At 69.4% G+C, this 57,507-nt stretch carries 48 protein-coding genes, 2 tRNA genes and 1 pseudogene (1 of these 51 cut by a window edge); 26 read left to right on the top strand and 25 right to left on the bottom strand.

The window, feature by feature from the left end:
* Positions 1–213: 213 nt before the first annotated feature.
* The 4 genes from ndk to QFZ67_RS26240 form a co-directional block, all read right to left on the bottom strand.
* Positions 214–627 carry a nucleoside-diphosphate kinase gene (ndk, locus tag QFZ67_RS26255; protein ID WP_307663526.1) on the bottom strand — a complete coding sequence of 138 codons (414 nt, stop codon included), beginning with the start codon at positions 625–627 and terminating at the stop codon, positions 214–216.
* Between the two features lie 63 nt (positions 628–690).
* The gene (locus QFZ67_RS26250) at positions 691–1,044 is read right to left on the bottom strand and encodes a DUF4233 domain-containing protein (protein WP_307663525.1); all 354 of its coding nucleotides are present in this window, start codon (positions 1,042–1,044) and stop codon (positions 691–693) included.
* Positions 1,045–1,050: 6 nt separating this feature from the next.
* Positions 1,051–2,541 carry a folylpolyglutamate synthase/dihydrofolate synthase family protein gene (locus tag QFZ67_RS26245; protein WP_307663524.1) on the bottom strand — a complete coding sequence of 497 codons (1,491 nt, stop codon included), beginning with the start codon at positions 2,539–2,541 and terminating at the stop codon, positions 1,051–1,053.
* 145 nt (positions 2,542–2,686) lie between these two features.
* Complete coding sequence (locus QFZ67_RS26240; protein WP_307663523.1) at positions 2,687–5,308, bottom strand: valine--tRNA ligase; 2,622 nt, start codon at positions 5,306–5,308, stop codon at positions 2,687–2,689.
* Between the two features lie 82 nt (positions 5,309–5,390).
* Here QFZ67_RS26240 and QFZ67_RS26235 point away from each other — a divergent pair, with 82 nt between their 5' ends.
* The 4 genes from QFZ67_RS26235 (at position 5,391) to QFZ67_RS26220 (ending at position 9,975) form a co-directional block, all read left to right on the top strand.
* Entirely contained in the window at positions 5,391–6,635 is a 1,245-nt protein-coding gene (locus QFZ67_RS26235; protein WP_307663522.1) for a helix-turn-helix domain-containing protein, read from the top strand.
* Between the two features lie 122 nt (positions 6,636–6,757).
* Complete coding sequence (locus QFZ67_RS26230; protein ID WP_307663521.1) at positions 6,758–7,162, top strand: ATP-binding protein; 405 nt, start codon at positions 6,758–6,760, stop codon at positions 7,160–7,162.
* Positions 7,163–7,378: 216 nt separating this feature from the next.
* Positions 7,379–8,929, top strand: a complete 1,551-nt coding sequence (gene iscB, locus QFZ67_RS26225; RefSeq protein ID WP_307663520.1) for an RNA-guided endonuclease IscB — start codon at positions 7,379–7,381, stop codon at positions 8,927–8,929.
* Between the two features lie 80 nt (positions 8,930–9,009).
* The gene (locus QFZ67_RS26220) at positions 9,010–9,975 is read left to right on the top strand and encodes a hypothetical protein (RefSeq protein ID WP_307663519.1); all 966 of its coding nucleotides are present in this window, start codon (positions 9,010–9,012) and stop codon (positions 9,973–9,975) included.
* 84 nt (positions 9,976–10,059) lie between these two features.
* Here the strand turns inward: QFZ67_RS26220 and clpX are convergent, their stop codons facing one another.
* From clpX to QFZ67_RS26195, 5 genes are all read right to left on the bottom strand, one after another.
* A complete protein-coding gene (gene clpX / locus QFZ67_RS26215) occupies positions 10,060–11,352 on the bottom strand; it encodes an ATP-dependent Clp protease ATP-binding subunit ClpX (RefSeq protein WP_307663518.1) in 1,293 nt (430 codons plus the stop codon).
* A 145-nt stretch (positions 11,353–11,497) separates the two neighbouring features.
* On the bottom strand, positions 11,498–12,181 hold the full coding sequence (locus QFZ67_RS26210; RefSeq protein WP_307663517.1) for an ATP-dependent Clp protease proteolytic subunit: 684 nt from the start codon (positions 12,179–12,181) through the stop codon (positions 11,498–11,500).
* Between the two features lie 71 nt (positions 12,182–12,252).
* On the bottom strand, positions 12,253–12,858 hold the full coding sequence (locus QFZ67_RS26205; RefSeq protein ID WP_307665972.1) for an ATP-dependent Clp protease proteolytic subunit: 606 nt from the start codon (positions 12,856–12,858) through the stop codon (positions 12,253–12,255).
* 239 nt (positions 12,859–13,097) lie between these two features.
* Complete coding sequence (tig, locus tag QFZ67_RS26200) at positions 13,098–14,489, bottom strand: trigger factor (protein WP_307663516.1); 1,392 nt, start codon at positions 14,487–14,489, stop codon at positions 13,098–13,100.
* A gap of 197 nt (positions 14,490–14,686) precedes the next feature.
* A tRNA-Pro gene (locus tag QFZ67_RS26195) sits at positions 14,687–14,763 on the bottom strand.
* Between the two features lie 165 nt (positions 14,764–14,928).
* Between QFZ67_RS26195 and QFZ67_RS26190 the strand changes: the two genes are divergently transcribed.
* Both QFZ67_RS26190 and QFZ67_RS26185 read left to right on the top strand, forming a co-directional pair.
* Positions 14,929–15,002, top strand: a tRNA-Gly gene (locus QFZ67_RS26190).
* 438 nt (positions 15,003–15,440) lie between these two features.
* Positions 15,441–15,914 (top strand): cupin domain-containing protein, encoded by a 474-nt coding sequence (locus QFZ67_RS26185; RefSeq protein WP_307663515.1) that lies wholly within the window; start codon positions 15,441–15,443, stop codon positions 15,912–15,914.
* Positions 15,915–16,199: 285 nt separating this feature from the next.
* Here the strand turns inward: QFZ67_RS26185 and QFZ67_RS26180 are convergent, their stop codons facing one another.
* Positions 16,200–16,394: a hypothetical protein gene (locus QFZ67_RS26180; protein WP_215097656.1), complete on the bottom strand. Its 195-nt coding sequence runs from the start codon at positions 16,392–16,394 to the stop codon at positions 16,200–16,202.
* Positions 16,395–16,818: 424 nt separating this feature from the next.
* Between QFZ67_RS26180 and QFZ67_RS26175 the strand changes: the two genes are divergently transcribed.
* Positions 16,819–17,973 (top strand): acyltransferase family protein, encoded by a 1,155-nt coding sequence (locus QFZ67_RS26175; RefSeq protein WP_307663514.1) that lies wholly within the window; start codon positions 16,819–16,821, stop codon positions 17,971–17,973.
* 29 nt (positions 17,974–18,002) lie between these two features.
* Here the strand turns inward: QFZ67_RS26175 and QFZ67_RS26170 are convergent, their stop codons facing one another.
* Both QFZ67_RS26170 and QFZ67_RS26165 read right to left on the bottom strand, forming a co-directional pair.
* Positions 18,003–18,464, bottom strand: coding sequence for an HD domain-containing protein (locus QFZ67_RS26170; protein ID WP_307663513.1), 462 nt, complete (start codon positions 18,462–18,464; stop codon positions 18,003–18,005).
* A gap of 159 nt (positions 18,465–18,623) precedes the next feature.
* On the bottom strand, positions 18,624–19,769 hold the full coding sequence (locus tag QFZ67_RS26165; RefSeq protein WP_307663512.1) for a PP2C family protein-serine/threonine phosphatase: 1,146 nt from the start codon (positions 19,767–19,769) through the stop codon (positions 18,624–18,626).
* Positions 19,770–19,875: 106 nt separating this feature from the next.
* Here QFZ67_RS26165 and QFZ67_RS26160 point away from each other — a divergent pair, with 106 nt between their 5' ends.
* Entirely contained in the window at positions 19,876–21,105 is a 1,230-nt protein-coding gene (locus QFZ67_RS26160) for a GNAT family N-acetyltransferase (RefSeq protein ID WP_307663511.1), read from the top strand.
* Positions 21,106–21,319: 214 nt separating this feature from the next.
* On the opposite strand, the gene QFZ67_RS26155 is transcribed toward QFZ67_RS26160, so the two are convergent.
* Complete coding sequence (locus QFZ67_RS26155) at positions 21,320–22,129, bottom strand: Fpg/Nei family DNA glycosylase (protein ID WP_307663510.1); 810 nt, start codon at positions 22,127–22,129, stop codon at positions 21,320–21,322.
* Positions 22,130–22,131: 2 nt separating this feature from the next.
* Positions 22,132–22,620: a ribose-5-phosphate isomerase gene (locus QFZ67_RS26150; protein ID WP_307663509.1), complete on the bottom strand. Its 489-nt coding sequence runs from the start codon at positions 22,618–22,620 to the stop codon at positions 22,132–22,134.
* A gap of 183 nt (positions 22,621–22,803) precedes the next feature.
* Here QFZ67_RS26150 and QFZ67_RS26145 point away from each other — a divergent pair, with 183 nt between their 5' ends.
* Complete coding sequence (locus QFZ67_RS26145; RefSeq protein WP_307663508.1) at positions 22,804–24,282, top strand: amino acid permease; 1,479 nt, start codon at positions 22,804–22,806, stop codon at positions 24,280–24,282.
* Here QFZ67_RS26145 and QFZ67_RS26140 read toward each other — a convergent pair.
* Complete coding sequence (locus tag QFZ67_RS26140; protein ID WP_373430242.1) at positions 24,246–25,955, bottom strand: serine/threonine-protein kinase; 1,710 nt, start codon at positions 25,953–25,955, stop codon at positions 24,246–24,248. The genes QFZ67_RS26145 and QFZ67_RS26140 overlap by 37 nt on opposite strands.
* Before the next feature lie 203 nt (positions 25,956–26,158).
* Between QFZ67_RS26140 and QFZ67_RS26135 the strand changes: the two genes are divergently transcribed.
* On the top strand, positions 26,159–26,893 hold the full coding sequence (locus tag QFZ67_RS26135) for a hypothetical protein (RefSeq protein ID WP_307663507.1): 735 nt from the start codon (positions 26,159–26,161) through the stop codon (positions 26,891–26,893).
* A gap of 57 nt (positions 26,894–26,950) precedes the next feature.
* Here the strand turns inward: QFZ67_RS26135 and QFZ67_RS26130 are convergent, their stop codons facing one another.
* Entirely contained in the window at positions 26,951–27,535 is a 585-nt protein-coding gene (locus QFZ67_RS26130; RefSeq protein ID WP_307663506.1) for a biotin transporter BioY, read from the bottom strand.
* Positions 27,536–27,917: 382 nt separating this feature from the next.
* Between QFZ67_RS26130 and QFZ67_RS26125 the strand changes: the two genes are divergently transcribed.
* From QFZ67_RS26125 to QFZ67_RS26115, 3 genes are all read left to right on the top strand, one after another.
* Positions 27,918–29,354, top strand: coding sequence for an amino acid permease (locus QFZ67_RS26125; protein ID WP_307663505.1), 1,437 nt, complete (start codon positions 27,918–27,920; stop codon positions 29,352–29,354).
* Positions 29,355–29,556: 202 nt separating this feature from the next.
* Positions 29,557–30,639 carry a glycerophosphodiester phosphodiesterase family protein gene (locus QFZ67_RS26120; protein ID WP_307663504.1) on the top strand — a complete coding sequence of 361 codons (1,083 nt, stop codon included), beginning with the start codon at positions 29,557–29,559 and terminating at the stop codon, positions 30,637–30,639.
* An 89-nt stretch (positions 30,640–30,728) separates the two neighbouring features.
* Positions 30,729–31,370, top strand: coding sequence for a superoxide dismutase (locus QFZ67_RS26115; protein WP_307663503.1), 642 nt, complete (start codon positions 30,729–30,731; stop codon positions 31,368–31,370).
* A gap of 180 nt (positions 31,371–31,550) precedes the next feature.
* Here QFZ67_RS26115 and QFZ67_RS26110 read toward each other — a convergent pair whose 3' ends face one another.
* Entirely contained in the window at positions 31,551–32,204 is a 654-nt protein-coding gene (locus QFZ67_RS26110; protein ID WP_307663502.1) for a DsbA family protein, read from the bottom strand.
* Positions 32,205–32,339: 135 nt separating this feature from the next.
* On the opposite strand from QFZ67_RS26110, the gene pepN (QFZ67_RS26105) reads away from it, so the two are divergent.
* A complete protein-coding gene (gene pepN, locus QFZ67_RS26105) occupies positions 32,340–34,922 on the top strand; it encodes an aminopeptidase N (RefSeq protein ID WP_307663501.1) in 2,583 nt (860 codons plus the stop codon).
* A gap of 342 nt (positions 34,923–35,264) precedes the next feature.
* Entirely contained in the window at positions 35,265–36,296 is a 1,032-nt protein-coding gene (locus tag QFZ67_RS26100; RefSeq protein WP_307663500.1) for a hypothetical protein, read from the top strand.
* Positions 36,297–36,332: 36 nt separating this feature from the next.
* Here QFZ67_RS26100 and QFZ67_RS26095 read toward each other — a convergent pair whose 3' ends face one another.
* The 4 genes from QFZ67_RS26095 to QFZ67_RS26080 form a co-directional block, all read right to left on the bottom strand.
* Positions 36,333–37,496: a serine hydrolase gene (locus tag QFZ67_RS26095; RefSeq protein ID WP_307663499.1), complete on the bottom strand. Its 1,164-nt coding sequence runs from the start codon at positions 37,494–37,496 to the stop codon at positions 36,333–36,335.
* 96 nt (positions 37,497–37,592) lie between these two features.
* Positions 37,593–38,066, bottom strand: a complete 474-nt coding sequence (locus tag QFZ67_RS26090) for an NUDIX hydrolase (RefSeq protein WP_307663498.1) — start codon at positions 38,064–38,066, stop codon at positions 37,593–37,595.
* Positions 38,067–38,087: 21 nt separating this feature from the next.
* The gene (locus QFZ67_RS26085; RefSeq protein ID WP_307663497.1) at positions 38,088–39,014 is read right to left on the bottom strand and encodes a pyridoxamine 5'-phosphate oxidase family protein; all 927 of its coding nucleotides are present in this window, start codon (positions 39,012–39,014) and stop codon (positions 38,088–38,090) included.
* 15 nt (positions 39,015–39,029) lie between these two features.
* Positions 39,030–39,485: a VOC family protein gene (locus tag QFZ67_RS26080; protein ID WP_307663496.1), complete on the bottom strand. Its 456-nt coding sequence runs from the start codon at positions 39,483–39,485 to the stop codon at positions 39,030–39,032.
* A gap of 118 nt (positions 39,486–39,603) precedes the next feature.
* Between QFZ67_RS26080 and QFZ67_RS26075 the strand changes: the two genes are divergently transcribed.
* From QFZ67_RS26075 to QFZ67_RS26030, 10 genes are all read left to right on the top strand, one after another.
* Complete coding sequence (locus tag QFZ67_RS26075) at positions 39,604–40,149, top strand: CGNR zinc finger domain-containing protein (RefSeq protein ID WP_307663495.1); 546 nt, start codon at positions 39,604–39,606, stop codon at positions 40,147–40,149.
* 158 nt (positions 40,150–40,307) lie between these two features.
* Entirely contained in the window at positions 40,308–43,637 is a 3,330-nt protein-coding gene (locus QFZ67_RS26070; protein ID WP_307663494.1) for a S8 family serine peptidase, read from the top strand.
* Positions 43,638–43,828: 191 nt separating this feature from the next.
* Positions 43,829–44,857 (top strand): aspartate-semialdehyde dehydrogenase, encoded by a 1,029-nt coding sequence (locus QFZ67_RS26065; protein ID WP_307663493.1) that lies wholly within the window; start codon positions 43,829–43,831, stop codon positions 44,855–44,857.
* Between the two features lie 153 nt (positions 44,858–45,010).
* Entirely contained in the window at positions 45,011–47,581 is a 2,571-nt protein-coding gene (gene pepN, locus QFZ67_RS26060) for an aminopeptidase N (RefSeq protein WP_307663492.1), read from the top strand.
* Between the two features lie 171 nt (positions 47,582–47,752).
* Complete coding sequence (locus QFZ67_RS26055) at positions 47,753–49,198, top strand: sensor histidine kinase KdpD (protein ID WP_307663491.1); 1,446 nt, start codon at positions 47,753–47,755, stop codon at positions 49,196–49,198.
* Entirely contained in the window at positions 49,195–49,602 is a 408-nt protein-coding gene (locus QFZ67_RS26050) for a roadblock/LC7 domain-containing protein (RefSeq protein ID WP_307663490.1), read from the top strand. The genes QFZ67_RS26055 and QFZ67_RS26050 overlap by 4 nt, the downstream gene beginning before the upstream one ends.
* On the top strand, positions 49,599–49,958 hold the full coding sequence (locus QFZ67_RS26045) for a DUF742 domain-containing protein (protein WP_307663489.1): 360 nt from the start codon (positions 49,599–49,601) through the stop codon (positions 49,956–49,958). Before QFZ67_RS26050 ends, QFZ67_RS26045 begins: the two co-directional genes overlap by 4 nt.
* Positions 49,939–50,568, top strand: a complete 630-nt coding sequence (locus QFZ67_RS26040) for an ATP/GTP-binding protein (protein ID WP_307663488.1) — start codon at positions 49,939–49,941, stop codon at positions 50,566–50,568. The genes QFZ67_RS26045 and QFZ67_RS26040 overlap by 20 nt, the downstream gene beginning before the upstream one ends.
* A gap of 378 nt (positions 50,569–50,946) precedes the next feature.
* Positions 50,947–52,083: a selina-4(15),7(11)-diene synthase gene (locus QFZ67_RS26035; protein ID WP_307663487.1), complete on the top strand. Its 1,137-nt coding sequence runs from the start codon at positions 50,947–50,949 to the stop codon at positions 52,081–52,083.
* Between the two features lie 52 nt (positions 52,084–52,135).
* Positions 52,136–53,104, top strand: coding sequence for a cytochrome P450 (locus QFZ67_RS26030; RefSeq protein WP_307663486.1), 969 nt, complete (start codon positions 52,136–52,138; stop codon positions 53,102–53,104).
* 200 nt (positions 53,105–53,304) lie between these two features.
* Here the strand turns inward: QFZ67_RS26030 and QFZ67_RS26025 are convergent.
* The 4 genes and pseudogenes from QFZ67_RS26025 to QFZ67_RS26010 all read right to left on the bottom strand — a co-directional run.
* A pseudogene (locus QFZ67_RS26025) lies at positions 53,305–53,802 on the bottom strand (LysR substrate-binding domain-containing protein); the annotation flags it as partial.
* Positions 53,803–53,933: 131 nt separating this feature from the next.
* Entirely contained in the window at positions 53,934–54,170 is a 237-nt protein-coding gene (locus QFZ67_RS26020) for a hypothetical protein (protein WP_307663485.1), read from the bottom strand.
* A gap of 20 nt (positions 54,171–54,190) precedes the next feature.
* Positions 54,191–56,452, bottom strand: coding sequence for a 4-alpha-glucanotransferase (malQ, locus tag QFZ67_RS26015; RefSeq protein ID WP_307663484.1), 2,262 nt, complete (start codon positions 56,450–56,452; stop codon positions 54,191–54,193).
* Positions 56,453–56,647: a hypothetical protein gene (locus QFZ67_RS26010; protein WP_307663483.1), complete on the bottom strand. Its 195-nt coding sequence runs from the start codon at positions 56,645–56,647 to the stop codon at positions 56,453–56,455.
* Positions 56,648–56,915: 268 nt separating this feature from the next.
* On the opposite strand from QFZ67_RS26010, the gene QFZ67_RS26005 reads away from it, so the two are divergent.
* Positions 56,916–57,507, top strand: partial view of a beta-N-acetylglucosaminidase domain-containing protein gene (locus tag QFZ67_RS26005; protein WP_307665970.1) — the 5' portion only. The gene runs 2,411 nt beyond the window's last position; 592 of the gene's 3,003 nt are visible here — the first part of the coding sequence; its start codon is at positions 56,916–56,918; its stop codon lies off the right edge, out of view.

The following is a 57,507-nucleotide window of genomic DNA, read 5'->3' as shown; positions in this document are numbered from 1 at the left end:
GCATTGATGGCTTTTTAGGATGGCGAGGTGGGTGCTGTGGCGTGGAGGCTTCATCGTAGTGCCGCCTGCACGGACACGGCGCGGTGGCCCGCCTCTGTATAGGTGACGAGGTGTCGAAGCGATGCGTTCCCGCAAAGCGCGGTCGTATGCCGAAGGGCGACCGAAATTCCTTCGGTCGCCCCAGGTCATGAGCGCTGTATGGCTGACGGCCAATCAGGAAAGTCCGGGGAAGAAAATCTTGAGTTCCCGAATGGCGGACTCTTCGGAGTCCGAGGCGTGGATGAGGTTCTCCCGGACGATGGTGCCGAAGTCGCCGCGGATGGAGCCGGGCGCCGCGGCGATCGGGTCGGTCGGGCCGGCCAGCGCGCGCACGCCCTCGATGACCCGCTCGCCGTCGACGACCAGCGCGACGACGGGACCCGACGCCATGAACTCGACCAGCGGCTCGTAGAAGGGCTTGCCCTTGTGCTCGCCGTAGTGCTGCTCCAGGGTCTCCTGGTCCAGGGTGCGCAGCTCCAGCGCGCTGATGGTCCAGCCGGCCTTGGCCTCGATCCGGCCGATGATCTCGCCGATCAGGCCGCGGCGTACGGCGTCGGGCTTGAGCAGGACGAGCGTGCGCTGGCTCACGGTACGGGCTCCTTCAGTGCGGATTCAGGAGTTTCGAGGCTACAGGGCCGGAAGGGGCACCGATTACGCAGCGTCAGGCTCTGACGAGGCCTGGGCCGCCCAGCGGGCCTTCGCCTCGTCGATCTTGCGGCCGAAGTGCACCGAGGCCCACCACAGGCCCGCGAAGACCGCCCCGAGGAAGAACATCGTCGGCACCACGAAACCGCTCACGACCAGCGCGATCTGAAGCGCCCAGCCGAGCTGCACCCCGCCGGGGCGGCTGAGCATCCCGCAGAGCAGGACCGAGAGCAGCATGCCGACGCCGCAGACCGTCCAGACCGTCGCCGCCGAAAGGTCGTCGGACTTCATGGCGACAAGACCGGCGAAACCGATCACAAAGAATTCGCCGATCAAGGTGGATGCACAGAGCGTACGCATCAGATGTCAGCCCCTCCCCAGGAGCAGCCGGGCCTCGCCGACCGTGATCACCGAGCCGGTCACCAGGACGCCGGCGCCCGCGAACTCGGACTCCTCCTCGGCAAGCGTGATCGCCGTCTCCAGCGCGTCGTCAAGACGCGGCTCCACGACCACCCGCTCGTCGCCGAAGACCTCGACCGCGACCGCCGCCAGCTCGTCCACGTCCATCGCGCGATGGCTCGAATTCTGAGTGACGACGACCTCAGCGAAGATCGGCTCGAACGCCTCCAGGAAGCCCCGGACGTCCTTGTCGCCGGACGCACCGACCACCCCGATGAGGCGGGAGAAGCCGAAGGACTCGGTGATCCCCGCCGCGCTCGCGCGGGCGCCGGCCGGGTTGTGCGCGGCGTCCAGGACGACCGTCGGGCTGCGGCGCACGACCTCCAGGCGGCCGGGCGAGGCCACCGAGGCGAACGCCTTGCGGATCGTGTCCATGTCCAGCGTGCGGGCCTGCTCGGCGCCGATGCCGAAGAACGCCTCGACCGTGGCAAGCGCCACCGCGGCGTTGTGCGCCTGGTGCGCCCCGTACAGCGGGAGGAAGATCTCTTCGTACTCCCCGCCGAGTCCGCGCAGCGTCACCAGCTGGCCGCCCACCGCGACCTCGCGGGAGACAACGCCGAACTCCATGCCCTCGCGGGCGACCGTGGCGTCGACCTCGACGGCCTTCTTCAGCATCACCTGCGCGGCGTCCACCGGCTGCTGCGCCATGATGACCGTCGCGCCCTCCTTGATGACGCCGGCCTTCTCGACGGCGATCTCGGCGGGGGTGGAGCCGAGCCGGTCGGTGTGGTCCAGGTCGATGGGCGTGACGACGGCGACGGAGGCGTCAATGACGTTCGTCGCGTCCCAACTGCCGCCCATACCGACCTCGACGACCGCCACATCCACGGGCGCGTCGGCGAAGGCGGCGTACGCCATGCCGGTCAGCACCTCGAAGAAGGAGAGCCGGAACTCCTGAGCCGCGTCGACCATTTCGATGTACGGCTTGATGTCGTTGTACGTCTCGATGAAGCGCTCGGCCTCGATCGCGGCGCCGTCCAGGCTGATCCGCTCGGTGACCGACTGGACATGCGGCGAGGTGTAGCGGCCGGTGCGCAGATCGAAGGCGCCAAGCAGGGCCTCGATCATGCGGGCCGTGGAGGTCTTGCCGTTCGTACCGGTGATGTGGATCGACGGGTACGCGCGCTGGGGCTCGCCCAGCACATCCATCAGCGCCGCGATACGGGCGACCGAGGGCTCCAGCTTGGTCTCACCCCAGCGCCCGGCGAGCTCCTGCTCCACCGCGCGCAGCGCCTTGTCCACCTCCGGGTCGGCGGGCCGGACGGGCACGGGGTCACCCTGGGGCGACCCGGCCTGCGCGCGCAGGGTACGGCTACCGGCCTCGATCACCGCCAGGTCGGGGTCACGGTCGGTCTCTGCGTCGACGATCTCGTCGAAAGGGTCGGGCTGCTCACTCACAGGGCCAGTCTACGGAGGAGCAGTGACAGGACGTTCACCCCGCCCTTTTCGGGACGTTCGGAACGGGGCGTGAACGGGGTTTTACGCCGCGAGAGGCCCGGGGGGGGGGAACCCCGGGGCCTCTCGCGGACGACTCGTGTACGGGCTACGCCTCCGGCAGCCGGTCCAACTGCGCGGTGATCCGCGCGATGTCCTCCTCCGCCTTGGCCAGGCGGGTGCGGATCTTCTCGACCACGTTGTCCGGCGCCTTCGCGAGGAACGCCTCGTTGCCGAGCTTGCCCGTCGCCTGCGCCTTCTCCTTCTCCGCCGCGGCCAGGTCCTTCGCCAGCCGCTTGCGCTCCGCGGCGACGTCGATAGTGCCCGACAGGTCGAGCGCAACCGTGGCCCCCGCGACCGGGAGCGTCGCCGTGGCGCTGAAGCCCTCGCCCTCCGGCTGCAGACGCAGCAGCTGGCGGATGGCGGCCTCGTGCGGCGCCAGCGCGGTGCCGTCCAGGGTGAGCCGGGCCGGGACCTTCTGGCCGGGCTGCAGGCCCTGGTCGGAGCGGAACCTGCGGACCTCGGTGACGACCCGCTGGACCAGCTCGATCTCCTGCTCGGCGGCCTTGTCCCGGAAGCCGCTGTCGGCCGGCCAGTCGGCGATGACGACGGACTCCTTGCCGGTGAGCGTGGTCCACAGCGTCTCGGTGACGAAGGGGACGATCGGGTGCAGCAGCCGCAGCGTGACGTCGAGGACCTCTCCGAGGACGCGCGCCGAGACCTTCGCCGCCTCGCCGCCCGCGAAGTAGGTCGTCTTGGACAGCTCGACGTACCAGTCGAAGACCTCGTCCCACGCGAAGTGGTAGAGGGAGTCGGCGAGCTTCGCGAACTGGTAGTCGTCGTAGTACGCGTCGACCTCGGCGACCACCGCGTTGAGCCGGGAGAGGATCCACCGGTCAGTCGCCGACATCTGCGCCGGGTCGGGCAGTTCGCCCTCCACCGTCGCGCCGTTCATCAGCGCGAAGCGGGTCGCGTTCCAGATCTTGTTGGCGAAGTTACGGGACGCCTTGACCCAGTCCTCGCCGATCGGCACGTCCGCACCGGGGTTGGCGCCGTTGGCCAGCGTGAAGCGGACGGCGTCCGAGCCGTACGCGTCCATCCAGTCCAGCGGATCGACCGAGTTGGGGTTGGACTTCGACATCTTCTTGCCGAACTCGTCACGGACGAGACCGGTCAGCGCGATCGTGTGGAAGGGGGGCTCCCCGTCCATCGCGTACAGACCGAACATCATCATCCGGGCGACCCAGAAGAAGATGATGTCGTGCCCGGTGAGCAGGACGTCGGTCGCGTAGAACTTCTCCAGGTCCGGAGTCTTCTCCGGCCAGCCCAGCGTGGAGAACGGCCACAGGCCGGACGAGAACCAGGTGTCCAGGACATCGCTGTCCTGCGTCCAGCCCTCACCCGTGGGCGGCTGCTCGTCGGGTCCGACACAGACGACCTCGCCGTTCGGGCCGTACCAGACCGGGATCCGGTGACCCCACCACAGCTGGCGCGAGATGCACCAGTCGTGCATGTTGTCGACCCAGTCGAAGTAGCGCTTCGACATGTCCTGCGGGTGGATCTTGACCCGGCCGTCGCGCACCGCGTCACCGGCGGCCTGCGCGAGCGGACCGACCTTGACCCACCACTGGAGGGACAGCCGCGGCTCGATGGTGGTCTTGCAGCGGGAGCAGTGCCCGACGGAGTGGACGTACGGCCGCTTCTCGGCGACGATCCGGCCCTGCTGGCGCAGCGCCTCGACGATGGTGGAGCGCGCCTCGAACCGGTCGAGTCCCTGGAACGGCCCGTGGACCGTGATGACACCGCGCTCGTCCATGACGGTCATCGACTCGAGCCCGTGCCGCTGCCCGATGGCGAAGTCGTTCGGGTCGTGCGCCGGCGTCACCTTGACGGCGCCGGTACCGAATTCCGGGTCGACATGCGTGTCGGCGACGACGGGGATCGTACGGTCGGTCAGCGGCAGCTTGATCCGCTTGCCGATCAGGTGCGCGTACCGCTCGTCGTCGGGGTGGACGGCGACGGCCGTGTCACCGAGCATCGTCTCGGCGCGGGTCGTGGCGACGACGAGGGTCTCGTCGCCTTCGCCGTACTTGATCGAGACCAACTCGCCGTTGTCGTCCTGGTAGTCCACCTCGATGTCGGAGATGGCCGTCAGACAGCGCGGGCACCAGTTGATGATGCGCTCGGCGCGGTAGATCAGCTCGTCGTCGTACAGCTTCTTGAAGATGGTCTGGACGGCCCTGGACAGCCCTTCGTCCATGGTGAAGCGCTCGCGGCTCCAGTCGACGCCGTCGCCGAGACGGCGCATCTGGCCGAGGATCTTGCCGCCGTACTCTTCCTTCCACTGCCAGACGCGCTCGACGAACTCCTCGCGCCCCAGGTCCTGGCGGGACTTGCCCTCCTCGGCGAGCTGCTGCTCGACCTTGTTCTGGGTGGCGATTCCGGCGTGGTCCATGCCGGGCAGCCAGAGCGCCTCGTACCCCTGCATCCGCTTACGGCGGGTGAGGGCGTCCATGAGCGTGTGCTGGAAGGCATGCCCGAGGTGCAGGCTGCCGGTGACGTTCGGCGGCGGGATGACGATGGTGTACGGCGGCTTCTCGCTCTTGGGGTCCGCCGTGAAGTAACCGCGCTCTACCCAGCGCTCATAGAGCTTCCCCTCTACCTCGGCCGGCGCGTACTGGGTCGGCAGTTCGGGGTTGCTGGCTGGCTGCTGCTGAGCGTTCTCGGTCACGGGCTCAGTTTAGAGGGGCGGCCACCCTACTTTCGAACCCGATATCGCGACCCAGCTCACCCCGGCGACCACGCGGCGTAACGTGATTGTCGGCACACTCCCTATCCCGGCGGGCAGGGCGATGGCGGCGACGATCGGTGATCGGCTGGGCGAACTGCGGCTGCGCCGCGGCCTGACCCAAGAAGGCCTGGCTGAGAAGGCCCAGCTCAGCATCGACACTGTGCGCAAGCTGGAACAGAACCAGCGGCTGACAGCCCGGATGGGCACTCTGAACAGCCTTGCGCGTGCGTTGGACGTCGAGACATCAGTGCTGCTCGGCGCCCCAGCGGTGCTCGCTTCATCCAACGGAAGCGAGCCGCCGAGCCTCCTCGCACTCCGGCAAGCGGTGACGCCCCTGTCCGACTTCCCCGGCTTGGGAAGTGAGGAAGACACGCCGCCCCCTACTGTGGCTCAGCTCCGCGTCAGCATCCGCAGCACTGAACAGATCCGTAGGCGCGGGGAACTGACAAAGATCACCGCGTTACTGCCCGTGCTCCTCGCGGATGCCCGTGCCGCGGTGCGTCAGTACACGGGAGACGACCGCGCGGCCGCCTACGCCGTACTCGCCGAGGCATATCAAGTAGCAGCCACCACACTGACAGCCTTCGGCAAGGAAGACGCCGCATACACGGCCATCGAGCGCTCGATGACGGCCGCACGGCAGTCCGATGACCCACGGTTGGAGATCATCGGAGTCTCATCACTTTCCTGGATCTTCTCCAAGCAGGGCCGTCTCTCCGATGCCGAGCAAGTGGCCGTGCGGATGGCGGAGCGCATCGAGCCCGGCTTCCGGTCCGCCCCCATCGACCTCTCAGTCTGGGGAATTCTGCTTCTGCGCGGAGCGACAGCAGCGGTACGCGCCGGACGCAACGACAGCGCTGAAGAGCTGCTGTCTCTCGCTGCTGCGGCTGCGGCGAGGGTCGGGAGCGACCGTCTCGATTACGCCACACCCTTCGGCCCCACGAATGCGGGGGTCGCCGCGGTGAATGCCCTCGTCGACATGGGCAAGCCGGACAAGGCGCTGAGCCACGCGAGGCGCATTCCCGACCTGTCGACGCTGCCTCCCACTTGGCTCGCCCGCCACCACGTCGACCGTGCGATGGCGCACGCCGAGCTGCGCCACGACGACCGAGCCACCCGCACCCTGCTCGTCGCCGAGCAGATTGCCCCTGAGTGGATGCGCTATCACTCCTCCTCCCGGCACCTCGTGGCCGAGTTGCGGGAACGAGAACTGCGCCGGTCCTCCCCTATCAGAGAACTGGCCATTCGCCTCGAACTCGAAGACTGAAAGGAAGTAGGGCGCACTGTCCTACTGGATTCCACCAGTCGCACGTCCTGACCCTGGGCCTCACTCCTGTCCCGTCGCACTGTTTACACGAAACGACCGACGGACTTCGGACGGTGGCACCCATGGAAGACATGCCCCAGCAGCTCATCGTGCGGCGATGGACCCGGCACCCCAGATGTGTTGGCCTGGCGCGTACAGAGCTGCAACAGGCCTTGTGCAGATGGGGCCTGGGGGTGATCGAGGACTCAGCACTGCTGATCCTCTCGGAACTGGTCACCAATGCCGTGGTCCACGCCCGCGTTCCCAGGGAGAGGCAGATCGAGACGCGCTTCGAGCGCGAAAACAAAGGGGTCCGGATCGAGGTGCACGATGCGTCCGACGAGCAGCCCATTCTGTGTCCGCAGACTGCCGATTCGGAGGGCGGTCGGGGGCTGACTCTGGTCGAGGCGATGGCTGACGAGTGGGCTGTGAGTAAACGGAACGGACCGGGCAAAGTGGTCTGGGCTGTGCTGAGGCTGCCCGGCTGATCCGAGTGGTCCCGCCACAGTTCAGTACGAATTGCCTGGATGTTTGGTAACGGTGTGAACCCCGCCGCCCCACGGCTCGCCCGCTTCCGTCAAGATGTTCGGAACGCATAAGCGTTCAGAGGGGAACCCAGTAGTCACACGCTCCCCGGCCGCAAGCTGGGCTCATCAGCCACGTGTGACCAGACCAAGCCATCACGCACGGGGGAGGTGACCTTGATGGCTACGTTCGCTGTAGGACAGCAGACCGACCGAGCTGTGCTTCCTCAGCAGCTCGCTCTCGAATTCGCGTCAGCAGACACCCCGGGGAGCAGGGACGAAACGGGACGCGGACGCCGCAGGGCACCCGGCAGCGGACATCGTCGAGGGGAGACATCCGGTGGTTCACCTGCCGTCGGATGCGTCACCCCCACCCCTCGGGGTGGGGAGCGGAGCCGTGAGGCTCACCCTGTCGTATTTGTTCTCGACAAACACGGTCGACCACTGCAGCCCACCAGCGCCTCCAGGGCACGAAAGCTGCTGAAGCAGGGCCGGGCAGCGGTTCACCGGCATGCCCCCTTCGTCATCCGTCTCAGGGACCGCACCGTCGCCAAGTCCTCGGTGGACGGGGTGGAGCTGGGGATCGACCCCGGCAGCAAGCGCACCGGCCTCGCAGTCTTCACACCAGCAGGGGGAGAAACCGGGGTCATCAGGCGCGGTCTGTACGCGATCGAGCTCAACCACCGAGGCAGCCGGATCCGCGAATCTCTCGCCCGGCGCGCCGCCTACCGTCGGCGCCGACGATCACGAAATCTGCGCTATCGCGCACCGCGCTTCAACAACCGAACCCGGCCTGACGGTTGGCTGGCACCATCGCTTCGCCACCGCGTCGTGACCACGATGGCGTGGGTGGGTCGGCTGGCGCGATGGGCCCCCATCAAAGCAGTCCATGTCGAGCGGGTGGCATTCGATACCCATGTGCTGTCCAAGGGCAGAGATCTGTCGCGTGAGGAATACCAGCACGGCACTCTGCACGGGACGGAGGTCCGTGAGTATCTGCTCGCCAAGTGGAGCCGCGCTTGCGCATACTGCGGCGCGACCGGCGTGCCACTGAACATCGATCACATCCGTCCGAAGTCAAAGGGTGGCTCCGACCGCATCTCCAACCTCACCCTCGCGTGCATCCCTTGCAACGAGAGCAAGAGCAGCCAGGCTATCGAGGAGTTCCTATCCGGCCGGCCAAATGTGCTCGCGAAGATCATCACTCAGGCCAAAGCCCCTCTTTCGTGCGCCGCCGCTGTCAATGCCACGCGCTCGGCGCTGACGCGCGCCCTGGGCATCTCCTTCCCCGTGGTGCGTACTGCGTCCGGCGGACGGACCAAGTGGAACCGCACGCGTAACGGCCTGCCCAAGACTCACAGCCTCGACGCTTTGTGTGTGGGCTCTTTCGACGCCGTACGGCAGTACCCCCGCACCGTCCTGGCTGTGGCGGCGACCGGGCGCGGGACGTACGCCCGTACCCGTGCCGACAGATACGGCTTTCCTCGCCTGCGACTGCCACGGCAGAAACACTTCTTCGGATTCGCTACCGGCGACTACGCGCGCGCCTCTGTTCCCTCCGGTGTTCGCGCAGGTACGCACATCGGGAGACTCGCCGTCCGGTCCACCGGTAGCTTCAACATCCGCACCCGGCACGGTCTCGTCCAGGGGGTCCACCACCGGCATATCCGCCTCCTCCAACGGGCGGACGGCTATGCCTACATGACGCGTACCGAGGGGTCGGAACCCTGATCCAGTTTGGCCACACGCGCCGCACCGGCGAGTATCCTCCCCGGCCCGAACGCCGGATTATCCATGCAAGGAGATCTTGAATGAGTTACAACCAGCCGGGCCCGTACGGCGGCCAGCCTCAGCAGCCCGGACCGTACGGTCAGCCGGGTCCCTACGGCCAGCAGCCGCCGCAGGCCCCGCAGCCCGGCTACGGGTACCCGCAGCAGCCTCCGCAGCCGCAGCCCGGCTACCCGCAGCAGGCCCCGCAGGGCGTCCCGCCGCAGCAGGATCAGTGGGGCCAGCCCCAGCAGCCGGGCCCGTACGGCCAGCAGCCCCAGTACCCCGGCCAGGTTCCGCCCCCGCCGCCCGCGCCGAAGAAGAAGACGGGCCTGATCATCGGTGCGGTGGTCGTGGCGCTCGCGGTGATCGGCGGCGGCGCGTTCTACCTGCTGGGCGGTGGCGGCAACAGTGACGTCGCGGACGACACCAAGGGGTACAAGCTCACGCCGGCGGCTTCGGTCGACGAGTACAAGAAGAACGGCGCCGAGAAGTCGAAGCCCTCGACCGGCAAGGACAAGAAGGAGGCTGAGGCACTCGGGATCAAGAACCCGACCGAGGTGGCCGTCTCCTACAAGGCCGGCGACGCGAGCGATCCGCTCAAGGGCGGCAAGGTTCTCACCCTCGGCGGTGTGTGGGGAGATGTCACCGACCCGGAGAAGGCGGTCGACGGCTACTTCACGAGCATCAAGAAGGACGACGAGGAGGACAAGGACGTCGACGTCGAACTCATCGGCAGTCCCACCTCGGTCACGCCCTCCGGCTTCGAGGGCGCCCTGATGAAGTGCCAGAACGCCAAGCTCAAGAACACGAGTGACTCCGGCTCGTCGGCCACGGGTCCGAAGGAGATGGAGATCCCGATCTGCGTCTGGGCCGACTACAGCACCATCGCCTCGGTCAACGTCATCGACGTGGCGCAGATGCTGGGCAAGGGCGGCAAGGCACTGTCGCAGGACCAGGTCGCCGAGCTTGCCGCAAAGCTCTACAAGACCTCGCGCACCAAGGTCTGATCTCCCTAAGGCCCAACTGAAAGGGGCGCCCGGCCAGTTGACTGGCCGGGCGCCCCTTTCGTGCAGCTGATTCGTGTGGCTGAGTTACGCCGACTTCTCGTGACGCCCGTCGTTCTTCACGATCCGCGGCTCCCGCGGCACCAGCGTCGGGTTCACGTTGTTGTGGACGACATCCGACGTGATGACCACGCGGGCGACGTCCTTGCGGGACGGCACCTCGTACATCACCGACATCAGGACCTCTTCCATGATGGCCCGCAGGCCACGCGCGCCGGTGCCGCGCAGGATCGCCTGGTCGGCGATCGCCTCCAGCGCCGGGAGGTCGAAGTCCAGCTCCACGCCGTCCAGTTCGAACAGGCGCTGGTACTGCTTCACCAGTGCGTTGCGCGGCTCGACCAGGATCTTGAGCAGGGCCTCGCGGTCCAGGTTGTGGACCGAGGTGATGACCGGGAGGCGGCCGATGAACTCCGGGATCATCCCGAACTTCACCAGGTCCTCCGGCATGACCTCCTGGAACTGGTCGCTCGCCTCGATCTCGCGCTTGGAGCGGATCGTCGCGCCGAAGCCGATGCCCTTCGCGCCCGCCCGCGACTCGATGATCTTCTCCAGGCCGGCGAAGGCGCCGCCCACGATGAACAGCACGTTCGTCGTGTCGATCTGGATGAACTCCTGGTGCGGATGCTTCCGGCCGCCCTGCGGGGGGACGGAGGCAGTCGTGCCTTCCAGGATCTTCAGCAGGGCCTGCTGGACGCCCTCGCCCGACACATCCCGGGTGATCGACGGGTTCTCGCTCTTGCGGGCGACCTTGTCGATCTCGTCGATGTAGATGATCCCGGTCTCGGCCTTCTTGACGTCGTAGTCGGCCGCCTGGATGAGCTTCAGCAGGATGTTCTCGACGTCCTCGCCGACGTACCCCGCCTCCGTCAGCGCCGTCGCGTCGGCGATGGCGAACGGGACGTTGAGCATCCGGGCCAGGGTCTGGGCGAGCAGCGTCTTGCCGGACCCGGTCGGGCCGAGCAACAGGATGTTCGACTTGGCCAGTTCGATCGCGTCGTCCCGGCCCGCCCCGCCGCCGTTCTCGCCGGCCTGGACGCGCTTGTAGTGGTTGTACACCGCTACCGAGAGGGCCTTCTTCGCGGGCTCCTGCCCGACGACGTACCCCTCGAGGAACTCGTAGATCTCGCGCGGCTTGGGCAGTTCCTCCCACCGCACCTCGGAGGTCTCGGCGAGCTCCTCCTCGATAATCTCGTTACAGAGGTCGATGCACTCGTCGCAGATGTACACACCGGGGCCTGCAATGAGCTTCTTCACCTGCTTCTGGCTCTTACCGCAGAACGAGCACTTGAGCAGGTCGCCGCCATCACCGATGCGTGCCACGAGGTGCTTCCCCTTCGCCTGGGAGCAGCTTGGTTCAGCCAGCTCCTGGTGCCTCATATCCGACGGTACCTTGCCGGGCCCCCCGTTCGGGCCCCCCTTGGCGCGGTTCACATTGTCGTGCACCACGCCAAGGGCGCCGGTCCGGTCAGGCGGCCGCTGCGGCCGTGCTCTTACGGGTCGAGACGATCTGGTCGACGAGGCCGTACGCAAGGGCGTCCTCGGCGGTCAGGATCTTGTCACGCTCGATGTCGTCACGGATCTTCTCGATCGGCGTGGTGGAGTGCTTGGCCAGCATCTCCTCCAGCTGCGTACGCATCCGCAGGATCTCATTGGCCGCGATCTCCAGGTCGGAGAGCTGCTCACGGCCGGTCTGCGAGGACGGCTGGTGGATCAGCACGCGGGCGTTCGGCAGGGCCATCCGCTTGCCGGGGGTACCGGCGGCGAGCAGCACGGCCGCGGCGGAGGCCGCCTGGCCCATGCAGACCGTCTGGATGTCCGGCTTCACGAACTGCATCGTGTCGTAGATCGCGGTCAGCGCGGTGAAGGAGCCACCCGGGCTGTTGATGTAGATCGAGATGTCACGGTCCGGGTCCATCGACTCCAGGCACAGCAGCTGCGCCATGACGTCGTTGGCGGAAGCGTCGTCGATCTGCACGCCGAGGAAGATCACGCGCTCCTCGAAGAGCTTCGCATACGGGTCGTACTCGCGCACGCCCTGCGAGGTGCGCTCGACGAAGCGCGGGACGACGTAGCGGTTGTCCACCTGCGGGCCGGTGTAGAGGCCGCTGGCGGAGGCGCCGGGGAAGTAACTCATGTCGGTGTTCACCATCCTGGTGGCGTTCTGTGGGCTGGGGTGGCCGGGGCGCGGACTGCCTGGCTCAGGAGCTCGGAGCTCAGGGCTCAGGCGCCGGTGCCGCCGCCGCCCGGAACGCCCGATGCGGCGGAGATAATCTCGTCGATGAGGCCGTACTCCTTGGCCTCCTCGGAGGTGAACCAGCGGTCGCGGTCGCCGTCGCGGATGATCGTCTCCACGCTCTGGCCGGAGTGCTGGGCGGTGATCTCCGCCATGCGCTTCTTCGTACGGAGCAGGTACTCGGCCTGGATCTTGATGTCCGAGGCGGTGCCGCCGAGGCCGGCCGAACCCTGGTGCATGAGGATGTCGGTGTTGGGGAGCGCGAAGCGCTTTCCGGAGGCGCCGCCGGTCAGCAGGAACTGACCCATCGAGGCCGCCATGCCCATGGCGATGGTTACCACGTCGTTCGGGACGAACTGCATGGTGTCGTAAACCGCCATGCCTGCCGTCACCGAGCCGCCGGGGCTGTTGATGTAGAGGTAAATGTCCTTGTCGGGGTCGGCGGCAAGGAGCAGCATCTGCGCCGTGATCTTGTTGGCGATGTCATCGTCGACCTGCTGGCCGAGGAAGATGATGCGCTCGCCGAGCAGCCGGCTGTAGACCTGGTCGCCGAGGCCACCACCGATGGACGGCTCACCCGCGGCGTAAGGCATCAGATTCGTCACGTATCCACCTGCTCGTCTCTGACGGCTGCGGCCGTCTCAGCGTCTTCGTACTGGGAGCGGGACTCCCCTGCCCTCGTATTCATGGACCCTAACGCGCAGGTGGGACAACGCCATCCCGGTTCCCGAACTGTTCGCTCGGAGCGCAAGGTGCCGAGGGGCACAGCAGTACGACTCGGGCCCCGGGCGCAGGGTGCGTCCGGGGCCCGGCGTAGGGGTCAGCGCGAGGCTCAGGCCTCGGTCTTCTCCGTGTCCCCGTCACCCTCGGCGGCGGCCTCGACCGTCTCGGCGGCGGTCTCGGCCTCGTCCTCGTCGTCCTCGAGTTCGACGGCCTCACCGTTGGTGTCGATGACCTTGACGGACTCGACGACCACGGCGAGCGCCTTGCCGCGGGCGACCTCGCCCACGAGCATCGGCACCTGGCCGCCTTCGACGACCGCCTGGGCGAACTGGTCGGGGCTCATGCCGGAGGAGGCAGCACGCCGCATGAGGTGCTCGGTGAGCTCCTCCTGGTTGACGTTCAGCTTCTCCTTGTTGACCAGCTCGTCGAGGATGAACTGGGTCTTGATGCCCTTGACCGCCTGCTCCTTGGTCTCGGCATCGAACTCTTCCTCGGTCTTGCCCTGGATCTCCAGGTACTTGGCGAGGTCGAGGCCCATCTGGGCGAGCTGGTGGTTCACCAGGTTGTGCTTACGGGTGTTGACCTCGTCCTCGAGGAGCTTCTCGGGGATCGGCACCTCGGCCAGCTTCAGCAGCTCGTCCAGGACGCGCTCCTGGGCCTGGGTGGCCTGGTCGTACTGCTTCATGTTCTCGAGGCGCTTGCGGCTGTCCGCCTTCAGCTCCTCGAGGGTGTCGAACTCGCTCGCCATCTGAGCGAAGTCGTCGTCGAGCTCGGGGAGTTCGCGCGCGGCGACGGCGGTGACCTTGACGGTGACCTCGGCCGCCTTGCCCTCGGCGCTGCCGCCCTTGAGCTCGGAGGTGAAGGTGGCCTCGCCGCCGGCCTCCAGGCCGGTGACGGCCTCGTCGATGCCGTCGAGCAGCTCGCCGGAGCCGATCGTGTACTGGACGGCGCTCGCGACGCCGTCCTCCAGGACCTCGCCGTCGACCTTGGCCTCGAGGTCGATCGTCACGACGTCGCCCTCGGCGGCGGCGCGCTCGACCGGGTTGGTGGAGGCGAAGCGCTCGCGCAGCTGCTCAACCGACTTCTCGACGTCCTCGTCGCTGACCTCGACGGCGTCGACGGTGACCTCGATGCCGGAGTAGTCCGGGATCTCGATGGCCGGGCGGATGTCGACCTCGGCGGTGAAGGCGAGCGTCTCGCCGTCCTTCAGCTCCGTGATGTCGACGTCGGGCTGGCCGAGCGGGTTGACCGCGGCCTCGTTGACCGCCTCGGTGTAGAACTTCGGGAGGGCGTCGTTGACCGCCTCCTCCAGCACCGCACCACGGCCGAACCGCTGGTCGATCACTCGGGCCGGGATCTTGCCCTTACGGAAGCCCTTGACCGTGACCTGCTGGTTGATCTTCTTGTACGCCGCGTCGAGGCTGTCCTTGAGCTCCTCGAAGGGCACCTCGACAGTGAGCCGAACCCGAGTCGGGTTCAGGGTCTCCACGGCGCTCTTCACGGTTCGGTCTCCTTGGTGGCTGATTCTGGGGTTCTGCTGCGTCCGCCGCACTGGAGGCGGCTCAGCGGATCGGCCCGGCTCTCCGTCCCACTCGCCGGCTGTTCGTCGGACGCGTCGGACACACGGGCACGCAGTTTGCATAGTAGCCGCAAGGAGGATGAGCCCCACAATGCGATCTTGAAGGGCGATCGTGCTGATGGTCGGGGTGGCCGGATTCGAACCGACGACCTTCCGCTCCCAAAGCGGACGCGCTACCAAGCTGCGCCACACCCCGTCGGTGCGACACGTAGGGTACATGCCCGCAGGCCATGCGGCTGCCGCATTCTCCGTGAGGCTTTCAGGGAGGCGTTGCGGGCGGAATGGGGTGTGCGGCACCCGCCCCGGACCCGCTACGATGCTCTTCGTAACCGCGGCCCTCGTGACCTGCGGTGCGATGCTTGCGGGCGTAGCTCAATGGTAGAGCCCTAGTCTTCCAAACTAGCTACGCGGGTTCGATTCCCGTCGCCCGCTCCAAACGGCTCCGGCCCAGGTAAGAGGTCGCCGCTCTCCGGGCGCAACGAGTTGTCGTCGTACTGCCGTCGCTCGCCGATCTTCCGGTGTGCGTACCCCGTCCGCGTCAGCCAAGCCCGCCGACTCTTGCGCTCCAGTAGAAACCTTCTCTACGGGTTCAAGGCGGCTCGCTCCGCTCGCCGCGCGCTCCCCGGCTCACCGCCGGGGACGACGCTCCTGTCTCCGCCCCGCTCCGTCCCCGGCTACGCCGGTCGCGCGGCTAGAGCGAGCCATCTTGGCCAAGGCGAAAACGGCCGGCTCGGGGCTGGGGCGGTCGGCTCCACGGTCCGGGCTGGTCATGCCGGACGTGCGACACACGCGCGCAAGCACCCGGACGGCGGCCTTCGGTCGGCGAGCCGCTGGGAACACCTCGGGAGGTCCACCGAGGAAAGGAGCGACCCCATGGCGAACAACGCCCACGTGCGCCACAGCGGTGACGGGGAGGCATTCTGGATGCTGAACGGTTTCTACGAGGTCAAGGCGTCGAGCGACGAGACCAATGGCTCGATGACCGTCATGGAGATGACCGTTCCGGTGGGTGGTGGCCCACCGCCCCACACTCACCCTGGGACCGAGAGCGTCTACGTCATCGAGGGGACGCTGCGCTATCACATCGGAGGCAAGACGGTCGAAGGCGGACCCGGGTCCTTCTTCCATATCCCTGAGGGCACATTGGAGCGGTTCGAGCCCACCAGCACGGTGCGGATGCTGATCACCTACACGCCGGGCGGTATCGACAAATTCTTCGCCGAGGCGGGTGAACCCGCTCAGCGACGGGAGCTGCCGCCCCAGTCGGACACGCCGCCTGACGTTGATCGCATCATCGAGATCGGTAAGCGGCACGGAATTCAGATGCAGCCGATGCCTAACGCCTAGCCTGTCCCAGGCGGCGGGGGCGCAGCTACCAGCGGGACGCGGGAGAAGGCACGTGTGCCCCCTGCGTGCCCGATGCGGCAGCGAGTGGCGGGGAACAACGGGGGACGTCAGCGAGCCCTCCAGGAACGCGCAGGTCAGCGTCTTGTCAGGTCAGGCCCCACCCGGTTACGCGATCTTCCAAACTAGCTACGCGGGTTCGATTCCCGTCGCCCGCTCTCTTCAGGCCTCAGGCCCGGCTCGGTTGCTGTTCAACCGAGCCGGGCCTGAGGCGTTTCCAGCTCCAGGTCAGAAGTTGATCTGGTTGATGGTGTCGGCTATCGAGTCGAGGAACCTGTTGATCGACGGCGCCATGCCCGTCGAGGCGAGGAAGAAGCCGAACAGCACCGCGACTATCGCGGGTCCGGCCTTGATGGAGCCGCCGCGGATCAACACCACGAGGATGATCGCCAACAGAAGCACCACAGACAGCGAAATGGCCACAACTGATCACACCCCTGGGTCGGTCCGCCTTGCCGGCCTGGGAGCGTGCGGCCCAGCACACCCCCCGCCTTGACCATCGTGCCACCAACAGCCCTGTACATGCTGCCCGCTGACGAATCATCGATGACGGGATCGCGCCATTCGCGCGCCCGCGCGCGCCAGGGGCGAAGGGGCGACTCGGCCGCCGGGGTGAAATGCGGGAAGGAATTCGGCCTGATCGTTGCCATGCCCCCACACGTCGCACACGAGAAATTCGAAGGTGGTCGGTGAGGAAATTCACGTGGTCACATGAACGTGACGATATGCCCCATTTAAGGGGGATTAATTGGGGCATAGTGGTCGGTTGGTGGCCGTTTCAGATTCGAATGGGGCGCGTCCGTAGAGGGTTTTACGAAATCGAATCGGCGAGGCTAGGGTGCCTCAGATGTTCCACGCTCCGCATGAATATCAGAGGGCCCCGCTCCCCCAGGCCCGGGAGTCGGAGCCCGTCCCTACGACGCAGAAGACGGCCACACAGGCCGTCACGGCGCCTGCCGAGAAGGCTGCCGCGAAGTCCACCAGGCGAGACGCCTACTTCGACAACGCGAAGTATCTGGCCATCGTGCTCGTGGCCGTCGCCCACGCATGGGAGCCTGTGATGGAGGGCAGCCGCGTCTCCCGGGCGCTGTACATGCTCGTCTACACCTTCCACATGCCGGCCTTCATCCTCGTCTCCGGGTACTTCTCGCGGAGCTACACCGGCAGGCCCGACCAGCTCAGACGCATGGTGACCGGGATCGCCGTGCCGTACATCGTCTTCGAGGTGGTCTACTCCCTCTTCCGGCGATGGGCGCAGCACGCCCCCGAGCAGCCGATCAGCCTGCTCGACCCGTTCTATCTGACCTGGTTCCTGGTCGCCCTGTTCATCTGGCGGCTGACGACGCCGCTGTGGCGGCTGATCCGGTGGCCGCTGCCGGTCGCGCTCGCCCTGGCCTCGCTCGCCGCGCTGACGCCGAACATCGGGGCGGACCTCAATCTCCAGCGTGTGCTGCAGTTCCTGCCGTTCTTCGTGCTCGGGCTGTGTCTGAAGCCCGAGCACTTCCAACTGGTGCGGCGGCGCGAGGTGCGGCTGCTGGCGCTGCCGCTCTTCGCGGGCGCGGGCGTCTTCGCGTACTGGGCCGCTCCCCGGATGGATCTGGGCTGGTTCTACCGGTCCAGCAGCGCGCAGGACCTGGGTGTGCCGTGGTGGTCGGGGATTGTGATGACCCTGGCGTTCTTCGGGTGCGCGGTGCTGCTCACGGCCGGGTTCCTGGCGTGGGTGCCGCGCCGCAGGATGTGGTTCACGGTGCTGGGCACGGGCACGATCTGCGGCTATCTGCTGCACGGCCTGCTGATCAAGGCCGCGGACTACGGGCATGTCTTCGAGGCGAACGCCTGGCTGAGCACGCCGGGCGGCGAGATCGTGGTGACGCTGGTCGCCGCGGGCGCGGTGACGCTGCTGTGCACGCCGCCGGTGCGGCGAGTGATGCGGTGCGTGACCGAGCCGGAGATGGCGTGGGCGTTCCGGCGGGACGTGACGGAGCTGGGGCCCCGGCGCTGACCCGCTGAATCAGTCGCTTACCCGCTGAATCAGTCGGTCGGCTGCTCGTCCGGCAGGCCCAGCAGACCGCGCATCTTCGCGTACTTCGCCGTCAGCCGGGTCCGCGTCGCCTCGTCGAGGGCGGCGAGGCGCGCCGGGTTGGCGTTGTGCGCGAGGTCGGCCTCCTTGACGAGGCGGGCTCCGGGCGTGGCGAGAATGCGCCGGGCGTAGTCCTCCGGGTCCTCGTCCTCGCCCTTGGTGAGGGCCAGGACCATGTCTTTGACGGACTGCGGCAGCGCGGCCGCGTCCAGCCACTCGCGGGAGAGCACGTCGTCCTCGACGGCGTCGTGCAGCCACCCGGCGGCGATCTGCTCCTCGCTCCCGCCGCGGGCGCGTACGCCTTCCGCTACGGCGGCGAGATGCTCGGTGTACGGGCGTCCCGACTTGTCTTTCTGGGCGGCGTGCGCCTCACGGGCGATGGCCTCGACCTCAGTGAGCGTGAGATTCGGCATGGGACGACTGTACGGGCGTACGGTGCGCCGTTACGCAGGCGCTCCGGCGAAGGCGGGGGTGGTCGGGGCGGTCAACGCGCGGCGATCTGCGCCGAGTTCGCGCAGGGGGTCTCCGCGAGGCCGGCGGATCGGGGGTGGGGGCGCAATCCCACCCCGCACTCACGCGTCCCGGCAGAGCAGCAGCAGCGCCCGGTCGTCGTTGACGTCCTTCGCGACCGCCTCGATCAGATGCCAGGCCGCACCCTCGAAGCCGGAGGCGACATAGCGGTCGGCCTCGCCGGTGAGGCGGTCGATGCCCTCGCTGATGTCGCGGCCGGAGGCCTCCACCAGGCCGTCGGTGAAGAGCATCAGCACGTCTCCGGGGCGCAGGGAGCCCTTGACCGGGTCGAACTGTGCCTTGTCGTAGACGCCAAGCAGCGGCCCCTCCGCGGACTTCTCCTCCCAGCGGCCGCTGCCCGCGTTCAGCTGGAGCGCAGGCAGATGGCCCGCCGACAGAAGCTCGTAGTCCCCGGAGTCCAGGTCCAGGACGAGATGGATGGAAGTGGCGAAGCCCTCGTCCCAGTCCTGGCGGAGCAGATAGCCGTTGGCCGCGGGCAGGAAGCCGTGCGGCGGCAGCGAGCCGAGCAGCCCGCCGAAGGCGCCGGACAGCAGCAGCGCGCGGGACGCCGCGTCCATGCCTTTGCCCGAGACGTCGGTGAGGACGACCTCGAGGGTGCGGCCGCCGTTCGTACGGGCCGCGACCACGAAGTCGCCGGAGAAGGACTGACCGCCGGCCGGGCGCAGCGACATCTCGCGGTGCCAGCCCTTCGGCAGCCGCGGCAGGGCGCTCTGTATTCGGATGCGTTCGCGCAGGTCGAAGAGCATCGTCCCGCCACGCCGCCAGGGCACGCCGACCCGGGCCCGGAACTGCGCTATCAGCAAGCCGAAGAAGCCGCACGCGGCGACTACCAGGACCGTGCCCGGGGTGACCCTGGCCGGGCCCTCGGTGTACGGGCCGAGCACGACCGACTCGACGATCAGAGCCGCCGCGGCCGCCGCGTACAGACCCAGCAGGTTCGCCGGGCGCAGCAGCAGACCGCCGGCCACGATCGGCAGAACCAGTGCCGCCGGAGACACCCAGACGGGCATCACGACCGTGCCCCAGGCGAAGGCGGGGATGGTCAGCAGCAGCCCGGCCAGCGCGATCCAGTCGGAGCCGTCGCCGCGGAAGTAGTCGACTCCGGATTTGCGCAGCGCAATACGGGCCCGGTGCACTGCCTTGCGCAACCGGGCCGTGTACGAGTCTGCTGCAGAGCCGCGGGCCATTGCCGTGGACCCTATCCATCCGCCCGCGTTCCGTGCAGGGGGACCCCTGTGACAATGTGTTCGATATCGGGTCGCCCTGTTGCCGTAGCCCTGGTAGGCATGGCATATGACGATCGAGCTGCGGGTGCTGCGGCCCTCCGAATGGGACGACTGGTACGGGAAGTTGATGCTCGCCTTCGGCGGGGCCGGGGAGCCGCAGGAGGAGCGCGAGCTGTGGGACTCGCTGACCGAGCACGAGCGGTCGCTCGGGGCCTGGGACGGCGACGACTGTGTCGGGACGGCCGGGGCGTTCTCGTTCGGGGTCTCGGTGCCGGGCGGCGCGATGGTGCCGGCCGCGGGCGTGACGATGGTCAGCGTGGCGGCGACGCACCGGCGGCGCGGGGTGCTCACCTCGATGATGCGCCGCCAACTGGACGACGTACGCGGCTGGGGTGAGCCGCTGGCCGTGCTGACGGCCTCCGAGCCGGAGATCTACGGACGGTTCGGCTACGGGATCGCGACCCAGCAGATGTCCGCGCAGATCGACACGGTCCGGGGACGGATCACCGTCCCGGAGGGCGCCGACGCCGTCCGGCTGCGGTTCGCCGGAGTCGCGGATGTCGCCGCGGAGTGCGAGGCGGTGTACGTACGCAGCATCGGCTCACGGCCGGGCATGCTCGCCCGCAAGCCGGGCTGGGAGCGGCTGCCGCTGCTCGACCCGCCGGGTGAGCGGGACGGCGCGTCGCCGATGCAGTGTGTGGTCGCCGAGCGGGAGGGCGAGATCGTCGGCTTCGTCCGCTTCCACAACAAGTCGGAGTGGAAGCCCCGCGGGCCGAGCGGCACCATCACGCTGCGGCACATCGAGGCGCTCGACCCCGTGACGTACGCCGTGCTGTGGCGTTTCCTCTTCGACATCGACCTGACGGTGAAGGTCGTGGCGCGCAACCGGCCCGTGGACGATCCGCTGCTGCATCTTGTCAACGATGTGCGGCGGCTCGAAATGCGGGTGCGGGACGGGCTGTTCGTACGGCTGGTGGATCTGGGCGCAGCGCTTGAGGCGCGTACGTACCGGACGCCGGTGGACGTGGTCTTCGACGTCGATGACGCCTTCTGTCCCTGGAACGGCGGACGCTGGCGGCTGACCGGCGACGGCAAGGGCGCGTCCTGCAAGCGGACCGAGGACGACGCCGATCTGGCGCTGTCCGTACGGGAGTTGGGCTCGGCATATCTGGGCGGGGTGTCGCTGGCGGCGCTGGCGGGCGCGGGCCGGGTGCGGGAGCTGCGGCCTGGGGCGGTGGCCGAGGCGTCGTCGGCCTTCATCAGCGATGTCGCGCCCTGGCTGCCGCACGGCTTCTAGCCGAACCCGCGGGGCTCCGCCCCGGACCCCGCGCCTCAATCGCCGGCGGGGCTGGTTTCGGGGCTCTGCCACGGGCCCCGTCCGGCGATTCCGGCGGAAATCAAGCCCGTTGGGGTCCCCCCGGACGAAGTCTGGGGGGAGATGGAGGACAACGCCCGAAGGGCGTGCGGGGTACGGGGCGGAGCCCCGATTCGGGAAGGGGCGGGGTGGGGCACTAACCCTCCTGGCAGGACGCGCACCAGAAAAGATTGCGTGCGGCAAGACCGGCGGTGCGGATCTCGCCGCCGCAGACATGGCAGGGCAGTTGCGCCCGGCGGTAGACGTACACCTCGCCGCCGTGGTCGTCGACGCGCGGCGGGCGGCCCATCGCCTCGGGGGTGTGCTCGGGGCGGACGGTGTCGATGCGGTTGTTGCGTACCCCCTCGCGCATCAGCTCCACAAGGTCCGTCCAGATCGCGGTCCACTCGGCGCGGCGAAGGTCCTTGCCCGCGCGGTAGGGGTCGATGCCGTGCCGGAAGAGGACCTCGGCGCGGTAGACATTGCCGACGCCCGCGATGACCTTCTGGTCCATCAGCAGCGCGGCGATGGTGGTGCGGGAGCGGGAGACGCGGGCCCAGGCCCCGTCGGGATCGTCGTCGGCGCGCAGCGGGTCGGGGCCGAGGCGGTCGTGTATCGCCTGCTTCTCGCCGTCGGTGATCAGCGCGCAGGCGGTGGGGCCGCGCAGATCGACGTACGCGGTGGGGCAGGCCAGACGCAGCCGGACCGTGTCGGTCGGCGGGGGCGCGGGCGCGTCGCCGATGTTCACCTTGCCGAAGAGGCCGAGGTGGATATGGACCCAGCCGAGCGGGCCGAAGCCGAGGAAGAGGTGCTTGCCGTGCGCCTCGGTGCTCTCCATGACCTGGCCGTCGAGCAGCGCCGCGCTGTCGGAGAACTTCCCCTGCGGGCTGGTCGCCCGCACAGGCCGGCCGCCGAACCTCTCGAAGTGGTCGGCGGCCAGTCGGTGGATCGTATGACCCTCGGGCACGCTCAGCCCTGCTGCGGGTGGTGCGCCGGGATCGGGGGGAGCTCGCCGGTCGTCTCGTACGCCGTGAGCATCTCGATGCGCCGGGTGTGACGCTCCTCACCCGAGTACGGCGTCGTGAGGAAGATCTCGACGAACTTCGTCGACTCCTCCAGCGTGTGCATCCGGCCGCCGACGGCGACGACGTTGGCGTCGTTGTGCTCACGGCCGAGTGCGGCCGTCTGCTCGCTCCAGGCGAGCGCGGCACGCACGCCCTTGACCTTGTTCGCGGCGATCTGCTCGCCATTGCCGGAGCCGCCGATCACGATGCCGAGGCTGTCCGGGTCCGCGGCGGTCTTCTCGGCGGCACGCAGGCAGAACGGCGGGTAGTCGTCCTGGGCGTCGTAGATGTGGGGGCCGCAGTCGACGGGCTCGTGGCCATGGGCCGTGAGCCACTCGACGAGGTGGTTCTTGAGTTCGAAGCCGGCATGGTCGGAGCCGAGGTACACGCGCATGGTCCGAGTGTGGCACGCACGGTGCTGGGTAGCGGTCAGCGGGGTCCGGACCAGTCAGCGTCGCGGGCCTTCCGCTTATCGCATCGACCTAACGATACGGAGACGGGTCTTCCGTCATCAGGTGTCGCAGGTTTGAATGCGGGGGCTCGTAACCCGAGTGCTCTCGAACCTAAGGAATCGTCCATGACCTCGCAGCAGACCCTCACGAAGGAAGGCGGAAAGCCCGAAACACCCGGGAACCCGCAGTCCTCCGACGGTCTCCAGGCCGGTCTCAAGAACCGCCACCTGTCCATGATCGCCATCGGCGGCGTGATCGGCGCAGGCCTGTTCGTCGGCTCCAGTTCCGGTATCGCCGCGGCAGGCCCGGCCATCCTTCTGTCATACGCACTCGTGGGCGCGCTGGTCGTCTTCGTGATGCGGATGCTCGGTGAGATGGCCGCCGCCAACCCGACATCCGGCTCCTTCTCCGCCTACGCGGACCGGGCGCTCGGCCGCTGGGCCGGGTTCTCGATCGGCTGGCTGTACTGGTTCTTCTGGGTCGTGGTGCTGGCCGTCGAGGCGACGGCCGGAGCGAAGATCCTCGAAAGCTGGATGCCGGCGGTCCCGCAGTGGGGCTGGGCGCTGATCGTGATGGTCGTGCTGACGGCGACGAACCTCGCATCGGTGTCGTCGTACGGAGAGTTCGAGTTCTGGTTCGCGGGCATCAAGGTCGTCGCGATCAGCGCGTTCGTACTGATCGGTGTACTCGCGGTCTTCGGGATGCTGCCCGGCTCGGACAACCCCGGTGCGGGCTTCGCACACCTCACCGACGCCGGCGGATTCCTGCCGAACGGCGCGGGCGCGATCCTGACCGGTGTGCTGATGGTCGTCTTCTCCTTCATGGGCAGCGAGATCGTGACCCTGGCCGCCGGTGAGTCCGAGGACCCGCAGCGCGCGGTCACCAAGGCGACGAACAGCGTGATCTGGCGGATCGGCGTCTTCTACCTGGGCTCCATCTTCGTGGTGCTGACGCTGCTGCCGTGGAACGACAAGTCGATCATCGACAAGGGCTCGTACGTCGCCGCCCTCGACTCGATCGGCATCGCGCACGCCGGCCAGATCATGAACGTGATCGTGCTGACTGCAGTCCTGTCGTGTCTCAACTCCGGGCTCTACACCGCCTCCCGGATGGCGTTCTCGCTCGGGCAGCGTGGCGATGCGCCGAAGGCCTTCGCCCGTACGAACTCGCGTGGCGTGCCGCAGGCGGCCATTCTCGGGTCCGTGATCTTCGGCTTCCTCGCCGTCTTCTTCAACTACAAGTGGCCGGACACCGTCTTCGCGTTCCTGCTGAACTCATCCGGCGCGGTCGCGCTGTTCGTGTGGCTGGTCATCTGCGTCACCCAGCTGCGGATGCGCGGGATCATCCAGCGCGAGACGCCGGAGAAGCTCGTCGTGCGGATGTGGCTCTTCCCGTATCTGACCTGGCTGACCATCGCGATGATCCTTTTCGTGCTGGGCTACATGGTCTACGACGGGGGCGACGCACGGGATCAGGTGCTGCTGTCTCTGCTGGTGGCGGCGGTGGTGATCGCGATCGCGGTCGCCCGTGAGAAGTTCGGGCGTGGCGGGGCGGACATCGAGCTGGATCAGAGCGGTGTGAAGGACTCGGTCACCCGGTCGTAGGTGGTCAGCGCGGCGCGCCGGGCGGCGGCGTCGTACCAGATGTTGAGCTGGTACGACTTGCCGCCGGCGGTGAAGCCGAGCTGGCTGGCGCGCCAGGGTGCGCCGTCCTGAGTGAAGACGTACTCCCAGATGATCGCGGGGTTGCCGCGGAAGGTGGTGCGTTCCAGGCGGAGCTTGCGGTAGCCGGGGGCGTCGTGGCTGTCGCGTTCGAACTGCTGCCATTGGGTGAGGAGATCGCCGCCTCGTGCGAGTGCGTACGAGGCGGCGATTTCTTGTTTCCCGTCCGGCGAGTGGTAGTGGACGTTGGAGGGGCTTTTCGCACTGCGGGTCCAGGCCTTGGGGGGCGCCCAGGCGAAGCCGGTCTCGCTGCGGGTGCCGGGGGGTGGGGTGGTGGGGGGTGCTTGGGAGGTGCCGGCCACGGTGGGGTGCGACGACGTGGCTTCGAGTCGGGTGCCGGGGTGTTCGTCCTGGCCATGGGATGCGAGGACGAGGACAAGGACAAGGGTGACGGCGGCGAGGGCGGCGGTGGCGGCTGCGATGAGGGTGCGGCTGGGGATGGGGGTGCGCTTGGGGGGCCGGGCTTCGGGCCCCTGGGTTGCGCCGGACTCGGTGCGGGGAGTTTGTTCCCCCGCCCCGCTCCTTCCCTGAACCGGGGGCAGGCCCCCGGGACCCCAGCCTGCGCGGCCCTCCGGGCCCGCAGGCGCGGGCGCCGGCGGCGCAAGCCCCGCGGCAGGCTCTGCCTCACCCTCCACGGGCGCGGGTGGGTCCGCATCTTCGGGAGCGGGCGCGGCGGGCCCGGGTGTCGGGCCGTCCACCGGCGGTGCGGGCGGGGAGGGCTCCGCGGGCACGGGCTCCAAGGGCGCGGGCTCCAAGGGCGCGGGCTCCAAGGGCGGCGGTGGGGGCGGGACGAGGAGTGTGGGGACGTACGCCGAGGCCGCCCTCGTCAGCAACGTCTCCAGCGCGTCCAGCGTCGGGCGGGCCTCCGGGTCCTTCACCAGCAGCGACGCCAGTACCGGGGTCAACGGGCCCGCTGCCGAAGGGAGTTCGGGCTCCTCGTACAGCACCGCGTGGAGCGTCGCCAGCGTCGTCGGGCGGGCGAAAGGGGACTGGCCCGCCACCGCCGCGCACAGGGTGGCGCCCAGCGACCACAGGTCCGACGCCGGGCCCTGCGGACGGCCGCCCACCCGTTCCGGGGCCATGTAGTCCGGGGAGCCGACCAGCATCCCCACCACCGTCAGTGCCTTCGCGTCCTGGATCGCGGCGATGCCGAAGTCCGTCAGGACCACCCGGCCGGACCGGCTCAGCAGGATGTTGCCGGGCTTGATGTCACGGTGCAGCACCCCCACCGCGTGGACCTCGCGCAGCGCCGCCACCACACCGAGACCGATGCGCGCGGCCTCGCGCGCGGACACCGGGCCGTCCTCCACCAACAGACGTTCCAGGGACCGGGATTCGACGAGCTCCATCACGATCCACAGCCGGTCGCTCTCCTCGACCACGTCGTAGACGCGCACCACATTGGCGTGGTCGATACGCGCGGTCGCACGCGCCTCGCGCAGGGTGCGTTCACGGCGGATACGGGTGTCCTCCGCGTCCGCGTCGTCCATCCGCATCTCTTTGACCGCGACCGGCCGGTCAAGAATTACATCGGCCGCCCGCCACACCCGCCCCATTCCCCCCTGCCCAATGCTTTCGTCCAGCCGGTAACGCCCTGCCACCAATAGCCCTGGGATACCCGGCATTCCCTTCCTCCCCGTCAGACGCTGCTGTGACCAGGACAGAAGCATGAACTTTCCCCCATGACAGCATAGTTCGCCGCAATCTTGTGGAACCCTTCTTGTACGCACTGTCCGATGTGCATCAAGGGGGCTGGGAAATGCAGGTATTGAAAAGGCCAGGAAAATCCTCGGGGGCATTCATCGCGTTCACCGCGTTCATCGCGGCGGTCGTACTGACTCTTCCGGTCAGCGCGCACGCCGCCGACGACCCCACGCCCGGGAGCAGCAAGGGGGGCTCCCCCGGGCCCGCCGCACCCGCGGACGTGAAGATCACCACCGAGCTGCCGGGGAAGATCACCGTCAAGAACAAGAGCGAGCAGACCACCGTGACAGCGAAGGTCAAGAACAGCGGGAGTAAGGACAGCGGACCCATCACCCTCTCCGTCGTCGGGTTCGACGGCATGCGGATCACCGGCGTCGAGGGCTGCGTGCCCATCCCCGAGGCGCGCCTCCCCCAGGGCTCCAACAGCGGCTTCGCCTGCGTCATCGACAACCTCGCCGCCGGCAAGGACCGTTCGTATCAGATCGCCGCGACCTTCGATCTGCAGAAGACCGGCAAGATCTGCCTTCCGGTCACCGCCGGTACCAGCGAGAAGCTGATCTGGCAGCAGGGACCCGTCCCCTTCGGCGCATCGCAGCCGACGCCCAACGCCCCTGACACCCCGCTACTGCTCGGCACCGAGAATGTGCCCTTCGGGCCGGAGAAGCCGCCGGCCGCCGAGCTGCCGCGCACCGGTACGCCGGACGGCACCCTGCCGCTCGGACTGGCCGCACTCGCGCTCCTCGTGATCGGCGGCACGGGAATCTGGTGGACGACCAGGAACGAACGGTAAGCAGGTGGGCCCGCGGCCGTGGTCGGTCGCGGGCCCCAGTCCTCAACGCGGCGTCTGTCAGCCCCGCCGGTCGATGAGCTTCCAGGCCGCGGGCAGCGCGCCCATCGCCAGCGCGGCCTTCAGGGCATCCCCGATCAGGAAGGGAGTGAGGCCCGCGGCGACGGCCTGCGACAGCGTCATGCCGGTGGCCAGCGCCAGGTACGGGACACCGACCGCGTAGATGATCACGGAGCCGGCCGCCATCGCGCCCGCCGTGCGCAGCACGGAGCGGTCGGCGCCGCGGCGTGCGAGGGCGCCGACGACCGTGGCGGCGAGCATCATGCCGAGGATGTAGCCGAAGGACGGCATCGCATAGCCGGAGGTGGCCTGCGCGAACCACGGCACGCCCGCCATGCCCGCCACCGCATAGAGCCCGAGGGAGAGGAAGCCGCGGCGGGCACCGAGCGCGGTGCCGACGAGGAGGGCCGCGAAGGTCTGGCCGGAGACGGGGACCGGGGAGCCGGGGACCGGGACGGCGATCTGGGCCGCTATGCCGGTGAGCGCGGCGCCGCCGACGACCAGCGCGATGTCCTTCGTACGAGATGCAGGCAGCAGGTCGGCGAGGACCGCTCCCGGGCGTGAGGTGACGGAAGCAGTGCTCATCGGGACTCCGCGAAAGGTGAGGGCTGGTAAGGACAGGCTGACGGTAGCCGACCGGGAATCGCTCGATCACCGTCAGGCGGCGACAAAGGCCGACTCTGCTGCTTGGTCGGGTTCGCACAAAGGTGGCCCGCCATGCGTGAGTTGGCGTGACGCTCGTCACTGAGGCCGGAGCCGAGTCGGCCCGTTTTGCACAGCGGAGCCGAGCCTGGGGAGACTGTGGAGTCCCACCAAACCATCGGTTGCGAGAGGTTCGGGCGCGACGTGTGTGAGTGTTCACCTTGTGTGAGCATCGTGCCCGTATAGCGGACATCCGCTCCCTGTAACCGGGCGCGTGCCCAGACTGTTCTCACTCCCTCTCTCAGCTACTGAACAGGGCACCCCCATGTCTCGGACTTCCGCGCCCGCGCCCGTCGACCAGCCGGTCGACGCGCCGCTCTCGCACGGACTCAAGCAACGCCATCTTTCGATGATCGCTCTCGGCGGCGTCATCGGCGCCGGACTCTTCGTCGGATCCGGCGCGGGCATCGCCGCTGCCGGACCCTCGATCGTCATCGCCTATGCGATTTCGGGCCTGCTCGTCATGCTCGTGATGCGCATGCTCGGCGAGATGTCGGCGGCCAACCCGGCATCCGGCTCCTTCTCCGTGCACGCCGAGCGGGCGATCGGCCCCTGGGCCGGCTTCACCGCGGGCTGGGCATTCTGGTTCCTGCTCTGTGTGGCCGTCGGCCTCGAAGGCATCGGCGCCGCCAAGATCATGACTGGCTGGCTGCCCGGCACTCCGGAGTGGGCGTGGGTCGCCCTGTTCATGCTGGTGTTCTGTGCCACCAACCTGGCGGCTGTGAAGAACTTCGGCGAGTTCGAGTTCTGGTTCGCCGCCCTCAAGGTCGGCGCGATCGCCCTCTTCCTGGGCATCGGCGTACTGGCGATCCTCGGCATCCTGCCGGGCACCGACGCCCCCGGCACCGCCAACCTCACGGGCGACGGCGGCTTCATGCCCAACGGCTCCGAGGGCCTCGTCGTCGGTCTGCTCGCCTCCGTCTTCGCGTACGGCGGCCTGGAGACGGTCACCATCGCGGCGGCCGAGTCCGAGCAGCCGGTCAAGGGTGTCGCCAAGGCCGTGCGTACGGCGATGTGGCGTATCGCGCTCTTCTACATCGGCTCGATGGCGGTCATCGTGACCCTCGTGCCGTGGGGCGACCCGAAGGTCGTCGAGAAGGGCCCGTACGTCGCGACCCTCGACCACCTGGGTATCCCCGCCGCCGGCCAGATCATGAACGTGGTCGTGCTGGTCGCCCTGCTCTCGGCGATGAACGCCAACGTCTACGGCGCCTCCCGCATGGCTTGCTCGCTGGTGGCCCGCGGCCAGGGCCCGAAGGCGCTGGGCAAGGTCTTCGGCGGTGTCCCGCGCATCGCCGTCCTGGTGTCCTCCGTCTTCGGCTTCGCCTGCGTGCTGCTCAGCTACTGGCGGCCCAACGACGTCTTCATGTGGCTGCTCAACATGATCGGCGCGGTGATCCTGGTCGTCTGGATCTTCATCGCCGTCTCCCAACTGGTGCTCCGCCGCAAGCTGGAGCGCGAGGCGCCGGAGAAGCTGGTCGTGAAGATGTGGCTGTACCCGGGGCTGACGTGGGTGGCGCTGGCGGGCATGGCGGCGGTGTTCGTGCTGATGGCGCGGGAGGCGGATACGCGTACGCAGCTGTACTACACGGGTGGGCTGGTGCTGGCGCTGGCCGTCGTGGGGTACATCCGTCAGGTCGCGGTGGCGGCGAAGGGGGACGTGCAGGCGGAGGCGGTCGACGCGGAGGTCGGCAAGGGGTAAGCCGGGGCCGTCCGGCGGCCGCTTCTGTCCTCAAGCTCCCCCCGGACTTCGTCCGGGGGGACCCCCAACGGGCTTGATTTTCAAGCCCGTCCGGCGCTTGAGGACATGACCCGGACACCCTGAGTCCCCTCTGCCGCAACCCGTCGTCGGGAGCGTGGTGCACAGCGCCCCCCACGACCGGGAACCGACGAGGGAGACCCGCATGCCCGCACTGCCGAGACGCCGCTCGATCCTTCTCGCGGCCGGCGCGGCGACCGCCGCGACCACCGTGTCCGCCTTGCCCGCCGCGGCGGCCCAGGCCCGTCAACAGCCCGAGTCCGCACGGCCGTTGGTGATCGGCCACCGCGGTTCGGCCGGATGGCGGCCCGAGCACACCGCGGCCTCGTACACCTTCGCCGTCCAGGCCGGCGCCGACTGGATCGAGCCGGACCTCGTCCCCACCAAGGACCATGTGCTGGTCGTCCGGCACGAGAACGAGATCTCGCAGACGACGGAGGTCGCGAAGCATCCGGAGTTCGCGGAGCGCCGCACCACGAAGACAGTCGACGGGCGCGCGGTGACCGGCTGGTTCACCGAGGACTTCACGCTCGCCGAGCTGAAGACCCTGCGGGCCGTGGAGCGGCTGCCGCTGGTCCGTAACCGCAACACCGTCTTCGACGGCACCCAGCAGATCATGACCTTCCAGGAGGTCGTCGACCTGGCCCGCAGGCTCTCCCGGCAGCACGGGCGTCGGATCGCCGTGTTCCCGGAGACCAAGCACCCGACGTACTTCCGCTCCATCGGCCTCCCGCTGGAGCCGGAGCTCGTACGCGTCGTGCGGCAAAGCCGCCTCAATGCCCGCGAGTGCGTCGTCCAGTCCTTCGAACCCTCCAGCCTGCTGCGCATCGCCGACGCGCGGCTGCGCCTCCCGCTCTGGCAGGCGCTGGGCACGTCCGGCGGTCCGTACGCCCACACCACGACGTACGTGCAGATGATGACCCCGGCCGGGCTGCGGGAGATCGCCGAGTACGCGGACTGGATCGGCCCGGACAAGTCGTCGGTGGTTCCGCCGTCCCCGCTGCTGACGGACGCGCACGCGGCAGGGTTGAAGGTCGGCGCGTACACCTTCCGCGCGGAGAACCAGTTCCTGCCGGCCGCGCTGCGGCGCGGCACCAACCCGATCGAGTTCGGTGACGCCTTCGCCGAGTACGCCCTGCACTACGGCCTCGGTGTGGACGCGGTCGTCACGGACTTCCCGGACCTCGCGGTGATCGCCAGAAGCGAGGCGAACGACCCGAGGTCCTAGGACCAGCGCCTGATCATGACCCGGCCCTCCTGCTGCTAGCGTGCACTTGCATAAGATGTGCAATAAGCAGCCGGAGGGACCGGACAGACATGGCCACTTACACGCTTCCTGAACTCCCCTATGACTACGCGGCGCTCGAGCCGGTCATCAACCCGCAGATCATCGAGCTCCACCACGACAAGCACCACGCCGCCTACGTCAAGGGCGCCAACGACACCCTCGAGCAGCTCGAGGAGGCGCGCGACAAGGAAGCCTGGGGCGCGATCAACGGCCTGGAGAAGAACCTCGCGTTCCACCTCTCCGGCCACATCCTGCACTCGATCTACTGGCACAACATGACGGGCGACGGCGGCGGCGAGCCGCTGGAGAAGGACGGCGTCGGCGAGCTCGCTGACGCGATCGCCGAGTCCTTCGGCTCCTTCGCCAAGTTCAAGTCGCAGCTGACAAAGGCCTCCGCGACCACGCAGGGCTCGGGCTGGGGCGTTCTCGCCTACGAGCCGGTCAGCGGCCGCCTGATCGTCGAGCAGATCTACGACCACCAGGGCAACGTCGGGCAGGGCTCGGTCCCGATCCTGGTCTTCGACGCCTGGGAGCACGCCTTCTATCTGCAGTACAAGAACCAGAAGGTGGACTTCATCGAGGCGATGTGGAAGGTCGTCAACTGGCAGGACGTGGCGAAGCGTTACGCGTCCGCGAAGCAGCGCGCGCACAACCTGCTGCTCGCGCCGTAGCACCCGTAGCACCCGTAGCACCCGTAGCACCCGTAGCACCCTATGAGCGTCCTGCTCGTGATCGTCTTCTCAACCTTCACTTGCAGGCGGAGTAACGAAGGACCCCCGCGAGGACGTGACTCGCGGGGGTCCTTCCATGCGCGCGCCCCTCGGCCCGCACCCGGGTCGGGTCGGGTCGGGTCAGTCGAAAATGGGGCCCTGGGTGCGGGTCCGCTTGATCTCGTAGAAGCCCGGGATGGACGCCACCATCAGCGTCCCGTCCCACAGCTTCGCCGCCTCCTCGCCCTTCGGGGCCGGCGTGACCACCGGGCCGAAGAAGGCGATCTGCTGCCCGTCCGAGCCCGGGACCGCGATGACCGGGGTGCCGACGTCCTGGCCGACCTTGTCGATGCCCTCCTTGTGGGAGGCACGCAGCTCCGTGTCGTACGCGTCGGAGTCGGCATACTCGATCAGCTCGGGAGGCAGGCCGACCTCGTCCAGCGCCGCCGCGATCGCCTCGCGGGTCGCGCCCTCGCCGCGGTTGTGGAAGCGGGTGCCGAGCGCGGTGTAGAGCTCGCCGAGGACCTCGTCGCCGTGCTTCTGCTGCGCGGCGATCACGACACGGACCGGGCCCCACGCCTGCTTCAAGCCCTCGCGGTACTGCTCCGGGAGCTCGTCCAGCTTGGGCTCGTTCAGCACGGCGAGGCTCATCACATGCCAGCGGACCTCGACGTCGCGGACCTTCTCCACCTCAAGCATCCAGCGGGAGGTCATCCAGGCCCACGGGCACAGGGGGTCGAACCAGAAGTCGACGGGGGTCTTGCCGGGCTGGCCGGGCTTGCCGTTCTCGGACATGTCTCTCCTCGTGGGGAACGTCGCGTGTGCCTCGAACAGGCAACGCCCACCGGTGACCGGCCGATTCCCGGATATCGCGTGCCAGGTGCACATGGGAGGATCGGTCCTGTTCGAACGAGACACAAAGGAGTGCCCGTGCCCGGTGAGAATCTGTCCCGCGACGAGGCCCGTAGGCGGGCCGAGCTGGTATCCGTCGACGGGTACGAGGTGGCCCTCGATCTGCGTTCCGCGGTCGGGGAGGCCCCCCAGGGCGCCGGGCCGCGCACCTTCCGTTCGGTGACGACGATCCGCTTCCGCTGCGCGGAGCCGGGCACCCCGACCTTCGCGGATCTGCTGGCACCGGCGGTGACGGCCGTGACGCTGAACGGCGAGAAACTGGACCCGGCCGCCGTCTTCGACGGCTCGCGGATCGCCCTGGACGGCCTGGCCGCGGAGAACGTGCTGGTCGTGGACGCACAGTGCGCGTACAGCCGTACGGGTGAGGGGCTGCACCGCTTCGTCGACCCGGAGGACGGCGAGGTCTACCTCTACACACAGTACGAGCCGGCCGACGCGCGCCGGGTCTTCGTCAACTTTGAACAGCCCGACCTCAAGGCGCCGTTCCGCTTCGAGGTGACCGCACCCGCGGGCTGGAGTGTCTGGAGCAACGGCGAGGGCGCGCTGGGCGAGGACGGGGTGTGGCGGTTCGCGGAGACGAAGCCGATCTCCACGTACATCACGGCGGTCGTGGCCGGTCCGTACCACTACGAGACCGATGTCTACACGCGGACGTTCGACGACGGTACGACGCTGAAGATCCCGCTGGGGGCGATGTGCCGCAAGGGGCTCGCCAGGCATTTCGACGCGGACGACATCTTCCTGGTGACGAAGCAGGGACTGGACTTCTTCCACGACCACTTCGACTACCCGTACCCCTTCGGGAAGTACGACCAGGCGTTCGTGCCCGAATACAACATCGGCGCGATGGAGAACCCGGGGTGTGTGACCTTCCGCGAGGAGTTCATCTTCCGGGGGAAGGTGACACAGGCGTCGTACGAGCGCCGCGCGAACGTCATCCTCCACGAGATGGCGCACATGTGGTTCGGCGATCTGGTCACCATGGTGTGGTGGGACGACCTGTGGCTGAAGGAGTCCTTCGCCGACTTCATGGGCTCGTTCTCGATGGTGGGGGCGACGCGGTTCACCAACGGCTGGATCACCTTCGCCAACAACCGCAAGTCGTGGGCGTACCGCGCGGACCAGCTGCCGTCGACCCATCCGATCACGGCCGACATCCGTGATCTGGAGGACGCGAAGCTCAACTTCGACGGGATCACGTACGCGAAGGGGGCGAGTGTGCTGAAGCAGCTCGTGGCGTACGTCGGGCAGGACGCGTTCCTGGAGGGCGCGCGGCGCTACTTCAAGCGCCATGCGTACGGGAACACGCGTCTTGGCGATCTGCTGGCGGTGCTGGAGGAGACGTCCGGGCGGGACATGGCGACGTGGTCGCGGTCCTGGCTGGAGACGGCCGGGGTCAACTCCCTGACGCCGGTGGTCACTTATGACGCGGGTGACCGGATCACGGAGCTCGCGGTCGTCCAGGAGGCCGCCGCCTCCCATCCGGAGCTGCGGCCGCACCGGGTGGCGGTGGGCCTGTACCGGCGCCAGGACGCGGATCTGGTGCGGTACGCGCGGGCCGAGGTGGACGTCGCCGGGCCGCGGACGGTCGTGGAGGGGCTGACCGGGGCGGAGAAGCCGGAGCTGATCCTGGTCAACGACGAGGATCTGACGTACTGCAAGATCCGCTTCGACGAGGGCTCTCTGGCGACGCTGCGGGCGCACCTGGGCGACATCACGGACCCGCTGCCGCGGGCGCTGAGCTGGTCGGCACTGTGGAATCTGACGCGGGACGCGCTGATGCCGGCGCGGGACTTCATCGACCTGGTGCTGCGGTTCGCGGGGCGCGAGTCGGACATCGGGGTGCTGCAGATGCTGCACGCGTGGGCGCGTTCCGCGCTGGAGCACTACGCCGCGCCCGCGTGGCGCGAGGAGGGCGGACGGCTGCTGGCGGAGGGTGCGCTGCGTGAGCTGCGGCTGGGCGAGCCGGGGAGCCAGCACCAGCTGACGTGGGCGCGGTTCTTCGCGGCGGCGGCGACGTCGGCGGCGGATCTGCAGCTACTGCAGGGGCTGTTGGACGGTACCGCGAGGATCGACGGCCTTGAGGTGGACCAGGAGCTGCGCTGGGCGTTCCTGCTGCCGCTGGCCGCGCACGGAGTGGCGGACGAGTCGGTCATCGCGGCGGAACTGGCTCGCGACGACACGGCGTCGGGCAAGCGCCACCAGGTCCGCTGCCTGGCGGCGCGGCCGTCGGCGGCGGTGAAGGCCCAGGCGTGGGCGCAGGTCGTCGAGTCGGACTCGCTGTCCAACGCGCTGGTGGAGGCGACCATTTCGGGCTTTGTGCAGCCGGGGCAGCGGGAGTTGCTCGCGCCGTACGTGTCGAAATACTTCGACGCGATCGAGCGGGTGTGGGCGGAGCGGTCGATCCAGATCGCCATGGACGTGGTGAAGGGCCTGTTCCCGAGCCTCCAGGACGACGAGTCGACGCTGGCCGCGACGGACGAGTGGCTGGCGTCCCACGCGGACGCGCCGCCGGCGCTGCGGAGGCTGGTACTGGAGGCGAGGGACGACATGGCACGGGCGCTGCGGGCCCAGGCGTGCGATGAGGGTGCGGGCGCGTAGGGGTTCACCGGGGCCGGGTGCGGGTGCAGCGGGGGTGCGTTTGGGGCGCTGCCCCCGACCCCGGCGGGGTGAGGTAATCGTGGGGGTGCGGGTGCGGGGGCACCGTCGGGCGTGTCCTCAATCTCCCCCAGACTTCGTCCGGAGGGAGTTTGAGGCGCGGGGTCTGGGGCGGAGCCCCAGTTACGGGAAGGGACGGGGTGGGAAAAGAGCACCCCGTACCTTGATCGTCGGGGCGGCTGATCGGCAGTCGAACGTCCGTACTTTAGGGCGAGCTTGTCCCGAATTGTCGACGGGCTTGTAACAGCGGTTAGCCACCCGGTCCCCCGCGGGCATCCCCGTCGCATGAACCACAACACCCCGCTCTCCCCCCTCCCTCTCAGCCACCTCTCCGAGGTGCAGCGCCGCGTACTGTCCGCAGCCCAGCTGCGTGCGCACGGGATCTCCACCGCCCGCATCACCTCGCAGTGCCTGCCGGGCGGGCCATGGCAGTCGCTGCTGCCCGGTGTGTATCTCCTCCACCCCGGGCCGCCCACCAGCGAGGAGCGGCTGCACGGCGCCCTCCTCTACGCGGGGCGGCCGGCCCTTCCCGCCCAGGGCGAGCCCCAGGGGACGCCCGCCGCGCCCCCTTACGGCGAAGCCATGGTCACCGGACTCGCCGCCCTCGCCCTGCACCGGTTCTCCTCCGCCCCGCCGCTCCTCTCCCTCGACCGGATCGACGTCCTCGTGCCCCGCACCCGGCGGCTGCGGTCGACCGGGTGCGCCCGGCTCGTACGGACGCACACGCTGCCGAGACCGGAAGAGATCACCGGCGTGCCCGTCGCGCCCGTGCCCCGCGCCCTCGCGGACGCAGTAGCGCAGCTCGCCGACGCCAGTGCCGTACGCCGGCTGCTCACCGAGGCGGTCAGCGGCAGGCACTGCGAAGCCGCCGCCGTACTCAAGGAGTTGAGTCGCGCACGGCTGCTCTCCCTCCCTCACGTCGTGGACGCCGTGGATTCGCTGCTCGCCGAGGCGCGGACCATCGCCGAGCAACGGCTGTACGACCTGGTGTATACGCACGGGCTCCCCAACCCCCTGTGGAACGTCGACCTGCGCCTCCCCGGCGGCCCGCACCTCGGAAGCGTCGACGCCTACTGGCCCGAGCAGGCCGTCGCCGTCGAGCTGGACACCCGTGCGCCGCGCAACGACGGGGACGCCCTCTGGTCGGAGTACGTCCGCAAGCGCGAGCAGTTGGAGCGGCTCGGCATCACCGTCGTACACCTCACGCCGAGGAGACTGCGGGAGTCGCCGGAGCAGCAGGCGACCGTGGTCCGCACGGCCCTGATGGCGGCGCCGGACCGCGATCCCGCCGCCTATGTGATGGTGCTCCCGCGCTGACGCTGAGCCGTCTGCCGCGTCGGCCGCGTCACCGCCTCAGCCGCAGAACTCCGCCTCCACGATCGCCCAGCTGTCCCCCGACCAGTCGCCGTTGAAGTTCAGCGCGAGTGAGTGGCTCGCGTCCCGCGTGGTGAGCGCCTCGGACGAGGAACCGTGGATCCCGCCCCCGTGGCCCCAGACTTCCGTGCCGCAGCCCGTCTTGACCTGCATCAGGCCGAGGCCGTAGCGGATGTCCGGCTCCTTCGGGTGCACCGGGACGGTGCTGGTCATCTCCCGCAGCTGCTTCCGCGGCAGCAACTTCCCCTTCAGCAGCGCCCGGTAGAAACGCTGCAGATCGGCGGAGTCGGAGATCATCTCGCCTGCCGACCAGGCGGCCGACGGGTTCAGTTCGGTCACATCGTGGATCTTCGCCTTCGGGTCCTCGGACAGTTTCGAGTAGGCCCGGCCGCTGGGGCGCGGCATCCGGGCCTCGGTCCCGGGCACGGAGGTGGCGCGCAGCGAGAGCGGGCGCAGGATCCGGCGCTCGATCTCGGATGCGTACGAACGTCCCGTCGCCTTCTCGACGACCATCCCGGCAAGGACGTAGTTGGTGTTGGAGTAATGCCAGCCCGCGCCGGGCGCGAAGTAGGGTTCATGCTCCGCCGCGAGCCCTACGAGCTGCCGCGGGCTCCAGGTGTCGTAGCGGTGCTGGAAGAAGCCGTCGCCGAAGACCTTCTCCAGGAAGCCCTGGTCGTCGGTGTAGTTGTAGATCCCGCTGGTGTGGTTGAGGAGTTGCCTCAGGGTGATCCGGCGTCCGTCGTGGCCGTGGCCGCGCACCAGGCCGGGGAGCCAGCGGTCCACGGTGTCCTCCAGGCTCAGTCTGCCTTCGGCCTCCAGCTGGAGCACGACCGTGGCGACGAAGGTCTTGGTGATGGACCCGACGCGGTAGCGGTCCTGCGGGAGGCGCTCGCGCCCGGTCCGCAGGTTCGCGACGCCGGCTGTGCCGTTCCAGGTGCCGTCGCGGTCGCGCGCCTGGGCGACGACTCCGGGCACTCCGTCGCGCACGGCGGCCTCGATCGCCTGCTGGGTGCTGCGGTGGCTGCCGTGACGGGGCTCGCCCGTCCGGCTGTCCGCCGCGGCGGGGGTCACCAGGGCGGCAGTGGCCACGGCCGCCATCGCCACCGCTCCCGCCAACGCCGTCCGGACCATGCGTACTGACATGCCTGTCTCCTGTCTCCGACTTGCTCTACGGCTGAGGTCGGCTGACAGGACTCGGGGGGAGCGTGCGGCGTTGCCCGGGGCAGAAGAGTTGAGCGACTATCGGCCGTTTCCGGCGATCCGGCCCACCGGGGGCCTGGAGCGCCACAACTCCAGCCCGATGTCGACGAGTTCGACCCGCTCCAGTCCGGTCACCGCGGCCAGCGGATGCCAGGCGGCCAGGTCCGTGGACCCGTTCGTCTCATGGCGCAGCTCGCCTCCGGTGATCCGGCCCTCGTACACGATGCGCAGCCCCTGGAAGTCGGCGAACCTACCGAGGTTGCGCGGATACCGGCGGCGGATGGAGTCGAGGCCGAGCAGCGCGGTCATCTCGGCCGTGTAGCCGGTCTCCTCCTCGACCTCGCGGACGACCGTGTCGAGAGGGTCCTCCCCGTGGTCCATTCCGCCGCCGGGCAGCGTCCACTTCTTGACGCCGTCGCGGGCCACCCAGCGGGCGAGCAGGATCTCTTCCTCCCGTACGCACACGGCGTAGGCCGCAACCCTCAACTCACCGTTCCGCAACTGCTTGTTCATGCGGTGAGGGTAGACGTACGTTCAAACGCCCTGTTTCAGGGGCGGGTTGGCGGGCGAGTACTCGGGCGCGGACCAGCGAAGCGGGCTGGCCCCCTCGGTCTCGACGAACTGCTCGACGGTGAACCGGACGGTACGGCCGCTGCCGGAGTAGTCGGTGCGCGCGGTACCGGTGAGCTGGAGCGTGGTGCCGCTGCTCCAGTCGAGGAAGAGCAGTCCGGCGCGCGGGTCGGTCTCGAGGTTGCCCAGCGTCAGGAACATCGCATTGCCCGGATAGTCCTGCCAGCTGAGCGTGGTGGGCGACGTCACCTGTACGAAACCGGGGTTGCCGCCGCGATGGCTGGCGTCGACGCCCTCCGGCGTGCGGGTGGCGATGAAGAAGGTGTCGGCGGCGCGGACGAACTCCTCCTGGTCGGGGGTGAGTCGCCCGCCGCGCCGCAAGGCACCGGTCCTGTCACCGCCCCCATCGGGTGCGTACAGCTCCCGCTTCTGCAGATACTTCGGGCAGTTCGCGAAGACCCGCTCGGCCTCGATCGCGAGCCCGCGGGCGGACGGGCGGACCGTGCCGCCCATCCGCATCCGGCGGCGGGTGCGCGGGTCGAGTGCGATCGTGCCGACGGGCAGCGGGCCCGCGGCGAGGGCGTCGGCGAGCGGGTCGCTCTGGTGCACGCCGCCGGCGACCGAGACGGAGTGCGCCCCCGTGGCCCGGACGAAACCGGGCGCGCCGGTGAGCAGCGAGGCCCATGTCCGGCCCGCCGCGTCCGCCGCGCCGAGCACCAGCATGGGCTGGAGCCCCAGGAAGGCGGCGGCGACCGGCTTGATGCCCTGGCCGATGGAGCGGCCGACGTGCGCGGCTTGGTCGCGTACGCCGACGCGGCTCTGCACGGCGAGTGAGCCGCGGTGGTACGGCTCCGGGTCCTGCTTCAGGTCCAGGTCCAGGTCCGGGGACACAGGGGATCAGCCCTCTCAGAAGAAACCGCAGGTGGGCGCCTCGGCGGTCGGCGCGGGAGCGCCCTCCGCGCCGGAGGGGGCGTAGATCTCCAGCCGGGTGCCGTCCGGGTCGTGGAAGAAGATCCCGCCGGAGGCCGAGCCCTCGCCGTGGGCGACCACGCCCTCGTAGGCGAAGTCGACGCCGAGGGTCTTCAGACTCGCCTCGGCGGCGCGGACCTGCTCGATGGATTCGGTCTCGAAGGCGAGGTGGTGCAGCCCCGCGAGGCCAGGGGCATACGCCCCGTCCGCCTGCTGCCAGAGCGTGAGGACGAGCTGCCCGTCCCGGCCGAGGAAGGCGAAGCGGCGACCGTCCTCCTTGCCCTGGCCGAGGACGTCGAAGCCGAGGACGTCTCCGTAGAAGGGGAGTGACCGGTCGAGGTCAGTGACATTGAGGCCGATATGGCCGGTACGCAGAGTGCTGGTCGCCGTCATGGCACACCTCTCGGAAGGTCGATACCCACTAACCACTTAATTCGAGTTTAGAGGTTAGAATCAAAGCGTGCAACCGGTCACGTAACCTTCAGGGGTTAGCCATGAGAGGAGCCCAGGGATGCCCGCCCTGTCCGACCCGCGGCCGCTCACAGGCGAGCCGGCCTCCCTCGACCTGCTCAACACCCGCTGGATGCAGGACGGCGCACGCCAGGATCTGCTGACCGGCGTAGACGGGCTGCACATCTGGCTGACAGCCAACGGCCTCGCCGACCGGTTCACCGCCGACGCGGCCACCCTGGAGCGGACACTGACCGCCCGCGAGGCGCTCGCCGCCCTCGTCGACAGCCCCGGCGACGCCACCGCGGCCGCCCGCGTCGACGATGTGCTCGGCCATGGACGCATCCGCGCCACTCTCACCGCAGAAGGCCCTGGCGAAGAGGCAGAGTTCGCGGACCCGTCCTGGGGCCCGGGCTGGACCGCCGCCCGCGGCCATCTCGATCTGCTGCGCACCGCGCCCGACCGCATCCGCGCCTGCGCGCACGAGGCGTGCATCCTGCACTTCTTCGACACGTCGCGGAACGGCACCCGCCGCTGGTGCTCCATGGCGCTGTGCGGCAACCGCGCGAAGGCGTCCCGGCACTACGCCCGCAGCCGCGAAGCCTGAATTTCCCCTTTGTCCCTCATGGCACATCGCCCGCGATGGCGGATGTCCGCCATGACCACATCCCGCCTCCGGCAACTCTCCACAAACCCCTGTCACTTACGAAAGGCTGAGCGGTCATCCGGCACCGAATTCCGGACCCTCTCTTTCACAAAACAGGGATGCTGATGACCCCCGAATCCCAGAGCCCCATATCAGGGCGCTCCGTACCAGGTCACAGACGCGTGGCCCGTATTGCGGCCGCCGCATCGATGGTGGCCGCGCTGGTCGCCGCGGGCGCCGTACCGGCCTTCTCCGACGCGCCCGCCGACGACCCCGGCACCACCGCCGGCGTCAAGGCCGCCAAGTCCTCGTCCGACAAGCTCGGTTCGGCCGACGCCGAACTGCTCGCCGAGGCCGAGGCCAAGGGCGCGAAGAGCGTCACCGTCATGGTCGCCACCGCCCCCGGTGCGACCGAGCAGGTCGCGGGCCAGTTCGACGCCGTCGAGGGAGCCGTGGTCGGCAAGACGTACGACCAGCTCGGCTATGTGCGGGCCACCCTCCCCACCGGCCGGGCGGAGGCCGCGCTCAAGGCGGCCGCCAAGCTCTCCAGCGTCCACGGCATCGATCTCAAGCACGAGATCAAGCTGGACGACCCCACCCCGGCGGGCGACACCGCCAAGGGCGCGGGCACGGCCGGCGCGCAGGCCGCGCAGTACCCGGCGCCCGGGGAGAACACCCCGGCGAAGAACCCGTACAACCCGTCCTTCGAGACCGGCGCGGTGGACTTCGTCAAGGAGCACCCCAAGGCCGACGGCCGCGGTGTGACCATCGGCATCCTCGACTCGGGCGTCGACGTCGGCCACCCGGCGCTGCAGAAGACCACCACCGGCGAGCGCAAGATCGTCGACTGGGTCACCGCGACCGACCCGGTGGCGGACGGCGACGGCACCTGGCGCCGGATGTCGCTCGATGCGAGCGGCCCGACGTTCACCGTCAACGGCCGTACGTACTCCGCCCCGGCGGGCGCGTACAAGTTCAACCTCTTCGCCGAGGCCGCCACCAAGGGCGGCGACATGGCCGGTGACCTCAACCGGGACGGCGACACCACCGACGTCTGGGGCGTGCTCTACGACGCGGGCACCAGGACCGCCCGCGTCGACCTCGACAACGACGCGGACTTCTCCAACGACACCGTGATGAAGCCGTACAAGAACGGCTTCCAGATCGGCTACTTCGGCACCGACAACCCGGCCACCGAGGTCGTCGAGCGCATCCCGTTCGTCATCGAGGTCCGCAAGGACGTCGTCTACAACGCCGCGGGCGCCAAGGCCGACTACGTCAACATCGGCGTCATCGAGGGCTCGCACGGCACGCACGTCGCCGGCATCACCGCCGCCAACAGCCTCTTCGGCGGCAGGATGAACGGAGCGGCGCCCGGCGCCAAGCTGGTCTCCTCGCGCGCCTGCACCTGGAGCGGCGGCTGCACCAACATCGCGCTCACCGAGGGCATGGCCGACCTGGTCATCAACCGCGGCGTGGACATCGTCAACATGTCCATCGGCGGTCTGCCCGCGCTGAACGACGGCAACAACGCCCGCGCCGAGCTCTACACCCGGCTCATCGACACCTACGGCGTCCAGCTGGTCATCTCGGCCGGCAACGAGGGGCCGGGCACCAACACCATCGGCGACCCGGGCCTCGCCGACAAGGTCATCTCCGTCGGCGCCGCTATCTCCAAGGAGACCTGGGCGGCCAACTACGGCTCCGAGGTGACCAAGAAGTACGCGATGCTCCCCTTCTCCTCGCGCGGACCGCGCGAGGACGGCGGCTTCGCGCCGATCATCACCGCGCCCGGCGCCTCCATCAACACCACCCAGACCTGGCTGCCCGGCGGCCCGGTCAAGGAGGCGGGCTACCAGCTCCCGGCCGGCTACTCCATGCTGCAGGGCACCTCGATGTCCTCGCCGCAGGCCGCGGGCGCGAGCGCGCTGCTTCTGTCGGCCGCCAAGCAGCGGAACATCGAGCTGACCCCGGCGAAGCTGCGCACGGCGCTGACCAGCACCGCGCACCGTATCGCCGGAGTGAAGGCGCATGAGCAGGGCTCCGGCCTGATCAACATCGTGGACGCCTGGGACGCCATCGAGGACGGCGCGACCGCCCACGAGTACAGCGTCAAGGCACCGGTCGACACCGCGATCGACTTCGCGCTGAAGACCCCCGGCTTCGGCACCGGCCTCTACGACCGCGAAGGCGGTCTCAAGGCCGGCCAGAAGAAGACGTACGACGTCGTCATCACCCGCACGACCGGCCCGGACCGCCCCGTGCGGCACGAGCTGGACTGGAAGTACAACGACGGCACCTTCGACCTGCCGGGCTCCGGCGCGGTCTCGCTGCCGCTGAACAAGCCGGTCACCATCAAGGTCGAGGCGAAGCCCGGCTCGGCCGGGGTGCACAGCGCGATCCTGGAGGCGGACGACGAGCGCACCGAGGGCGTCGACAAGCAGATCCTCGCGACCGTGGTCGTCTCCAAGCAGCTGGCGAAGCCCGAGTACACCTTCTCGGCGTCCGGCTCGGTGCAGCGCAACAGCCACAAGTCGTACTTCGTCACGGTGCCCGAGGGCGCGAAGAACCTCGAGGTCGCGCTCGGCGGTCTGGCCGCGAACAGCCAGACCCGGTTCATCGGCATCCACCCGTACGGCGTGGGGGTCGACGACAGCTCGACGATCTTCTGCTACCCGAACTACAACAATCCGGCGAACACGTGCCGTCCGGACTTGCGCTCGTACCCCGAGCCGACGCCGGGCGTCTGGGAGATCGAGGTCGAGTCGCGACGTACGTCTCCGCTGCTCGACAACCCGTACAAGCTGGATGTCAGCCTGCTGGGCGCGTCCTTCGACCCGGCCGTGAAGACACTCCCCGAGGCGAAGGTCGGCACGCCGGCCGCCGTCGAGTGGAAGGTCACCAACGGCTTCGCCGCGATCGACGGCAAGCTCGCGGGCGGTTCGCTGGGCTCGGCGAAGGTCGCCCGTCCGTCCATCAAGAACGGTGAGTCGCAGGAGTCGACGGTCACCATCGGTGAGGGCGTCGAGCGTCTCGACGTCGCCATCGGCGGGGTCTCCGACACCGGCGCCGACCTGGACCTGTCGGTCTACCTGAACAACGTGCTGGTCGGCCAAGCGGCGGACGGCGACTCGGAGGAGGCGGTGAGCCTGCCCAAGCCGGCCGCCGGCACCTACACCATCGTGGTCGACGGTTACTCCGTCCCGGCCGGGACCACCGAGTACAACTACCGCGATGTGTACTTCGCGGCGTCGCTCGGCTCGGTCAAGGTCGACTCGGCGAAGCCCGTCAAGCTCGCCAACGGTGCGTCGGCGCAGGTCAGCGCCGAGGTTCTGGTGGGCGGCGCGGCTCCCGAGGGACGGCAGTTCTTCGGCGAGGTGCAGCTGCTGAACGGTCGCGGCACGGTCGCGGGCGCCGGCAGCGTAGTGATCGAGAAGGTCACGCCGTAGCACTCCCGTAGCGGATTGATCTGTACGACGGCGGGGCGGGCGCTCTTCGGAGCACCCGCCCCGTCGGCATGTCCTGCGTCACACGTCCCGGCCATCGGACAATGGATTGGACAAGTCGGCCGGGGACATACGCATCATGGAGCAGCACCCAGGCCAGCAGATCAGTACGAATCAGCACAAAGGAGTCGTCCGTGAGGGTCGGAATCGTCGGAGCCACCGGTCAGGTCGGCGGAGTCATGCGCAAGATCCTCACCGAGCGGAAGTTCCCGGTCGACGAGCTGCGACTGTTCGCCTCGGCCCGGTCCGCGGGCTCCACCCTGCACTGGGACGGCCAGGAGATCACCATCGAGGACGCCTCCACCGCCGACTACTCCGGCCTGGACATCGTGCTCTTCTCGGCCGGCGGCGCGACCTCCAAGGCACTCGCCGAGAAGGTCGCCGGACAGGGCGCCGTCGTGATCGACAACTCCTCGGCCTGGCGCCGGGACCCCGAGGTTCCGCTGGTCGTCTCCGAGGTCAACCCGCACGCGATCAAGGACCGCCCCAAGGGCATCATCGCCAACCCGAACTGCACCACGATGGCCGCCATGCCGGTCCTGAGGCCCCTGCACGCCGAGGCGGGTCTCACCGCGCTGGTCGCCACCACCTACCAGGCCGTGTCGGGCTCCGGGCTGGCCGGTGTCGCCGAGCTGGACGGGCAGGTCAAGGAGGTCGCCGGCCGCGCGAGCGAGCTGACGCACGACGGCGAGGCCGTCGAGTTCCCCGAGCCCGGCGTCTACAAGCGCCCCATCGCCTTCAATGTCGTGCCGCTGGCGGGCAATCTCGTCGACGACGGCTCCTTCGAGACCGACGAGGAGCAGAAGCTCCGCAACGAGTCCCGCAAGATCCTGGAGATTCCGGAGCTCAAGGTCTCCGGTACCTGTGTCCGCGTCCCGGTCTTCTCCGGTCACTCGCTGCAGGTCAACGCCCGCTTCGATCGGCCCATCAGCGTCGAGCGCGCCTATGAGCTGCTGAAGGACGCCCCGGGCGTCGAGCTCTCCGAGATCCCGACGCCGCTGCAGGCGGCCGGCAAGGACGCCTCGTACGTCGGCCGTATCCGCGTGGACGAGACCGTCGAGAACGGCCTCGCGCTTTTCCTGTCCAACGACAACCTCCGCAAGGGCGCGGCGCTGAACGCCGTGCAGATCGCGGAGCTCGTCGCCGAGGAGCTCAAGGGCTGACGCCTGCGGACACCGGCGAGGGCGGGGCACCCCTGGGTGCCCCGCCCTGTGCTGCTTCCGCCCCTTCGATCAGGGCAGGCAAATAGGGCAGGCGACGGACCCGCGCCCCATGGAAGGATGGCCGCAAACGTCACGAACCGAGGAGATGACAGCGTGCCTGGCACGAATCTGACCCGCGAAGAGGCGCAGCAGCGGGCGAGCCTGCTGACTGTCGACTCGTACGAGATCGACCTCGACCTGAGCGGGGCACAAGAGGGCGGGACCTACCGGTCCGTGACCACCGTGCGCTTCGACTCCGCCAAGGACGGCGCGGAGAGCTTCATCGACCTGGTCGCCCCAGCCGTGCACCAAGTCGTGCTGAACGGCAAGGCACTGGACGTCGCCGCCGTCTTCGGGGACTCGCGGATCGCGCTGCCGCATCTGCTCGCGGGCCTGAACGAGCTGAAGGTCGTCGCGGACTGCGCGTACACCAACACCGGTGAGGGTCTGCACCGTTTTGTCGACCCGGTGGACCAGCAGGCCTACCTCTACACGCAGTTCGAGGTGCCGGACGCGCGCCGCGTCTTCGCCTCCTTCGAGCAGCCGGACCTCAAGGCGACCTTCCAGTTCACCGTGAAGGCCCCCGAGGGCTGGACGGTCATCTCGAACTCCCCCACCCCGGAGCCCAGGGACAACGTCTGGCACTTCGAGCCGACGCCGCGGATCTCCACGTACATCACCGCGCTGATCGTCGGTCCGTACCACAGCGTGCACAGCTCGTACGAGAAGGACGGTCAGAGCGTCCCGCTCGGCGTCTACTGCCGGCCCTCGCTCGCCGAGTTCCTGGACTCGGACGCGATCTTCGAGGTCACCCGGCAGGGCTTCGAGTGGTTCCAGGAGAAGTTCGACTACGACTACCCCTTCGCCAAGTACGACCAGCTCTTCGTGCCGGAGTTCAACGCGGGCGCGATGGAGAACGCGGGCGCGGTGACCATCCGCGACCAGTACGTCTTCCGCTCGAAGGTGACGGACGCGGCGTACGAGACGCGCGCCGAGACGATCCTGCACGAGCTTGCGCACATGTGGTTCGGCGACCTGGTCACCATGGAGTGGTGGAACGACCTGTGGCTGAACGAGTCGTTCGCCACCTACACCTCGATGGCCTGCCAGGCGTACCACCCGGACTCGAAGTGGCCGCACTCCTGGACCACTTTCGCGAACCAGATGAAGACGTGGGCTTACCGGCAGGACCAGCTGCCGTCCACCCACCCGATCATGGCCGACATCCGTGACCTGGACGACGTCCTGGTCAACTTCGACGGCATCACCTACGCCAAGGGCGCGTCGGTGCTGAAGCAGCTCGTCGCGTATGTCGGACAGGACGAGTTCTTCCGCGGTGTGCAGGCGTACTTCAAGGCGCACGCCTTCGGCAACACCCGGCTGTCCGATCTGCTGGGCGCGCTGGAGGAGACCTCCGGCCGTGATCTGAAGACCTGGTCGAAGGCGTGGCTGGAGACGGCCGGCATCAACATCCTGCGCCCGGAGATCGAGGTCTCCGAGGACGGGTACGTCACCTCGTTCTCCGTACGCCAGGAGGCCCCCGCCCTGCCCGCCGGCGCCAAGGGTGAGCCCACGCTGCGCCCGCACCGGATCGCGATCGGCTGCTACGACCTCGACGAGAGCGGCAAGCTGGTCCGTACGAGCCGGATCGAGCTGGACGTGGACGGCGAGCACACCGATGTGCCGTTCCCGCAGAACACCCGCCGCCCCGCGGTGATCCTGCTCAACGACGACGACCTGTCATACGCGAAGGTCCGCCTCGACGAGGAGTCGCTGCGGGTCGTCACCGAGCACCTCGGCGACTTCACCGAGTCGCTGCCGCGTGCCCTGTGCTGGGCCTCCGCCTGGGACATGACCCGCGACGGCGAGCTGGCGACGCGGGACTACCTGTCCCTGGTCCTCTCCGGCATCGGCAAGGAGTCGGACATCGGCGTCGTGCAGTCGCTGCAACGCCAGGTGAAGCTGGCGATCGACCTGTACGCGGCGCCGGAGTGGCGCGAGACGGGACTGACGCAGTGGACGGACGCGACGCTGGCGCATCTGCGCGCGGCGGAGCCGGGCAGCGACCACCAGCTGGCGTGGGCGCGGGCGTTCGCCGCGACCGCGCGGACGCCGCAGCAGCTGGACCTGCTGCAGGCGCTGCTCGACGGCACGGAGTCGATCGAGGGTCTGGCCGTGGACACCGAGCTGCGGTGGACGTTCGTGGAGCGTCTTGCGGCGGTCGGCCAGCTCGACGAGGACGAGATCGCGGCGGAGTACGAGCGGGACAAGACGGCGGCGGGCGAGCGCCACGCGGCGACGGCGCGCGCGGCCCGGCCGACGGCGGAGGCGAAGGAGGAGGCCTGGGCGTCGGTCGTCGAGTCCGACAAGCTGCCGAACGCCATGCAGGAGGCGGTCATCGCGGGCTTCGTCCAGACCGACCAGCGCGAGCTGCTCGCCCCGTACACCGACAAGTTCTTCGCGGCGGTCAAGGACGTGTGGGAGTCCCGCAGCCATGAGATCGCGCAGCAGATCGCGGTCGGGCTCTACCCCTCGCTCCAGGTCTCGCAGGCCACGCTGGACGCGACGGACGAGTGGCTGGCATCGGCCGAGCCGAACGCGGCGCTGCGGCGGCTGATCTCGGAGTCGCGCTCGGGCGTCGAGCGGGCGCTGAAGGCGCAGGCGGCTGACGCGGCCGCCGCGTAACGAGCTCGCGCGAGGGCGCCCCGGGCCACGGCGGCTCAGGGCGCCCTCGCGCGTTCAGGGCGGAAAGAACGCGCCAAATTTGGTGACCCGCCGTCAAACCCCTTCGTACTACCCGGATATGCTCCCGACCGTCGTCATGTGATCTTCCCGTTCGATGGTTTGAGGGTGCTGATGGTTCGACAGGAAACGTCGACCGGAAGTCCGCGGCCTGCGGCCTCCTCCGTGTGGCTGCTGCCCGTCGCCGTAACTGCCGCGGCCGCTACGGCGGCTGCCGCACTGGTCTCCGAGTCGGCCCGCACCCCCGTGCTCTGGATCAGTGCCGTGGCGGTCGTCATGGTGGCGGTCACCTGCGCCGAAGCGGCGCGCCGGGGCAGGCTGGTGCAGGAGCTGCGGGGCAGACTCGCGGAGCGGGATGCGGCGGTGGCGCGGCAGCAGGCCGAGACCAGACACCTCGCCGAAGAACTGCTGCCGCAGGTGGTGGAGCGGCTGCGCAAGGGCGAGTTCCCGGAGGACGTACTCGACTCGCTCGACGCCCCGGCCGAGCACGAGGCGGTGCTGCGCTCGGTGCTCAACGCCGTCGTCGCCGAGGAGGACCTGCGCGAATCCGCACAGCGCGCCTTCGTAAACATCGCCCGCCGGGTTCAAGCCATCGTCCACCAACAGGCCCAGGAACTGCGTGAGATGGAAGACCGGCACGGCCGGTCCCCGGACGTCTTCGGCGATCTGCTCCGGATCGACCACGGCACCGCGCTCATCGGCCGGCTCGCCGACTCGATCGCCGTGCTCGGCGGTGCGCGGCCCGGCCGCCAGTGGAGCAAGGCCGTACCGCTCTACAGCGTGATGCGCGGCGCCATGTCGCGGATCATCGACTACCAGCGGGTTGAGCTGCACTCGGTCACCGAGGTCGCCGTCTTCGGCACCGCCGTCGAGCCGCTGATCCACGCGCTCGCCGAGCTGCTCGACAACGCCACCCGCTACTCGCCGCCGCAGACAAAGGTCCATCTGACCGCCGTCGACGTGCAGTCGGGCATCGCCGTCGAGATCGAGGACGGCGGCGTCAGCATGAGCGAGGAGGCCCGCAAGCGGGCCGAGCGCATGCTCCGCCAGGCCCAGCAGGGCATCGATGTCAACGACCTGGGGGAGACGCCGCGCCTCGGCCTCGCCGTGGTCGGCCGACTGTCGCAGGCGTACGGCTTCCAGGTCTCGCTGCGCTCCTCCGCGTACGGCGGTGTGCGCGCCGTCCTTGTCGTCCCGCAGGCGCTGATCACCACGGCCGCTTCGGCGACCGGTCTCGCGCACGGCATCGGCGCCTCCTCCGGTCCCCGCCCGACCCTGCCGCAGGCTCCCGCCGCGCGGCCGCCCAGGCCGGCCACCGGCCCCATGACGGCGGACGAGGAGCTCCCTGTGGTGACCGAGCGGACCTTGAACGGTCTGCCGCAGCGGCGTCGCAAGACGCCCGTCGCGGCACCGGCCGCACTCGCCGCAGCTGCCGCGCCGGAGCCGGAGTCCGGGCGGGATTCCCCACCCGCGGTGCAGCCCGGCATGTGGCTGGCCGCCTTCCAGAGCGGCGTGACCGGCGAGACCCCCGAGACGAACAGAGAGAACAACCAGCCATGACTCAGCAGCAGACCAACATGGACTGGATGCTCAAGGACCTCGCGGAGGGCGTGCCGCAGACCAGGCATGTGGTCGTGCTCTCCGCCGACGGTCTGCGCATGGCCCAGTACGGAACCGACACCGACACCGCCGACCGGCTGGCGGCCGCCTGCGCCGGGCTGCAGTCCCTGGCCGGCGCGGTCGCCTCCGAACTCCCGCACAGCGACGGCCGGATGCGGCTGGTCGTGATCGAGATGGACGGCGGTTTCTTCTATCTGATGGCGGCGGGCTCCGGGGCCTTCCTCGCGGTGCTCGCCAACGAGGGTGTCGACGCCGGGCTGATGGGCCAGCGGATGCGGGACCTCGTTCTGCGGATCGGTGAGCACCTCAGCACCCCGCCGCGTCAGGATGGACAGCCGAGGTGAGCGACGCGGGCGGCGGGGACTGGGAAGACAGTCCCGAGCGGCTCTACGTCATCACGGGCGGCCGCAGTGGCTCGTCCGTCCCCGCCACGCTGGACCTGGTCACCCTGATCGTGGCCAGGTCCGGGCCGAAGCCCGGAATGCAGCCGGAGCACGCGGCGATCATCGAGCTCTGCGAAGCGCCGCTGTCCGTCGCCGAGGTCTCCGCGTACACCGGTCTCCCGTTCAGCGTCGTCACCGTCCTGATCGGCGATCTGCTCGCCGAGAACCGGGTCGTCGCCCGCGCGCCCGTCCCACCCGCCCGACTTCCCGACCGCGCTTTGATTGAGGCAGTGATCGATGGACTTCAAAGGCTCTGAGCAGCCGGCGCGCGCCGCCGGGCCGCGGAGCGAGGATGCGCTGCCGGCGACCGCCACCGCCGCCGTCAAGGTGGTCATCGTGGGCGGCTTCGGGGTCGGCAAGACGACCCTGGTCGGCTCGGTCAGCGAGATACGGCCACTGACCACCGAGGAGACGATGACCCAGGCGGGGGTCGGCGTCGACGACACGGCGGGGATCGGCGGCAAGACGGCGACGACGGTCGCGATGGACTTCGGCCGCATCAGCGTCAACGAGGAGCTGGTGCTCTATCTGTTCGGCACGCCCGGGCAGGAGCGCTTCTGGTTCCTGTGGCGCGGGCTGTTCGAGGGCGCGCTGGGTGCGGTGGTACTGGTCGACACGCGCCGCCTTGAGGTCAGCTTCGACGTCATCGGGCGCCTTGAGGAGCGCGGGGTGCCGTTCGTGGTGGCCGTGAACTCCTTCCCGGACGCGCCCGGCCATCCGGTGGATGAGCTGCGGGCCGCCCTGGATCTGCCCGAGGCGGTGCCGATCGTGATGTGCGACGCCCGGCAGCGCGCGTCCAGCCGGGACGTACTGATGACGCTGATGCGCTATCTGCAGAGACTTGCCACGACGCAGGAGGCGTCGTGATCACGCCCGGGGCCGGAGAGGGCCGGGCGGCGTAAAGGCGCCCCTGGACTGCCTCTCGACTGTGCGTTGACTGCCCGTCGACTGTGCGTCGGCTACGCGTCGGCGATGCCCGGCGGCCGCCGCGGACACGGTTCCGGTTACTGCTCCGGCGGCGGCGCCTGCGCCTTCGCCGGGGCGTCCGGCCCGTACGTCCTGGCGGAGGTCGCTTGTTCCGGTCCCGGCGATAAACAGTACCTCGATGCCGCATAGCTTAGGGATTGTCCTATTGGATCAGCCGTTCGGAGTGATTACTATGCGCCATAGTTGATCACTATGGGGCGCAAGTGGCGTCTGTGAAAGCAGAGTTCGCGTCGCACCCCCAACGAGAGGGAGGCCGCAGTGGGGCCCGAGCTGATAGTTCCACCGATCTTCTCTCCCATTCCGCCGGCGATCCATCCGCGCCATGCGGACATAGACGTACAGACCGCGGCCTGGGCCGAAACGTTTCGCATCGGGTCCGACGAGTTGCGCGGCAGACTCGTTATGCAGGACATCGGCACGTTCTCCGCCCGGATACTGCCGGAAGGGAGTGAGGAGGTCGTCTCTCTCCTCGCGGACTTCGTCCTGTGGCTCTTCGGCGTGGACGACGGACACTGCGAAGAGGGGGAACTCGGCCACCGGCCGGGCGACTTGGCCGGCCTGCTCCACCGTCTGCTGCGCGTCGCCCAGAACCCGGAAGTCCCAATACTGCTCGACGACCCGCTGGCCGCGGGGCTGCGGGACCTGCGGCTCCGGGTCAGCCGCCACGGCACCGCGGGGCAGGCGGCCCGCTGGGTGGACGCGCTGCGGGAGTACTTCTTCTCCGTGGTGTGGGAGGCGGCCCACCGCAGGGCGGACACCGTGCCCGACCTCAACGACTACACCCTGATGCGCCTCTACGACGGCGCGACGTCCGTGGTGCTGCCGCTGCTGGAGATGGGACACGGCTACGAGCTCCAGCCGCACGAGCGTGACCACACCGCCGTGCGCGCCGCGGCCGAGATGGCGTCCTTCGTCATCACGTGGGACAACGACATCTTCTCGTACCACAAGGAACGCAACGGGTCGGGCTACTACCTCAACGCCCTGCGGGTGCTGGAGCAGCAGCACGGCCTCACCCCCGCCCAGGCGCTGGACACGGCGATCTCCCAGCGGGACCGGGTGATGACTCTCTTCATGCGCCTGAGCGCACACCTGCAGCCGACGGCCAGCCCGCAGCTACGGCGGTATCTGCACAGCCTTGCCTGCTTCATACGCGGCGCCCAGGACTGGGGCATCAGCTCCGTGCGTTACACGACGCCGGACGATCCGGCCGGCTTCCCCTCGGTGTTCCGCGATACGCCCACCGACGACAGCCGCGAGCCGCTGGACATCCCCGCCGTCTCCTGGTGGTGGGACCTGGTGCCCGACCTCGTGCCCGACGATGTACCCGACCTCATGGCTGACGAGACCGCATCACGCGCACTGCACCGGCCCGTACAAGAGACCGCGGCCTAGAGCAATGGATTCTTCAGTGTCGGCGTCGGTGTCGGTCTCAGATGCAGCTGCTTTGCAGTCGGTTCCCCGCGCGCCCGGAGCGGTACCGCTTCTCGGGCATGCCCTGAAGCTGTGGCGCGACCCGCTCGGCTTTCTCAAGTCGCTGCGGGACAGCGGCGATCTGGTCCGAGTAGACCTCGGAACAATGCCCATGTACGTCGTCACCTCGGCCGAGCTGGTCCATGAGGTGACCGTCAAACAGGCACGCAGCTTCGAGAAGGGCCGACTGTTCGACCGTCTTCGGCCGCTCGCGGGCAACGGTCTGGCGACGGCCAACGGTGAAGTGCACCGCAGGCACCGCAGGCTGATCCAGCCGATGTTCCACCCGCAGCGCATCTCGATGTACGCCGCGACCATGAGCGGCAACGCGCGCGCCCTGGCCGACTCGTGGACGCCGGGGCAGCACATCGAGATGGAACAGGCGATGGCCGAGTACGCCATCGAGACGCTGGCGTCGACGACGTTCTCCACGGACATCGGGCTGCCGGCCGTGGAGGCCGTGCGCAGGAACCTGCCCGTCGTGCTGAAGAACATGCTGATACGGGCGGCGTCCCCCAAGTTCCTGGACAGACTGCCGATCCGCGCCAACCGCGACTTCGACGCCGCGGCGGCGAATCTGCGCGAGGTCATCGACGAGGTGGTCGCCACCACCCGCCGGTCCGGGCATACCGACCGCAACGACCTGCTGTCGGTGCTGCTCGCCGCGCAGGACGACGAGACCGGCGAGTCGCTGAGCGACACGGAGGTCAGGGACGAGCTCAGCACCATTCTCTTCGCCGGCGCCGAGACCACGGCCTCCACGCTCTCCCGGACCTTCCACGAACTGGCCCGCAATCCCGAGGTCGAGAAGCAGTTGGTCGCCGAGATCAAGGAGGTCGTCGGCGACCGGCCGGTGACCATCGAGGACGTCCCCCGGCGCCCCACCACGGCGCGAAACCGCCGCACCGGCGCGCGCACGCCGCCGGAGGGCGCCGCACCGTAGTGGCGCCCAGCAGCCCCACTCGGCCAGGCACCCGCGCCGCGAAGCAGGCGCGCCGGAGGCCGCCACACCGGCCAGGCACACTGCGCCCCGAAGCAGGCGCGCCGCAGGGTGTGGGGCGTCAGCCCCACACCCCCTCCCCCGGGAGGTCTGGGGGCCCGCCCCCAGTTCGGGAAGGGGCGGGTAGGGGAAAATCACACCCCTCAACCCACCCGCGCCGCCGCCACCTCCCGCAACGCCCCCACCACCCGCGCCACCCCCGCCCCCTCCTCCGCCCCCCTCCGCACCGCCGCGACCACATGGCGGCGCGGCTGGTCCGCGCTCAGGACCCGCATCACCACACCCGTACGCGTACGCCGCTCCGCCGCCGCCATCCGCGGGATCAGCGCGACGCCCATCCCCGCCTCGACCATCGCCAGGATCGCCGTCCAGCCCGCCGCCGAATGCGCCTTCTCCGGCACGAAACCCGCCGCCTCGCACGCCGCCAGCGTGATCTCCGACCACGGCCCGCTGCCCCCGAAGATCCACGGCTCGCCGGACAGGTCCGCCAGTCGCAGACCCGCCGCCGCGGCAAGCGGGTGCCCGGCCGGCAGGGCCACGTCCAGTGGGTCCGCCAGCGGCGGCACCCGCGTGAACTTCGGGTCGCGGGCCGTCGGCGCGTGCGCCGCCAGGGACAGCGCGAGGTCCACATCCCCGGACGACGACTGAAAGGTCGGGCCTCGAGAGGGCGAGAGGTTGGCAGGCATGGCAAAGGCGCCCTGGGGTGCGTACACACCCAAGGCGCCCTTGGAAAGCTAGTGGAGCTGGTGGAGCTGGTGAGGCTCGGAGCCGGTCAGCTCTGCTTGCTGGACTTGTCGAGAGCCATCACCAGGCCCGCGATCACCACGAAGAGGCCCAGCGGCGCCGCGACATAGAGGCCCAGCGTCTCGATCACGCTCAGACCCGGGCCCGGGTCCGAGCCGTCGTCGGCGCCGGGGGCAGCGGCGAGCGCGGGCGACGACAGGAGCAGCATCATCAGCGTCGTACCGGCCGCGACGGCGCCGGCGCGCAAAGCGTTCTTCTTGTCCACGGTGCCAACGTAGCGAACGGCTATCCCGACCGCGCGTCCGGGGGTGCCGTACGGGGCCCGAAGACCCCCATCAGCGCGTGCAGGCGGGGCGAGGCGGCCAACTCCTCCAGGGTGACCGGGTGGCCTTCGGCGTCCGCGACCGGCAGGCGCCAGTTCGGGTACTGGTCCCAGGTGCCCGGGAGGTTCTGCGGTCGGCGGTCGCCGACCGCGTCCGGCAGCCAGACGCCGACCATGCGGGCGGGCGTACGCAGCAGAAAGCGGTAGGCCGCGCGGATCTGGCCCTCCTCGTCACCCCTGCCCTCGGGCAGCAGGCCGAGGCCGGTGAGCAGGCCGAGCCATTCGGCGACGTCCGCCGCGTCCTGCGTACGCTCCTGCGCCAGGGGGCGGGTGAGCAGACCGAGGCGGTGCCGCAGCGCCACATGCTCGCCGGTCAGGCGGGCCGCGGTGGACGGGAGATCGTGCGTGGTCGCGGTGGCCACGCAGTCCTCGCGCCAGCGCTCGGGCGGCAGCGGGCGGGCCGTGCCGGCCCAGTCGCGCTCGAACCAGAGCACGGAGGTGCCCAGCACGCCCCTGCGAGTCAGGGCCTCACGCACACCCGGTTCGACCGTGCCGAGGTCCTCCCCTATGACGGCCGTGCCCGCGCGGTGGGCCTCCAGGACGAGGACCGCGAGCATCGCCTCCGCGTCGTACCGCACATACGTGCCGTCGGTGGGCGGGCTGCCCTCCGGGACCCACCAGAGGCGGAACAGGCCCATGACATGGTCGATGCGCAGCGCACCCGCGTTCCGGAGGAGGCCGCGGAGCAGTCCGCGGTACGGGGCGTAACCGGACGCGGCCAGCACATCCGGCCGCCACGGGGGCAGGCCCCAGTCCTGACCGCGTGCGTTGAAGGCGTCCGGGGGCGCGCCGACTGACATCCCGACGGCGAGTGCCTCCCGCTGCGCCCAGGCGTCCGCGCCCCCGGGATGCACGCCGACGGCCAGGTCATGGACAATGCCGACGCCCATGCCCGCCTCGCGCGCCGCCTGCCCGGCGGCGGCCAGCTGCTGGTCGGTGAGCCAGGCGAGCCGCCCGTGGAAGTCGACCCGGTCCATCAGCTCGCGCCGGGCCCGCGCTGTCTCGGGCGAGCGCGGGTCCCGCAGCGCGGCGGGCCAGGAGTGCCACTCGGGCCCGTGCACCTCGGCGAGGGCGCACCAGGTGGCGTGGTCCTCCAGGGCCTGACCCTGCTCGGCCAGGAAGTCGCAGTACGCGGCGCGGCGGCCGGGCCCGAGCGGGATACCGTGCACGATCTCCAGTGCCGCGCGCTTCAGCGCCCACACGGCGTCCCGGTCGATCAACGCGCCCTTCTCCAGCACGGATTCACGCAGCCGCGCGGCCTCGTCACGGAGCTCGTCCAGCCGCTGCCGGTCGCGGGCGCGGACGTACGCGTACTCGGGGATGTCCTCGATCCGCAGATGGACGGGATCGGGGAACCGCCGCGAGGACGGCCGGTACGGCGAGGGATCGGTGGGCGCGCCGGGCACAGCCGCGTGCAACGGGTTGACCTGTACAAACCCCGCTCCGAGCGCCCGCCCCGACCAGCTGGCGAGCTCAGCCAGATCACCGAGGTCGCCCATGCCCCAGGACCGGGCGGAGAGCAGGGAGTAGAGCTGCACGAGAAAGCCGTACGAACGCCGGTCGGGCTGCGGCAGGCGGGCGGGCGCGACGATGAGGGTGGAGTGTGCGACGCAATCGTCGGGGGCGTGGGCGTGGGGGTGGGCGTACAACTGGTGCACGCCGAGGGGCAGTTGCGACCAGACGCGGGGCTCGTCGGCGGGAGGCGCCGCGTCGACGGGAGGCGCGCCGCCCGGAGGCGCGTCGCCCGGAGGCCTCGCGTCGACGGGAGGCCTCGCGTCGACGGGAGGCCTCGCGTCAGCCGTGGTGCTCGGCTCCGCCCCGCCCTGCTGGGCAGCGTCGGCCGGCCCCGGGCTGGTCCACTCGACCGCCACGCCCCCTTCCGTCTCGACTCGCACACTCGTGCCCGCGGGGAGCGCCGTCAGGGCAGGTGGGAGCGCCTGGGCGCCCTCACGCCACAGCACCACCGTCGGCGGCAGCAGGCGGGCCGACGCCGCGGACTCGGCGTGGTTCAAGGCGTCGCGTAACGCCGCGGGCGTCGACGCGTCGACGCCCAACGCGGCGAGGACTGCGACGACCGTGGTGTCGGGGACCGGGACCGTGACGCCCTCCGAGGGCGCGTAGGCGGTGGCGACTCCGTGCAGCGCTGCGAGCCGGGCAAGGCCCATTCAGACTCCTGGGGACTCCGTGCCGCCGGCCATGCCGGGCGCGGTCGGCTCACTGGTGAGGGGAGCGGTGTCGGCGAGGGGCGGCTCGCTGGTCAGCGGGGCGGCGTCGGCGAGCGGGGGTTCGCTGGTCAGCGGGCCGGGGCCCGGGACCTGTTTGGACAGGGCGGAGAGCAGCAGATGTGCGGATGCGGCCATGGGGGTCACTCCAAGCTGACGGTAGCGGGACACAGACGCCCTACCCAGCGGGCGCGGCGGCAGACGTACACGATCAGTCAACGTGTTCCGCATCACATTCCGTTCCCCACATTCCCTCCCTCGCCAAGCAGTTGAGTCACACTGCGCCAAACCACCCATCGCATCAGGCAAAAGGTGCACAACGGCCATGCGCATTGACACCCTCAGTGTGGTGGTGGTGGGCTCGAAACCGACCGGAACGGCAAGGGGAGAACGAGGGGAGACGGGCGTGCGGCTCGCGCGCAGGAGGCGCACCGCGACAGCCGTCGCGGTCGCTGTCATCGGCAGCCTGCTCGGCGGCGCGCACGGCGCTGTCGCGGCCCCCGAGGACCCCGTCTCCACACCCAGCACCGCCAAGGACCCAGAGGGCGAGGCCGCACTGCCGTCCGTGTGGCCGCGCCCGCAGTCGATGCGGGCGGCGGGCTCCGCCGTGCCGCTCGGCGACGAGGTGACCGTAGTCGCGGACCGCGCCGCCGATCCGTACTCCGTGGAGCTGCTCAAGGAGCTGCTGCGGGAGTCCGGCGTACGGACCGTGCACACCGAACTGCCCGGCCGCGGCCCCGTCCTGCGCATCGGCGGCACCGGCGCGCAGAACGCGCTGCGCGCCCTGCGCGCGCCCGAACGCGCCGACCTGCCCTCCGGCGGCTACCGGATCGCGGTCGGCCAGGTCGAGGGCCGTGACACGGTCGCGCTCGACGGCGTCGGCGAGGACGGGCTGTTCCACGGCGTCCAGACGCTGCGCCAACTGATCACCGACCGGAACGCCGCCACCGGGACCGGCCGGAAGACCGTCGCCAGAGTTGTCGCTGGAGTTCTCGTAC

It is taken from the genome of Streptomyces sp. V1I1 (assembly GCF_030817355.1).
Classification (GTDB): Bacteria; Actinomycetota; Actinomycetes; order Streptomycetales; family Streptomycetaceae; genus Streptomyces.
The sequence above is the reverse complement of the archived record's forward strand: the minus strand, read 5'-3'. Positions and strand labels throughout refer to the sequence as shown.

Bases quoted from the DNA above. Each gene is read 5' to 3' on its own strand.
- QFZ67_RS26250 (WP_307663525.1), bottom strand. From the start codon at position 1,044: ATGCGTACGCTCTGTGCATCCACCTTGATCGGCGAATTCTTTGTGATC.
- QFZ67_RS26230 (WP_307663521.1), top strand. From the start codon at position 6,758: ATGGAAGACATGCCCCAGCAGCTCATCGTGCGGCGATGGACCCGGCAC.
- iscB (WP_307663520.1), top strand. From the start codon at position 7,379: ATGGCTACGTTCGCTGTAGGACAGCAGACCGACCGAGCTGTGCTTCCT.
- QFZ67_RS26220 (WP_307663519.1), top strand. From the start codon at position 9,010: ATGAGTTACAACCAGCCGGGCCCGTACGGCGGCCAGCCTCAGCAGCCC.
- QFZ67_RS26210 (WP_307663517.1), bottom strand. From the start codon at position 12,181: ATGGTGAACACCGACATGAGTTACTTCCCCGGCGCCTCCGCCAGCGGC.
- QFZ67_RS26205 (WP_307665972.1), bottom strand. From the start codon at position 12,858: ATGCCTTACGCCGCGGGTGAGCCGTCCATCGGTGGTGGCCTCGGCGAC.
- QFZ67_RS26185 (WP_307663515.1), top strand. From the start codon at position 15,441: ATGGCGAACAACGCCCACGTGCGCCACAGCGGTGACGGGGAGGCATTC.
- QFZ67_RS26175 (WP_307663514.1), top strand. From the start codon at position 16,819: ATGTTCCACGCTCCGCATGAATATCAGAGGGCCCCGCTCCCCCAGGCC.
- QFZ67_RS26170 (WP_307663513.1), bottom strand. From the start codon at position 18,464: ATGCCGAATCTCACGCTCACTGAGGTCGAGGCCATCGCCCGTGAGGCG.
- QFZ67_RS26165 (WP_307663512.1), bottom strand. From the start codon at position 19,769: ATGGCCCGCGGCTCTGCAGCAGACTCGTACACGGCCCGGTTGCGCAAG.
- QFZ67_RS26160 (WP_307663511.1), top strand. From the start codon at position 19,876: ATGACGATCGAGCTGCGGGTGCTGCGGCCCTCCGAATGGGACGACTGG.
- QFZ67_RS26150 (WP_307663509.1), bottom strand. From the start codon at position 22,620: ATGCGCGTGTACCTCGGCTCCGACCATGCCGGCTTCGAACTCAAGAAC.
- QFZ67_RS26145 (WP_307663508.1), top strand. From the start codon at position 22,804: ATGACCTCGCAGCAGACCCTCACGAAGGAAGGCGGAAAGCCCGAAACA.
- QFZ67_RS26140 (WP_373430242.1), bottom strand. From the start codon at position 25,955: ATGGGGCGGGTGTGGCGGGCGGCCGATGTAATTCTTGACCGGCCGGTC.
- QFZ67_RS26135 (WP_307663507.1), top strand. From the start codon at position 26,159: ATGCAGGTATTGAAAAGGCCAGGAAAATCCTCGGGGGCATTCATCGCG.
- QFZ67_RS26130 (WP_307663506.1), bottom strand. From the start codon at position 27,535: ATGAGCACTGCTTCCGTCACCTCACGCCCGGGAGCGGTCCTCGCCGAC.
- QFZ67_RS26125 (WP_307663505.1), top strand. From the start codon at position 27,918: ATGTCTCGGACTTCCGCGCCCGCGCCCGTCGACCAGCCGGTCGACGCG.
- QFZ67_RS26120 (WP_307663504.1), top strand. From the start codon at position 29,557: ATGCCCGCACTGCCGAGACGCCGCTCGATCCTTCTCGCGGCCGGCGCG.
- QFZ67_RS26115 (WP_307663503.1), top strand. From the start codon at position 30,729: ATGGCCACTTACACGCTTCCTGAACTCCCCTATGACTACGCGGCGCTC.
- QFZ67_RS26110 (WP_307663502.1), bottom strand. From the start codon at position 32,204: ATGTCCGAGAACGGCAAGCCCGGCCAGCCCGGCAAGACCCCCGTCGAC.
- QFZ67_RS26100 (WP_307663500.1), top strand. From the start codon at position 35,265: ATGAACCACAACACCCCGCTCTCCCCCCTCCCTCTCAGCCACCTCTCC.
- QFZ67_RS26095 (WP_307663499.1), bottom strand. From the start codon at position 37,496: ATGTCAGTACGCATGGTCCGGACGGCGTTGGCGGGAGCGGTGGCGATG.
- QFZ67_RS26090 (WP_307663498.1), bottom strand. From the start codon at position 38,066: ATGAACAAGCAGTTGCGGAACGGTGAGTTGAGGGTTGCGGCCTACGCC.
- QFZ67_RS26080 (WP_307663496.1), bottom strand. From the start codon at position 39,485: ATGACGGCGACCAGCACTCTGCGTACCGGCCATATCGGCCTCAATGTC.
- QFZ67_RS26075 (WP_307663495.1), top strand. From the start codon at position 39,604: ATGCCCGCCCTGTCCGACCCGCGGCCGCTCACAGGCGAGCCGGCCTCC.
- QFZ67_RS26070 (WP_307663494.1), top strand. From the start codon at position 40,308: ATGCTGATGACCCCCGAATCCCAGAGCCCCATATCAGGGCGCTCCGTA.
- QFZ67_RS26055 (WP_307663491.1), top strand. From the start codon at position 47,753: ATGGTTCGACAGGAAACGTCGACCGGAAGTCCGCGGCCTGCGGCCTCC.
- QFZ67_RS26050 (WP_307663490.1), top strand. From the start codon at position 49,195: ATGACTCAGCAGCAGACCAACATGGACTGGATGCTCAAGGACCTCGCG.
- QFZ67_RS26040 (WP_307663488.1), top strand. From the start codon at position 49,939: ATGGACTTCAAAGGCTCTGAGCAGCCGGCGCGCGCCGCCGGGCCGCGG.
- malQ (WP_307663484.1), bottom strand. From the start codon at position 56,452: ATGGGCCTTGCCCGGCTCGCAGCGCTGCACGGAGTCGCCACCGCCTAC.
- QFZ67_RS26010 (WP_307663483.1), bottom strand. From the start codon at position 56,647: ATGGCCGCATCCGCACATCTGCTGCTCTCCGCCCTGTCCAAACAGGTC.